Here is a 57,671-nt window from a genome sequence, read left to right as displayed (position 1 = left end):
ATGCCGAACTTTTAATTGTGGGTGATCAGATCAAGGACATGAATGACAGTTGTATCGTCATGGGGGATTTAAATGATGTCGCCTGGTCCAGAACCACGCGGTTGTTTCAGCGAATTAGTGGATTGCTTGATCCACGAGTTGGACGCCACTTTGTCAATACATTTCATGCAGATTATCCTTTATTACGCTGGTCGCTGGATCATATATTTCACAGTACTGATTTTGCCTTGGTAGATATGCATCGTTTGAGGCATATTGGTTCAGATCATTTTCCTGTTTATGTCGTCCTACAAACCGATAAGGTATTTGAACAATTGCAAGAAGAACTCGATGAAACTCAGGAAGATCATGAAGATGCTCAAGAAGCGATCCAGGAAGGAATTAGTAAAGCTCAAAAAGAAGAGAAAGTGGTAACAGATGAAATTGCACAGTCGTATAAACCATTATCCTGAGCGTGAACGTTGTAGGAAAATGCTTACAGGCTATGGCGACCATAACGCCTGGTGATATGAATAGCATGGCGATAATATACAACCATCGGCACATGGAAGCGGGAATGGAAAATCCCAACTAAGGAAGACGAAGCTGATAGGAAAAAGCATCATGGATGTGATGTAGCGATGGAAGCAACCCCAAAATAAGAAATGTCTCGAAAGCACAACCTCATTTACCCGAGTTTTACAGGATGTAGAACTCGGGTTGTGTTTTATTCTAACTCACGATTTTGTTTACTTTTCACAAAAAAATAAAGAGATGACGTCTCTACCTGAAACGTACAACCATGTACTTTGAATTACTATTACGGGGCAATTCATTCAAAAATTTATTTGACGATCTCTCATTATTTAGATTTATACGTGACAAAATTTCGTCAAAAATTATGTCCTAAGTATATAAAAACAGCTTTTTATGATTAAAAAAACTACTTAATGTGCTTAAAAAACTGGCATATAATTTATTTTTGGAGATTTAATATTCTATTTTTGATCGTAAAGTAACCGTTTATTTTTTATTAAGTTATTGATAATAATGGATGTATCTGTTTAATCTGAAAAATAGGCACTGTTTTAGTGAGTTTAGTCTTGTTTAATAATCAAATCTCAATAGAATGTTGCGATTATTTTATCGTTCACAGTCTGTAAAAAAGACTGTATCTACTTATTTGTCATGATGATCACTCAGTTTCTTTAAGATGACATAAAAGGAGTTTTATGAACGAACTATTTGCAATGCAAGTGGTTTTCTCCCGTTCTAAATTAAATGCTTGCCAAGCATAAGGATTGTCTTATGAAAAATTTTAAAATTAGCCTCGCATGGCAAATTTTAATTGCGTTGATTCTAGGGGTTGTGGTTGGGGCTATTTTACATAATCAGCCTGAATATAAAGATTTCATGGTCAATAACGTTCTGAAGCCATTGGGCCAGATCTTTATTAGCCTGATCAAAATGATTGTGATCCCCATTGTTTTCTCTACCCTGATTCTGGGAATTGCAGGGGTTGGAACAACTAAAAGTTTAGGTCGTTTAGGTTTTAAAACGATTTTATACTTTGAAATTATTACCACAATTGCGATTATTGTGGGATTAATTGCAGCGAATGTCTTCCAGCCTGGTGCGGGCGTTGATAAAGCCATGTTGGTGATGAGTGATATTTCACAATATCAACACACTGCTCAAGAAGTCGACTCTCAATCACATGGCCTGATCCAGACCATTCTGGCGCTGATTCCGACCAACATTATCAACTCTATGGCGCATGGTGAAATGTTGCCAGTCATTTTCTTTGCGGTATTGTTTGGTATTGGATTGTCTTCATTGCCAACGACCACCAAAGAGCCATTGTTGCATGTATTCCATGCTGTGTCTGAAACCATGTTTCGTGTAACACACATCATCATGAAATACGCGCCAATTGGTGTGTTTGGCTTGATCGCGGTGACTGTCGCCAATTTTGGTTTTGCATCGCTGATCCCGCTGGGTAAGTTGGTGGTCTTGGTTTACGCAGCAATCTTTTTCTTTGCTTTTGTTGTATTGGGGATTACAGCAAGAATCTTTAAAATTAATATCTTGACGGTGATGCGTATCCTCAAGGATGAATTGATTTTAGCGTATTCAACTGCAAGTTCTGAAACTGTACTTCCACGTATCATGCAAAAAATGGAAGCATACGGTGCACCTAAAGCAATCACAAGTTTTGTGATTCCAACTGGTTATTCATTTAATCTTGACGGTTCGACCTTGTACCAAAGTATTGCCGCGATCTTTATTGCACAGCTTTACGGGATTGAGTTGTCGTTGACACAGCAGATTATTCTGGTCGTTACCCTGATGATTACTTCAAAAGGGATTGCGGGTGTACCTGGCGTATCGTTTGTCGTGCTCCTTGCTACATTGCACACGGTAGGTATTCCACTTGAAGGTTTGGCATTTATTGCGGGTGTCGACCGTATCATGGATATGGCACGTACTGCATTGAATGTTGTAGGTAATGCGCTTGCAGTACTGGTGATCAGTAAGTGGGAAAATGCCTATGATTTTGAGAAAGCCAAAGAATATGAAGCGTCTCTGAATCAACCCAAAGCTGATGCTTAAATCGCATCAATAAACCTGATTCAAAAAACAGGAAGCCAAAGCTTCCTGTTTTTTACTTTAAGTTATCTGCGATTCACGACAGATTGGTATAAATCTAAGGTCTTATTGCACATATCATCAAGGCTAAACTGCTGCACAGGTGCAACAGGTTGCAGATTTTTAATGTGTTGTTCTACAGCATGAAACAGCGCTTCACGATCATCCACCTCAATTAAGCCTTGAGGATAAAGATGAGATAGAATTTCCGCGACACCACCTCGATTCCAGCCAATGACTGGCGTTCCTACCGAGAGGGCTTCAAGTGCAGTACGCCCAAAAGTTTCTGCCTGATTAGACAAAGAAAGCACGATATCACTAAAGGCTAACCATTCACGGATCTCAGAGGTGTGACCGACGAAAGTAATCTTTTCGCGTAAGCCCCGATCCTGAATCGTCGCCTCTAACTCATCTAGATAAGCCTTCTTCTTGGGATCAGCACCGCCAACCACAACAGCATGTACATTTGGATACTCTGTTTGTAATCGTTCCATCAATTCGATCAGTGTTTCATGGCCTTTAAGGCGAGTAATACGTCCAGGCAAGCAAATTAAAAATTTGTTTTCCAGTTGAGGAAACAACGTGTAAATATGATTGATCCATTGTGCGGATGGCTGATAGCCATGAGGAAAGGCTTGAGGATCAATTCCACGATAAATGCGCACAATATCTTGAGGGGGACAGTTCTTATAATGATCGGTAATGTATTTAACTACACTGTCTGATACTGCAATCACCTTCTCGGCTTGGGTCATGATTGCGCTATAACGATTGACTGAATAAAAACCATGTACAGTACTGATGAGATGCGGACGTCTTTGCTTTGGGATACCACGTAAGGCGAAATGTGTGAGCCAAGCGGGTACACGTGAGCGTACATGTACGATATCAGGTTGGTGTGCCTCAATGAGCTGACGTAATGGACGAATCTGCCATAAACTTGAAAGCGACTTCTTGTGAATGGGTAGGGTCAGGTGTGTAGAACCCTCAGCTTCAAGTTGAGCGACTAAACGCCCGCCGTGAGAGACGACCAGTGATTGATGCTCTGCCTTGACCAAGGCACGTGCAATTTCCAGTGTGCCGCGTTCTACGCCACCGCTATTGAGTTCTGGAAGAAGTTGCATCACTTTCATTGTTTTTTTGCCTTATACATTCATAAAAGATAGATCATTCACAGATACATCATTTCAAACTAAATCATGATCCAGAATTTACTATCGTGTTAGCGACATGGATGGCGCTGTTTCGCTGTGTTACATGGAGGTAACATCAGCGGAACAAAGGATTTTTGCTTACTTTTTATCCCTGAAAAGTAAGGTTGGCCTATTCGAAAGTATTTGAATTTCACTTTAAACTGAGGCTGTGCTTACGACCACTTTAAAATCATTATAGCTTTATCTTAATAGATCTCTTCATACCCCTCAGGACGTGTCTTAAAACGGCGATGAAACCACATATATTGAGTGGGTGCGATTCGGAGTTGCTTTTCGATGATTTGGTTAACACGTGTTGCATCATCGACTTCGTCCTCGCTTGGCATATTTTCAACTGCTGCTTCAATTAAAACATGATATTTTGGATCACGGACATCGCCGTGACGATAAAAATACAATGGCACTGCTGCTGCTTTAGAAATTTTTAACAGGCGACGATGTGCAGTTACTGTAGCGGCAGGCACACCAAAAAAAGGTGCCATGACGCCTTGTTTAAGACCAAAATCTTGATCAGGACTGTACCAGATCGCATCTCCATCCTTGAGTTTACGAATCAAACCACGCATATCATCATGATCAATTTGATGTTTATAGATAGTTGCACGGCAACGATAAATGAGCATATCCAGTAGAGGATTGTTTTGAGGTCGATAAACCACATCTGGCTCGAAGTATTGTGCACAAAGATACCCGCCTGCATCAAGTAAAGTGCTATGCGTACCAAGTAGTAATACACCTTGACCTTGTTTTTGTGCATTGGTGATGTGTTCTAAGCCTTCAATGGTACAGCGATGTTTAAACCATTGTGGGCAATACCAGGCATTTAAGGTTTCAAAAATACCGAGCATCATATCGATAAACACCCGTTTGGCCTGTTTCTCGACTTCCTCAGGTGACCATTCTGGAAAACAGACCTCTAGATTACGAATAGTGGTCTTACGCCTAGATTTTAAATATTTCCAAGCTAGGTTCGCTAACCCGTGAGCCAAACGCCATTGGATTCCCCATGGTAAAATAGCCAGTAACATTAATAATGTAATACCAATCCAGATACCCCAATATTTGGGCAATAAAAAAGACCATTGAAATTTACTGGGAATATAGGCTTGCTGCTGGCTCATGCTGAATTAGGGGGTGACCAATAATCATTTAATAATAGAGCAGTGTAACATGAAGTGATTTTTAACTGACAGTTGAGAGTTGGATGTATTCAAAATTGTCTTTAAGAAGGAAAGCTTAGATCTAAAAAATGATAATTTTTGTAGGGGAAATTGTTTCAAACAGATCTTTATTCTAAAGATGACCTATTTTTTAAAATAGGTCATCTTGTTGTCCATATAATTTTAATAACCTGCTGCAAGTCCATCGCTACGCGGATCTGTTGCGGCACTAATCACACCTGTTTTTCGGTTAATTGCAATAGCACCTGCATGTCCCATCGTATCCGTATAGTCATCTAGTATTTCAACAGGTTGCCCACGATCTTTAAGTGTTTTAGCGACATCGCTTGTAATACGTCCTTCAAGTTTTAAGGTGTTAGATTCGGCACCCCAAGTTCGTCCATATAACCAGCGTGGTGCTGCCACAGCTTCTTGTACACTCATTCCATAATCAACGACTCGTGTAGCAATAGCGGCTTGAGTTTGAGGCTGTCCTTCACCGCCCATCGTGCCATAAATTAAAACAGGCTGGTTGTTTTGATCGAGCATCATTGCTGCATTTAAGGTATGAAAAGTACGCTTTTGGGGCTCTAAATGATTGACGTGGTTCGGATCAAGGGAGAAAAAGCTTCCTCGATTTTGTAAAAGTACGCCTGTACCCTTCGCTACAACGGCAGAGCCAAAATCGTGATAAATACTCTGAATTAGAGAAACAGCATTGCCATCTTTATCAATTACACCAAGCCAAACTGTATCACCTTTGGGTTCAAGAGGTGGATTTTTGCCTGCGGCTTTGCTCATATCAATGCGTTGAGCTTGATCTTTACCGTGTTGTTCTGAAAGCAAAAACTTTAGTGGAATTGGAGAAAATTTTGGATCGGTTAAATATTTATCTCGATCAATAAAGGCTTCTTTGGTGGCTTCAACTAATAGATGATAATAATCTGCTGAACCTTCAGGAATTGCACTGACATTAAAATTATTAAGAATATTTAAAATTTCTAAAGAAGCCATTCCTTGTGTATTGGGCGGCAAATTATAAGCGGTATATTGACGATATTTGACTGATAATGGATCAACCCAATCGGCAGTATGTTGCTTGAAGTCATTTAAGGTTAAGACACCACCATTTGCCTGTAAATCTTGCACAATTGCTTTAGCAATTGAACCTTGGTAAAACTCTTTTGAACCTTTAGTCGCAATAATATCCAGTGTTTTTGCTAAATCGGGTTGTTTAAATAGGTCACCTACCTGATAAGGTGAACCATCAGATTTAAGGTAAACTCGTTTAAACTCATCGAAGCGTTGTAAATTACGTGCAACAGAGTCTTTAGTATCTGTATTGATTGCTTCCCAACGTGCTAAAGAGGGCGTAACTGCAAAACCTTGAGATGCATACATGATGGGTTTATTAAATAAATCTTTCCAAGCCAAACCTTTGTTGGTCATGGAGCCAGATGCATATTGATAAGCTTGATCCCATCCTGAAACGATTCCTGGCACGGTGTTGGCAGCTAAATAACCACGGCTTGGAATTTTGTCATAACCTCTGGATTTATAAAAATCGATGCTGACATTTTCTCCAGCACGACCACTGGCATTTAAGGCACGTACCTGCTTCGTTTTGGCGTTATAAATGAGCCAGAAGTTATCCCCACCAATCGTATTCATCTGCGGATAAACGACTGCTAAAGTTGCAGCAGCAGAAATCGCAGCATCGACGGCATTACCACCTTTTTGTAAAGTCTCGACAGCTGCCTGTGTTGCTAAATAGTTTGGTGTAGTAACTGCCGCATTGGTTAGCATGGGATCGAGGCAGGCCGATGCTGTATTGCAATACTTACTTGGAGATTGCTCTGCATACACTGTACTATTACTGATTACCGTTAAAAAAAGTGATGCAGAAAGAAGCGAGAGTCTAATCATTATACCGATTACCATAAAATATATTTATGGCAACAAATCAGCAATAAATATACCATATTTACAATAATTTATTTTTATCGTTAAGGTTTTTAAGTTTTTATTAAGAATTTATCCTAATTGGGTTTTTTATCATCTTTTCATAAAGTATGATTTAATAATCTATTGCTCATTTAACTAAATATATTAAGTTCAAATAAATCACATTGTCCTTTTATCAGGCGATATTTATTTGCGGTGTTCTAAAAGAATACGGACAGCGAGTCCAGCTAATACAGTACCCATAATCCAGCGTTGGATGCTTGCCCAAAGTGGTTTTTGCTGTAGAAAAAGTGCAATGCTGCCTGCAGAAAACACAATCAGTGCATTGACTGAAACACTTACAAAAATTTGTATGGTTCCGAGTTGAATAGACTGCGCCAAAATACTGCCTTGCTGTGGATGTATAAACTGTGGCAATAAAGACAAATACATAATGGCAATTTTAGGATTAAGTAAATTTGTCAAAAAGCCCATTAAAAATAGTTTTAATGGTGAATCGATAGATAAGTCTTTTACACTAAAAATAGGTGCTGCATTTGGACGTAAGGCTTTCCATGCCAGCCAAAGTAAATATAGGGCACCTACAATACGAATAGTGTCATAAGCATATGGAACTGCGACCACAAGCGCTGTGATCCCGAAAGAAGCGCAGAGCATATAAAATACAAAACCAACCGCAACGCCACCGAGGGAAATAAATCCTGCGATTTTGCCCTGACTAATGGAGCGAGAGATAAGATAAATCATATTCGGGCCTGGGGTGATTACCATCGCCAAGCAAATGAGTCCGAATGCCAAAATTTGAGAAAGATCTAGCATGAAAAATTACCCGAATATTATTATATTGGTAGATATAACATAATTATTTTTATAAGTCTTATCTTCAATCAGCGTGATATTTTAAACGATTAAGGCTGACTAAACTTAATCTCTCATCACGTGTTTTTTTACAGAGTTTGAGCCTTAAAATTTATATATTCTGAAAAAAGCCCCTTAATTTCAGGGGCTTTTTCGTTATTTAAACTGTAGGGAAGAACGCAAATTAATTTCCTTTACTCATTTGTTCAAGTTCATCCCAACGCTCTAATTTTTCAAGTAGTGCTTCTTCAATTTCTGCCAAACGTTGACTGGCTTGGGTCGCAGCAGTAGCATCCTTGAGAAACCATGAACCGTCGGCAAGTTCATCCGATAATGTACTTTGCTCGGCTTCTAATTTCTCAATTTCGACTGGAAGCTGTTCAAGTTCACGTTGATCTTTAAAACTTAGCTTCACCTTTTTAGCAGGAGCAGGTGTATTTGCTGCTTCAGCTTTGGCTTGAGCTTTTTTTACTTCAGATTTTTGATCGACTACTGTTTGATTCGGACGCTGTAACAGATAGTCTTGATAACCACCGACGTATTCTTCAATACTACCCTTGCCATCGAATACCCACGTCGATGTCACTACGTTGTCCATAAATGCGCGGTCATGGCTGATCAACAGCAATGTGCCTTTATATTCAGCCAACATTTCTTCGAGTAATTCTAAAGTTACCATATCCAGATCGTTGGTGGGTTCGTCCATCACGATTAGATTCGAAGGTTTGAGTAAAAGCTTGGCCAGTAATACGCGATTACGTTCACCACCTGAGAGTGCTTTAACAGGTGTTCGCGCTCGTTCAGGTGAAAACAGAAAGTCTTGTAAATAGCTATAAATATGACGACGCTGACCATTTACATCAACAAAGTCCGAACCTTCAGACACATTGGCCATCACTGATTTTTCAAGCTCAAGCTGATTACGCAACTGGTCAAAATAAGCCACTTCAAGCTGGGTGCCTGTTTTCACTGTACCTGTATGTTCAATTTCACCCAAAATCGCTTTGATCAATGTGGTTTTGCCCACACCATTATCACCGACTAAGCCAATACGGTCGCCGCGTAATACCACCGCAGAGAAGTCGCGAATCAAGAGGTTGCTATCGTAACTCACGCTAAGATTTTCAATATCAAAAACCAATTTACCTGAACGCTGTGCATCCTGGACGCCCATATTGACTTTGCCTTGCTGGAAGCGGCGAGCTTTGGATTCCTCACGTAAGTCTTTTAATGCACGAACACGACCCTCGTTGCGGGTACGACGTGCCTTAATGCCTTGACGGATCCAAGCTTCTTCTTCTGCCAGTTTCTTCTCAAACAGGGCATTTTGCTTTTCTTCGGCCTCAAGCTGTTGTGCTTTTAAATCTAAATAACGTGAATAGTTACCTTCATAGCTGCGCAAAATACCACGATCCAGTTCTACAATACGCGTTGCCAAACGATCTACAAATGAACGGTCATGCGAAATAAACAGTAAGGTTAAATTGTTCTGCTCAAGTAGAAATTTTTCTAGCCATTCAATACTTTCGACATCCAAATGGTTGGTTGGTTCATCCAAAAGTAAGATATCAGGCTGAGTGAGCAGGGCACGTGCCAGCAACACACGACGCTTACGTCCACCTGATAAATCTGCTAAATCTGCATCAGGATCAAGGCCCATTTTACCTAAAATGGTATTGACCTTGTTTTCGAGTGCCCAGCCATCGACTTGATCTAGTTTGTGCTGTAAGTGACCCATACGATCACACGCTTCCATATCGCCCAGTACACAAGCATCACTGGCTTCATGATAAGCTCTTAATACAATCGCCGCTTCACCTGCACCATCTGCAACGATATCGGCGACTTTGCCCGAATCCATTGGAACATCCTGAGCCAGCATGGAAACCGTCAGCCCATTTTGAATAGAAACTTCACCACGATCGGGTAATAAGCTTCCCTCAATCAGCTTAAGTAAAGTAGACTTACCTTCACCATTACGGCCGATTAAACACACTCGTTCGCCACGCTCCAGTACAAAGTTCGCGCCATCGAGGAGGGCGGGTCCACCAAATGCCAGTTGGACATCCCTTAAAGTAATATAGGCCATAATGTTTTCCAAAATCCCAAATGAGGAGAGTTAAATGACTAAACCAACAGATTACGATGATCATGCGTCATTTTCCGCACCCATTGAAGATTTGCAAGTCCGAATTGCATTTTTGGACGAATTAGTTGAGCAATTAAATACTCAACTGGCTTTGCAGACACAAGAAATTGCGGATTTGAAAAAACAAATGCAGCTTTTGTATCAACGTGTTGAAGCTTCGGATTTATCTGAGGGAATTGCACCGTTTGATCCAAATACCAATAAACCCCCGCATTATTGATCTGATCAACCGTGTGGTGAATCTGTCTGTATATTGACCTGAAGTAATTTGACATGAAAAGCATTATTTTAATTGATCTTGAAAAAAATCCAATTCAAGCCAATAGCTTGCGTTTATATATTGAGAATGAACAATTGATATACTTGTTTCATCCAGAGAATAAACTGGAATGTGCGCTAGATGAATTGACAGAATTATCAAGCTGGATCAGCAGTGGACAGGTCATTATTTTAGATGTTCCAAAAATAAAAGATAGAGCAAGTGCATATGCGCTCATAGCAGGGCAATTACTGGCATTGATTGAACCAGAAGCTAATATTGAAATTATTTCAAAGAATACTGCTGTACAGCAACTACTAGAAATTTTGCAAGCTTCTGGCAAAGTTGTCGAGCAGGTATTACCGCAGATCAATCAAAAAGCGTTATGCCATCTGCCGAGCATGCAGTCGTTTAACGAACAACCGATGCTACGAGAAATTAAGAAGTACTGTGATGCTGTTGGAAAAACCATGAAAGGTATCCCGCTAACCGTAGAGGGATTAAAAAACTCAATTGCCAATATTTTACAGCTCTCTCCTGCACAAGTGCCACAGATTATGTCGATGTTGATTAATCTTAAGATTATTAAGCGCGATCAAACGCAGATTAAATTTCGCAAGAAAATTTTGAAACAATGGTTGAATTTAGAGCTCATCGAACAAGAAATAGCGATTCAACCTGCCCAAGTGCAGTCAGTGACACAACAGCCCGCAATTGCAGGCTTGCCGCATGTTGTGGTGGGGGATGTCGATTCAATTATGCAGTTTTTAAAAGAGCAGCATGGACCATCTGATGGACCATTTCCTCCAAGTTTGGATGAGTTGCAGTGGCAAGCCCTGCAAAAACTGGATGAGCTTAAACTTGGCCGACCTAAAGATATTTTTAGTTTGCGTGATATGCTGCAAGACTGGTTTCCTCAGGCCAATATTCAAAACTTATTAAAAGCGTTAATGGATAAAGGGTATATTCAAGTCAATGGTGATCAGTTGCATTACAGTCATCAAATGTTTATTCATTAATGTTATAGATCATGATCACGACTATTGTGATTGATTAAAAACATTGGTGATTCAGTCGCTTGTAAAGCATTTAATACTTATATTTGTTTAGTTTTAATTGATGATCCACATTTCATCTGCACGAAAAACTTGCGTTTTACATTCCGCTTATGCAAATCTAATAAAAGAAGATGATAGGGTTTGGTATGGAACATTTAGGGTTATGGGTCGCGATTATTATCGTGATTTTTGTTTTGGGTTCAATTTTTGGCTTACGTGTTAGTCCGCGTGAAAAAGCTTTGGGATTGATGCGAGACAAAGCACGAAAAATGGGATTGCATCCGCGTCTGGTTCCTGCTCCAGAATGGACCAAGATTCCGATGGCATCGGAAAATCGTGCCAGTATGGTGGCTTATTATAGCGTTTTAATTCCAGATGCGCGTTTGGCTTTAATGCGCGCCTGTGTTGTAGAGAATAAATTACATGTTGTGGCAGGTGATACGAAATTTAATGATTACCCCATTGCATTAAAAGGGATTTATGCTATTGATATGCAGGCAAACTGCGTTGGCATGTACTGGGATGAAGAAGCAGACCTTAAAGCCACACAACTTGAAGAGATGAAATCGTATTTACACAGTCTGGCGACTGTCTAATTTTTAATTTATCCATTATAGGAATCACTGTTGATTATGGCGAATGCCCCTCGTTCCACCACCAAAAAAAGTACGACAGCGTCTTCTGAGCCTGCTGGTAATAAACGTGCACTGGTGATTGTGGAGTCGCCTGCGAAAGCGAAAACCATTAATAAATATCTGGGTTCACAATATATTGTTAAATCTTCTGTCGGCCATGTCCGTGATTTGCCAACAGGGGGTTCTGCCAAGTCCGGTGAAAAAAAGCCAGCAACGCGCGCTAAACTGACTGCCGAAGAAAAAGAGCAGAAAGCACAAAATGCGTTGATTAATCGCATGGGTGTTGATCCTGAACATGACTGGAAAGCCCATTATGAAGTTCTACCAGGTAAAGAACATGTCGTTGCAGAACTGAAAAAACTCGCTTCACAAGTTGACGAAGTTTATCTGGCAACGGATTTGGACCGTGAAGGAGAAGCCATTGCCTGGCATTTAAAAGAAGTCATTGGCGGTGATGACAGTCGTTATCAACGTGTTGTATTTAATGAAATTACCAAAAATGCCATTCAGGAAGCATTTAAGCATCCAGCGCGTTTAGACACCAATAAAGTCAATGCACAGCAGGCACGCCGTTTTCTGGATCGTGTTGTCGGCTTTATGATTTCGCCATTACTTTGGGAAAAAATTGCACGGGGTTTATCTGCGGGGCGTGTTCAATCGGTTGCAGTGAAGCTGGTGGTTGAGCGTGAACGGGATATTCGTGCATTCATTCCAGAAGAATACTGGCAGATTTTTGCAGATACCCTGTCTAAAAAAGATCAGATTCGTTTGGAAGCCGTCAAACAGGCAGGTAAGACACTTAAACTCAGAAACAAAGCGGACACCGATGCGGTTTTAAATCTGCTTAAGGATGCCGAGTATAAGGTTGCACAACGCGAGGATAAACCGACCAAGGTGAATCCAAGTGCGCCCTATATCACCTCGACTTTACAGCAGGCTGCCAGTACTCGACTTGGTTTTTCAGTGAAAAAAACCATGATGCTGGCACAAAGACTATATGAAGGTGGTTTCATCACCTACATGCGTACCGACTCGACCTTCTTGAGTGATGACGCAGTCAATATGGTGCGTGATCATATTCAGCAACAGTTTGGTGACAAATATGTCCCTGCAAAACCAAATCGTTATGGCAATAAAGCAGGTGCACAAGAAGCGCATGAAGCGATTCGTCCTTCTAATGTTGCTCTAACAGGTGATCAGCTTGCAGGTATGGAGCGTGATGCACAGCGTCTTTACGATTTGATCTGGCGTCAATTTGTGGCCTGTCAAATGACACCTGCCGAATATTTATCTTCTACTTTGATTGTTGATGCCAACAATGTTGAGTTACGTGCCAAAGGCCGTACCTTGGTATTTGATGGATTTACCAGAGTTCGTGGTGCCAACAAATCTGACGATGATGTGTTATTACCAGCAGTGAAAGTGGGTGAAACGCTCAAGCTTGAAAAACTTGACCCAAGTCAGCATTTTACCAAACCACCTGCACGTTTTACCGAAGCATCTTTGGTCAAAGAGCTGGAAAAACGTGGAATTGGCCGTCCATCGACATACGCTGCGATTATTTCTACGATTCAAGATCGTGGTTACGTCAAACTTGAAAATCGTCGTTTATTTGCCGAAAAAATGGGCGAGATCGTCACCGATCGTCTCGATGAAAGCTTTAATAACCTGATGAACTATGCATTTACTGCTGATCTTGAAGGCCAGTTGGATAAAGTAGCGACAGGTGAGCGTAACTGGAAAGAGTTACTGGATAGTTTCTATGGTGATTTTAAAAACCGTTTAAATATGGCTGCCAGTACCGAAGGCATGCGTCGTAACCAGCCTGTTGAAGTACCAGATGTGGCATGTCAGCTCTGTAGCCGTCCAATGCAGATTCGTACTGGAACCACAGGCGTATTTTTAGGCTGTTCGGGGTATAACCTACCACCAAAAGAACGTTGTAAAGGAACGCTTAATTTAACACCAGTCGAATCACTGGCTGCTTTCTCTGATGATGATTCTGCCGAAACTGCAGATTTGATGGCGAAGCATCGCTGTGCAAAATGCGGTACTGCCATGGATAGTTATGTGATTGATGGTGGTCGTAAACTTCATGTGTGTGGTAACAATCCAGACTGCGACGGTTATGAAGTTGAAGAGGGCGAATTCAAAATTAAGGGTTATGATGGGCCCACCATTCCATGTGATAAGTGTGATGGTGAAATGCAGTTAAAGACAGGACGTTTTGGTCCTTATTTTGCCTGCACCAGTTGCGATAATACCCGTAAGGTATTGAAAAGTGGTCAACCCGCACCGCCACGTGTAGATCCAATCAAGATGGAGCATTTGCGTTCGGTCAAGCATGATGACTATTTTGTATTGCGTGATGGTGCAGCAGGTCTTTTTCTGGCAGCCAGCAAGTTTCCAAAAATCCGTGAAACGCGAGCACCCAAAGTGGCAGAATTACGGACAGTTGCTGAACAGCTTGATCCAAAATATCAATACTTGCTACAAGCACCTGATGCAGATCCAGAGGGTAATCCAGCACTGATCAAATTTAGCCGTAAAAATCAGGCGCAATATGTCGGTTCTGAAACGCCTGAAGGCAAGCAGACCAAATGGAGTCTGGTATATCAGGATGGAAAATGGACCGAAGCTTAGGTTTTTGATTCTATTAAAAATGCCGACACATTGTGTCGGCATTTTTTATGAAGCTAATTTTCTATTAGATATAAGATATAGATGTTTATATTTCGATAAATTCTGCAAAAATCTAGTCATTTCCACAAAATAGTGCAATTTTAAAGCAGTTTTTATACAGAAACTTGTGCGATACATGCTCACAATAGAGCAGCAATTACACATTATAACGAGATAAATCATGAAAACAGTGGGCAATGACTTAATAAGAAATGAACTCCATCATCAGCGTAAGTGGTATCTACTTTTCGGAATTCTCATGATTATTTTTGGCGTTCTGATGCTTGGATCCTTAGCCATGGCAACACTTTCAGTGATTTTGCTGTTTGGTGGATTGATGATGATTGGTGGCCTTATACATTTGGTTGCTGCATTTAAGCTATTTCAAGGCGGAACGCGTTGGTTGTGGGCACTGTTTGGTGTGTTATATCTGCTGGCTGGCTATTATGCATTTAAGACACCAATCACAACTGCGATTGTACTCACGAATTTGTTGGCTATATTTTTGCTGATTGCGGGTGTATTTCGTACCTTTAACGCCTTTATTTTAAAGCCGATTGCTGGTTGGGGCTGGACACTATTTTCAGGTATCCTCACCTTTGTTACAGGTGTTTTGATCTTGATCTCTCCTGATGCACCTTTTTGGGTACTGGGTTTATTTTTAGCTGTTGATCTATTGTTTCAGGGCGTAAATTATCTGAGTTTAGCCTCCGCTATTAAACATCTGCCACACAGCTCTACCACTTCGACCTGATCATGATTCAATGTCGATTTAGGCATTGTTTCATCTTTCAATGAATAGACTCTGCTACACTGGAGACTATCCCTTTTAGATGATTGTCGTTATTTACTTATGAGTTTTGAGCAGTTAATGGGTGAATTGAATCCCCAACAGCATCGTGCCGCAACCACGCAGGCCCAACATTGTCTGGTATTGGCTGGTGCAGGCTGTGGCAAAACTAAAACCATTATTGCACGTGCTGCCCATCTGATTCATCGTGGTACGCCAGCTGATCAGATTCAGATATTAACCTTTACCCGTCGCGCAGCCAGCGAAATTGTGACCCGTGTGGAACAGCATTTGGGCGCACCTGCCAAAGGTTTACGTGCCTCAACCTTTCATACATTTTGTATGTATCTGCTTAGACGTAACCCGCAAGCTTTTGGTTTGGGACAGTTCACAATTATCGATCGTGATGACCAAATGCTGATGTTTCGTCTGTTACGTGGTAAAGATAAAAATAATGTATTGCCAAAAGCTGCTCAGCTCTGTGATGTTTACTCTTATGCACGCAACACACAATCCAAATTGTCAGATGCTTTGATCAAGCAATTACCTGAAGCACTTGAACATAAAGTCCAAATTGCAGAACTCATGCAAAGCTATGAGCAGCGCAAACAAGAACGTCATTTTCTTGATTACGATGATATTTTAGCGATTGTTGCTGTCAATCTGCAAAATTCGCCTGAACTGGTGCAGTGGGTCACCAGATTCTGCAAAGTCATGTTGGTTGATGAAATGCAAGATACCAACCCGTTGCAATGGGGGATTTTACAACCCTTGATTGAGCATGTTGGTCTATTTTGTGTTGGGGATGATGCTCAATCAATTTATGGCTTTCGAGGCGCAGATTTTGAAAATATCCATCATTTTAAAGAGCGCATTCCCAATGCGGAAGTACTGACACTTGAAGAAAACTACCGCTCCACCCAAGAGATTCTGGATATTTCTAACTGGTTATTGGCACATAGTCCAATTGAATATCACAAGCAGCTGAAAGCACATCGAGGACAAGGTTTAAAACCCCAACTGAATATTTTTCAGAATGAGTTTGAAGAAGCCAACTGGATTGCACAGGATTTACTGGCACGTCACCAGCAGGGTGCACACTGGCATGAGCATATGATTTTAGTCCGCTCAGGTTTTTCGGCACGTTATCTGGAAGGGGCCTTAATTTCCTGTAACATTCCTTATCGATTTATTGGTGGCGTCAAGTTGCTTGAATCAGCGCATGTGAAAGATGTGCTCAGTATGCTGCGTGTCGTCATTAATCCTCAAGATGATATTGCATGGATGCGGTTTCTCACGTTATGGAATGGCGTGGGTGATGTCGGTGCCAGCAAACTGGCGCATGAGCTGATTCAATTGCCAGATATTGATGCACGTTGTGAGCGTCTGGAACGTCACGATAAGGTGGATCCCAAAGCCATTCTCATTTTAAAGCAACTGGATGTATTACAGCAGCATGTAGAGGCTTCAATTGGCTTGGCACTTGACGCATTGGCCGAACAATTAGAGCAAAACTATAAAACGCAAGACTGGTCACGACGGGTCAAGGATTTTGATCTGGTTAAACAGTTGGGGCGCAAGCATGTGGCATTGTCTGAGTTCTTAGAAGAATATGTACTTGAACCAGTTTCAATTTCAGAGATTGAACGCTCTGGTGATCAGGACCTGGTCACCATCATTACCATTCATTCTGCAAAAGGTGCCGAGCAAAAGGTATGTTATGTACCGCATGTTTCGCCAAATGCTTATCCTCATGCGCGAGCACAAGGCGATTTTGATGAAGTAGAGGAAGAACGTCGGGTGCTATATGTGGCATTGACGCGTGCCGAGAATGAGCTAATTATTACCAAACAAAATTATAATACTTGGGCGCAGGATCAATATGATGAACAGGGCAGAAAAATCGAAAGCTACTTTTTAAATGATCTGCCTCAACACTTAGTAGATGCACATATCCATCAAACTGTGCCTAGATTTCCACAAAAGACACAAGTTCGGCAGAAACGATTTAGTTTTGGGATTGATCTCGAGTAAACTGCCGCTAAGATGTAGGCTACTCTACATTGCCATTTATTTTGACATAAGGTTGTATATGAAAATTTTAGTTCGTAATCTTGAGCGTTCTGTGACTGAACAGGAGCTTCTTGAGTTGTTTCAACCTTTTGGTCAAGTCGCGTCTTGTACACTGGTTTTGGATCAGAAGACGGGCAAATCCAAAGGGTTTGGCTTCGTTGAAATGCCGCATGCACGCGAGGCCATTAAGGCGATTAAAGGTTTAAATACGTTTAAAGTAAAAGGTGCTGGCATTCGAGTTAAGGCAGCAGATGAGCAAAACAACCAAAATAATGCTTAAAGATGCTTGGGCTTTGTCAATCGTTGCACCTAGTGGGACGCGTATCGCACAAGGACTAAAGACTTTGGAAGTGCGATCATGGAGACCTGATGTTCTTCCAATTCGCGATCTCCTGATTATTGAAAATGATCACTTTTCAACACAACACCATGCGACAGAGTGGGGGCGTGCTGTAGCGTGGATCGATATAGAATCGGTACATCCTTGGCAGGCTCACGAAGTAGAAGCTGCCTGTGCATCGGCATGGTCAGAGGGCTATTTCGCATGGGTCATTAGCCATGTTCGCCCATTGAATGAAACGTTTCGAGTGTTGGCAAAGAGAAAATTGTATAAACTAGATATGGCTCATGATGTAAAGCTTTAAGTGGATAGTCTTGCCAATTTTTGTAGGAAAAACCGAAGAGTGAAAACGTAGCTAGAGCTGATCTCTATCTAGTGTATTAAAGTTACTTGGTGTTGATGAATAAAGTAAGGAAAAAATTATGTCTCGCGTTGCCCGTTATCATGCTGATCGTACCAATCAGAAACTTTACTTTGCTCGCTTGGCGTGTCAGCAAGCCGAGCAAACAGAACATGTTCAGCAAGCGCAGGCATATCGTGAGGCAGCCGTGTTTCACTTACATGGCGCAGTTTTAGCTTTCCTGCAAGAATTGGTACGTTATTATCGATTAAACGATGTACAGCCGACACTCAAGTCGATTGAAGAGAAAATGGCAGAAAAAGGTCAAGTATCGCCTGAAATTTCTGTATTGCAGCAGATTGCCAAAGATGGCTTTATTGCTGAACTTAAACGTGCCTACCGTATGTGTCAATATGCCCCTGAACCAACAGAACCAACACCAGAAGCCGAAACTTCTTCTAATTTGATTATCAAGGTGACACAAGGGCCGCAATCTTGGCTGCCAGACGTGAAAATTTTACGCGAATGGCATCGTGAGCTTAGTCAGTTGATTGACGGTTTTCGTAATGAAATGGTTGAGTTCTAGTAGATAATCAGATCATAGCGCTTGAAATTTGTGGAAAGAGCTCCTATATATAAATTCTACAGTATGCAAAGTGCAGGTGCCCTTTGCCACCATGTTGTAACATGGAGGATTTATGTCTATAGAACAGTTAAAAGAGTTATTTGGTAATCAAGAAGCGATATTAGAGTTGGTTCAACTTGAAGGTGGCGAATTGGCTTTGCGCAATGCAGATTCAGAGCAAGAGCCTTTGGTTAAGATTCAGTTTAGTGATGAAGTCAAAGCGTTACTTGGTGATCAAACTGCATTGGTTGCTCAACACATGATTCAAGCTGCATTGTTTGGATTGCTTGAAAAACAAGTCAATCAGTTGCAGGCAGAAGTTGTAGATGAGCAGCCTCAATATCTAAGCTAATAAAAAAGCGTACATTTGTACGCTTTTTTGCAATTTTACAGAATTAAAATGACACAATGCATCAGTGACCTAAAGATAGATGATGTGCACGTTCAATCTGGCCTAAAATATGATGACTCATATTTTTCGCCATTTCTTCTTTCGCATAAAATACTAAGCCAATCTCATCTTGACGAATGATCTCTGCTTCTTCTTTATTTTCAGCACAGCATAATACTTCAATTTGAGGGTTGAGTTGCTTGGCAATATCCACGATACGATGAATATCCAGAATATCCATGGGCGATAGAATGAGCATTCGTGCGTGCATGATATGTGCCTGAATTAATACACTTGGCTCGGTAGCTTCACCGCTTACTGCGGCGATGCCTTTTTTACGTAAGTCTTCGACAATCTCGCGGTTTTCTTCTGCAATCACCACCTTAATTTCTTGCTGCATTAAGGTCTTGGTGATTCGGCGGCCGACTTCACCATAGCCAACCATGACCACTTGATCGCGAAGATAGTTTTGATCCACTTCATCAGGCAACATCGCCAAAGGGTCACCACTACGTTCGAGCAAACGTGCCAGATGCGAACGCTCGCGAATCCAGCGTTGAATGGGTTCAATAGCAGAAAATATAAAAGTATTAAGAGTAATTGAAAACAGGGCGCCTGCCAGAATTAAATTCTGAGCATCGAGTGTGAGTAAACCAAGAGATACCCCAAGTGTAGCTAGAATAAAAGAAAACTCGCCAATTTGTGCCAGGCTGGCACCCACAGTCAGTGCGGTATTGATGGGATAACGGAAAAACAACACCAGTGCCATGGCTGCCAATGTTTTACCAATCATGATAATGGCGATGACTGCTAGAATATGTAAGGGCTGTTCAACCAGAATGCGTGGGTCAAATAACATCCCGACAGAAACAAAAAATAAAATAGAGAAAATTTCACGTAGGGGAAGAGTTTCTTCTTCTGCCCGGTGACTAAAATCAGACTCTTTTACCACCATGCCTGCAAAGAATGCACCCAGTGCCATTGAGACCCCGAAGATCGCATACGAGCCATAGGCAATGGAGACTGCCGCAGCCACAACAGTGAGCGTAAACAGCTCACGTGAGCCCAAACGTGCCACAAACTGCATGATCAGTGGTACCAAACGTTTACCAATAATCAACATGAAGGCGATAAAACCAGCGACTTTAAGTAGCGTAATTCCAAGTGTTAGCCAGATATTTTGGCTTGCGCCAGCATGAGCCAGCTCTTTGCCACCCAGTAGTACGGCTGTTGCAGGTAAGAGTACCAATACCAGTACCATCACCAGATCTTCAACCAGAAGCCAGCCAACAGCAATCTTACCATTGACAGAATCGAGTAAACCTCGATCTCCCAAAGCTTTAAGTAATACAACCGTACTGGCACAGGACAAACTTAAACCAAAGACTAAGGCTGAACCAAAGTTCCATCCCCACCACATCGATACGCCAAACCCTAACAGGGTCGCAACTGCAATTTGTAGGATTGCACCTGGAAGTGCAATTCGGCGGACTTGTAGCAAATCATTCAGTGAGAAATGCATCCCCACGCCAAACATCAAAAACATGACACCCAGTTCGGCAAGCTGATTGGCCAGTTGCATATCTGCAACAACACCAGGTGTATTGGGGCTAATAATAATGCCTGCGATCAAATAGCCGATGAGCGGTGGTAAGCGTAGACGAGCAGCGATATAGCCAAAAATGAGGGCGATACCAAATCCGACTGCTAGTAAGATAATTAAATCTACGTCATGTGGCACTCAATACTCCTTAATAGTCGATTTACAACAACAAGCATAAAAAATGCCAAGTTTTAATAATTGAAAGTTTATCAAGCTGAAGAAAAAGAATGCAAAAAAAAACGACTTCTATTGAAGTCGTTTTTTTAAAGAATCTAAAATTATTTGATTTTAGCTTCTTTGAAGATGACGTGTTGACGGATTTTTGGATCAAATTTTTTGATTTCCATTTTTTCCGGCATAGTACGTTTGTTCTTCGTGGTAGTGTAGAAATAACCAGTACCAGCTGAAGAAACTAAGCGAATCTTGTCACGCATTGCAAGGTCTCCTTAGATCTTTTGGCCTTGAGCACGAAGATCAGCTACAACCTTTTCAATGCCCAATTTGTCGATAATACGCATACCTTTAGTGGTTAAACGAAGACGTACAAAACGTTTTTCGCTTTCTAACCAAAAACGGTGGTGATGCAGGTTCGGCTCGAACCGGCGCTTGGTTTTGTTGTTGGCGTGTGAGACGTTGTTTCCAACGACTGGACGCTTGCCGGTAACTTGGCAAACCTTAGACATGGTGGAACTCCATTGATTTAGCCAACAGCAATTCTGTGGCCAGTCAAACAAATAAACGGATTGAATTTATTCAAGGGGCGTTTTATACCAAAAATACGATTAAAAGACAAGCGAATTCGGTAAAAACGCGGCATGATCCAGTGTAACAGATCATGCCTTGATCAGGTTATCGTAGAAGTGTTTTAGAAATGAGTCGATGAATAGGTTTGTTAAATGGTGGCAGAATATATTTTAAGCTATACAGCTTTGGATTCGACATCATTGAACGTTCATGCGACAAGTTGAAAAAACCTTCTGGGCCGTGGTATTTACCCATACCCGATGCGCCAACGCCTCCAAATGGAAGATCGTCCTGAGCAACATGAGTAAGTACTGTATTTAGACCAAAATGGCCTGAGTGAGTACGCTGTGCAATATAATCGGCACGTGCCTGATCAAAGTCGAAGTAGTATAGCGCAAGTGGACGTGGACGGCGATTAATAAACTCGATTACGTCTTCCATTTGATCATATTCAAAAATTGGAAAAATTGGACCAAAGATTTCATTCTTCATGATGTCCATTTCGGTCGTAACCCCTGTCAGTAGCGTTGGGGCAATCTTGCGCACGTCATCAAGCGATTCATTGTGAGGATTCACTTCAATAACACGTGCACCATGTTCACGTGCATCATCTAAATAGCCTTGTAAACGACGATACTGTTTATCATTAATAATAGAGGTATAGTCTTGATTGTCACGGAAGTGTGGATACATATTCAGAGCAATCAGTTTAAAGTTTTCGATAAACTCGGCAGAGCGGCCTTTTGGCAAGAAAACATAATCTGGAGCGACACAGGTTTGACCTGCATTCCACAGCTTACCTACTGCAAGACGCTGCGCTGCTTCTTTCATATCCATAGATGGGTGAACAATTGCAGGTGATTTTCCGCCAAGTTCTAAAATCACAGGAACTAGATTTTCTGAGGCTGCAGCCATTACGGTTTTGCCAACACTGGTTGAACCTGTGAAGATCATCTTATCAAAAGGTAGATGACTAAATGCATCTGAAATCGCGCCACCACCATTAATGACGGTGACCAACTCCTGTGGAAATGCTTCCGAAAGAGCATTTTCCAGCACTTGTCCAAAATGTGCTGATGCGCTGGAAATTTTAATCATGGCATGATTGCCAGCAGCAAGCGCGCAAATAAGCGGACCTACCGACAGCAGTAGCGGATAGTTCCAAGGGGTAATAATACCAATCACACCAAGCGGTTGATACTCGACCCAGCCTTTTGCTGGCTGATGCAGAATACTAATGTGGCGTTTAGAAGGTTTCATCCACTGTGTTAAATGCTTGCTATAATAACCAACATGCTCAAGACAGGTGAGTAACTCACCAATTTTGGTTTCACCTACCGAGCGATTACCATAATCTCGGTTAATGGCTTCTGCGAACTGGTCTTGATATTTAATCAGAATTCGTTTCAACCGTGCTAGACGATCAATACGATCTTTTGCAGATGGAACAGGATAGCGCTGATATGCTCGTTTTTGCTGATCAAGTACGTCCTGTAAATGATGAATATCGAATGAATGTGGAGTCATCGAAGTTGTTTTTGTTTGACTGTTCATGACACGCTACCATAGTGTGAAATTTAGCTATACTATATTTTTTAGAGTAAATACTCTAAAGAGTCAAGTCTGTTTCTGTGTTAGTTTTCTAACCTATTGAATATCAACGGTTACTAAGAATGTCTGTATCAAAAGTACTTAAAACTAAAGATCGTATCTTACAGATCAGTTTGCAACTGTTTAACGAACGTGGAGAACGTTCTGTGACGACCAATCATATTGCTGCTGAACTGGGGATCAGTCCAGGCAATCTTTATTACCATTTCAGAAACAAACAAGAAATTATCAAAGAACTCATGGAGCATTATCAGAAGGAAACGCTTGAGATGTTGGCACTTCCCGAAGATCGACTTTTAAATGCAAATGACAAAATCCGTTATTTTCAGGTGTTGAGTGGACAGTTATGGCAATACCGTTTTTTACATCGAGATGTTTATCATCTGGTTGAAAATAATGATGATTTTAAAAAGATTTATCCAAAATTTGCTGGGCAGGTGATGCAGCAAGGTCAAAAGATTTATCAGGCTTTTGTCGATGCTGGACTCATGAAAATGACCACCTCGGAAATTGAAGCGCTGATTATTAATCTTTGGATTGTACTAACCAACTGGACTAATTTTCTGTATATGTCTGGACATATCAGTGATAGTAATCATCTGGAAGAAAAGTGGGTATGGCAGGCATTACGTCAGATGGTGTTTTTGGAAGGGCCTTATTTGATGGGGGAAAGCCGTGAAACTTATGAGCGCTTACTCGAAAGTTTTGGGCAATCTGAATTGTTTGCGAGTCTGTCGTTGAAAAGTGAGTAATTGATGAGCCCTATTCAGTCTGAGATAAAAACGCGCTAGAATAATCGGCTTGTTTTTTAACTGACCTATAGTGATATTAATCAAATGAACACCACTACTGCCAATACAGCACGTCTACTGATTACTTGTGAAGATAGGCCCGGGATCGTGCAAGCTGTATCGAGCTTTTTGTATCATCAGGGAGCAAACATTACCGCACTTGATCAATATGCTACAGAAGCTCAAGGTGGCCGTTATTTCATGCGTGTTGAGTTTGAGTTAGAGCATTTACAAAGTCGTAAAGATACATTGATCCAGACTTTCTCTGCGAATGTTGCTGAGCGTTATAACATGCAATGGCGTTTGGCTTTTGTCAATGAGTTGAAGAAAGTGGGGATTTTAGTTTCTAAAGTCGATCATGCTCTTTTAGAGTTGCTATGGCGTCATTCGCGTGGTGGTTTACCATGTGAAATTACTAAAGTTGTATCAAATCACGAAGACTTACGTGAAGCGGTAGAAAATTTTGGTATTCCGTTTGAAGTGGTTCCTGTCAATAAAGAGAACAAACGTGAAGCTTACGCCCAAATTGACGAATTGATGCAGGGCAATGACTTGTTAGTCCTTGCACGCTACATGCAAATTCTGGATGAAGCCTTCGTTGAGCGTTGGGAGATGAAAATTATCAATATTCATCATTCATTCCTACCTGCATTTGTGGGGGCTAATCCGTATAAACAAGCCCATGAAAAAGGGGTGAAGCTAATTGGTGCAACTGCACACTACGTTACGGCCGATTTAGATCAGGGGCCGATCATTGAGCAGGACGTAGAACGAGTCAATCATGACTTTACCGTTGAACAGTTACGTGAACTGGGCCAAGATGTCGAGCGTAATGTGCTGGCACGTGCGGTGAAATGGCACCTTGAAGATCGAATTATTGTTGATGGCAATAAAACCGTTGTTTTTCAATAAAATAAATCTCATTTACAGAAAAAGTATGTGGAGATGCATACTTTTTTTAGTCGAATAAAGTATTATGTTATAACATAATTTATCTCAGATTAAATTGTTGATAAATGAGCTGCGATTTTTTCGGCTGTAGTCCAATGAAATGATATTTATTGGGTTTTTGATGAAGATTAACAATCTGTAAAAAAACAGTTGCAAATGAAAACACTTCTCATTTATTATTGCGTTACTTTAATTGTTTGAACCGATCAGCTAAATCGCTCTTACACTTTGCAATGAATATTTGGTTTTCAAATAGGTAATTAGATTCACATGAGTCAATCTCCTGCATTAACTTTGAATTCTTCTCCTCCGAATTCTCCCAATCCGATGAAGAAAAAGGTCATCGCTGCACTTGTTGCGGTTGTGATTGGTCATGTGGGTGTTTTGTGGGCTGTCAGTCAAATGAAGAGCCCAGAGCTCAAGCCAATTGAGAAAAAACCGCTCAATGTTCGGTTTGTCAAGATTCAGGCCCCACCACCATTGCCTCCAAAACCAAAGGAAGAACCTAAAAAAGAACAACCTAAGCCTAAAAAAGAGGTGAAGGAAGTTAAGGTCGTTGAGAAAGTTGCGCCGCCACCAAAGAAAGTAGAAAAAGTTCAGCAAGTCAAAAAAGCTGAAACTCCTAAACAGGTCGTGAAAGTCGAACCTCAAGTGGATGTTAAACCTTTAACAACCAACACGACGATCACAGAAAAAGTGGCGGAAAAACCAAAACCTCAGCCTGCAGCACAGCCACAGGTCAACCGTGAACCCTCTCCGAAAAATGTATCGATTGGTGGTTCTGGTGTGCAGTGGAGTCGTACACCTCGTCCGTCATATACCAATCGTGATTTACAGGGTGAAACACGCAGTATTGTGGTCATGATCGAGGCAGACGAAACGGGCAAGATTATCAATGCGCGGATCACGCGTAGTAGTGGTATTCCTGCACTGGATGAAAAAATCTTACGTTCGGTACGTGGTGCGAGATTCAAACCGTATAAAGAAAATGGTGTGGCTTATCCGATTCGTGCAGAGCAACCTTTTGACCTAACATTAAATCCTAACGGCTAACATTTTCAGGAGTTCGAGTATGAACTTTTCAGTTTATTGGCAACATGCAGATGCAGTCAGCAAAACACTGTACTTCGTGCTTTTGGCAATGTCGATTGCAACATGGACAATTTTCATCTTACGTTTGATGGGAACACGCCAATTAAAACAACAAGCTTATGCTCAACTATCTAAAGCATTATCAAGCTTGAAAGCAAAGTTTACACATCTCACATTTGAACAACGTAAGGCAGTTGCAGAACAAGCTTTACTTCGTCAGATTTCTGCTGAAAAATCAAATGCAGAAAAGGGTGTAGCAGTATTAGGAACTATTGCTTCGATTGCACCATTTGTCGGCTTATTTGGAACGGTATGGGGTATTTTCCATGCGCTGGTTGCAGTCGGTAAAAGTGGTCAGGCTGGTTTGGCACAAGTGGCAACTCCTGTAGGCGAAGCACTGATCATGACAGGTTTGGGTCTGGCTGTTGCAATTCCTGCGGTATTGGCTTACAACATTTGTGTACGTTTTAATCGTGGCTTGGCGCATGATCTTCAAGATCAGGCACATAGCTTATTGATTGATACCATGTTGCAGCAAGAATCTGTAGATCCAAAATCTGAAACGAAGGCAGCGCAACAAAGCTATGCTGGAGGTCAAGCTTAATGGCTTTTCAACTGGGTGAAGACCACGACAGTGGCATGAATGAGATGAATCTCATTCCGTTAATTGACATTATGTTGGTACTGATGATCATCTTTTTGGTCACAGCAACGGTTGCAAACCCATCGGTACCATTAAGTTTGCCAAAAACAACAGCTGAAATTCAGCCACCACCACCGAAAGAAATTACCATTAGTATTAATTCAAATGGTGATGTTTCGTGGGGACAAGAAGCAATTACATTGGATGAGTTGCAAAAACGCTTTCAAGAAGCTGGCCAGTCAGCTCAGAAACCAACAGTGATGTTAAAAGCAGATAAAGAATCACGTTACGATACAGTAGCACAAGTGATGTCTCGCGCGAGTGGAGCCGGACTCAGCGATATTGCTTTTGTCAGTGAAAATTAAACGCGCTTGATTCAGCGCAATAAAAAAAGCAACTCGATCGAGTTGCTTTTTTTTGTTCAGGCTTTGAGTAAAGACTGAAATTTGCTACGTAATTTGGCAATTTTTGGAGGAATTGCAAAATTACAAAAACCTTGTGATGGATTCTTTGTATAAAAATCCTGATGATAATCTTCGGCTGGATAAAAAGTGGGCATTGGACTCAGTTCAGTCACTACACTCATGCCTTCAGCTTTTAACTCGGCAATCAGTTTTTCAGCATCTTGTTTTTGATGTTCATCAAAATAATAAATGACTGAGCGATATTGAGTACCAATATCATTGCCTTGACGGTTCAGCGTCGTTGGATCATGAATAGCGAAAAATACATGTAATAAATCATCATAACTGACTTGTGATTCATCAAAGTCAATCAGAATTACTTCAGCATGATTGGTTTCACCTGTACACACGGCTTCGTATGTAGGATTTTCATTTACACCGCCAGCATAACCACTTACGATTTTTTCAACGCCACGGATTTGTTGAAATACGGCTTCGGTACACCAGAAACATCCACCGCCAAATAATGCCTGTTGCATGATGGTCCTCAAAATAACAAATGAATTTACTATAAAGGTTTTTTATGAACCTACAATCTATATCGTGACGATCTGCTCAATAAAAAGCCCTTGAACATTTAATTTACGGATTGAGCTACATCAAAAACAAGAAGTGTTGAACCTGTGCTGTCGAGTAAAATTAGGTGTTCTGGACTCACACGATATTGTGTTGTTTTTTCAAGAGACTGTTTATATTGCAATGTCAGGTTTTGGTCAGCAGAAGCACAGAGCATTTTCGTGGTCGCAACTGCTCCAAAATTGAGCTGATCAGAGCTCAGTTGATAACTGCCCATAATACGATTACAACCATCAGAACCACTAAAACGTTTTGTTGCTTGGTCTAGCTGAAGGCTGGGTTTATTCGTTGCTTTTGGATCAACCTGAAAACCATTAATTTCACTGGCAATCCAATGCTGTTTAAACAAAGAAGGTGAAATCTGCGGTAATGATGATGCATTTGCTGTTGTATGGGGGGAGTTTGATGCTATGGGTCCAGCTGGTGAAGTCGGTGTACTGGTGCAACCAGACATAATCAAAGCTACACACAGACTTGAACCTAGAAAAAGTTGTTTCATTATATGACTGCTCTTTGCTCGAATATCAATGGCAGATAGAAAAACAAAACAGCATAGATAGAAGGCGAAGAACATAGTGAGTTTATGTATCGTTTTCGCATTAAATTTTTATATTGATTTACCATTAAGTGACTCAACAACAAATGGCTTGCATCACTGTTCGACACGTGGCAGGCCTTGTCGAATTACTTCTGAAAAGTGCGTACTGGTTTTATATTTAAAAGTTTCATATTCGGTAGCACGTTCATTGATATACGCCATTTTGTACCATTGCGGCATACTATAGTGATGGCTCAAAACTTTGAGGTCGTACAGATAATTGGGCAAATAACCTGATGCCAGTAAGCGATAATCTTTGGGCAGTTTGTCAGGATTAATCGCTTGAGCCATATCAAACACCAGTGTGGTACAGTTACTGGTAAGTGTGTTATACCATTTTGGTTCTGCGCGTAGCTCATCGGCAGTTTTTAAATATTCCAAAAATAAGGCCTTGGCCTGTGGTTTTGGCATCTTGATGGGAAAGAGATAAACTTGTTCTTTACGGATATTACTGCGTGTGTAAACAATATCTTTTTCATCAGCCGCGACCAGACTTAATTCAAACTGACGAAAAAAACCGCCTATGGCAGAAAAGCTTTCATTTTTTTCCTTACGAATCTCGATGGAAAAGACCAGTGGTGTTTGATTGGTAAATTCAAAGCTGACAAGTGTATGTGCAATTTGCGGACCCATCCAGTAAGACGTAATAATGTTTACACCCTGAATCTGGTTAAGATCGTAGCGACGAGTATCCCATTGTTCGGTATAGCTACCATCCATGTTCCAGTTAAAGTTACGTACGTTATGTAGGGTAATCTGATTGCCTTGTCGTTGGTAGGAAAGCAAGCGAGAGACCTCAGGATCCCAGCTACGGTTTTGCTGTGGTTGGATATTAAAATACCAAATCAGGCTACAAGCAAAAGCAACCATATAAAGCAGACTATCTTTACCACGACCCAGAAAGTGCTGGGTGATATAAATTCCTAAAACACTCAGCGCAAATATAAGCCAAAGACCAATCAAAATACGGCTGATGAGCCAGCCAAACGGTTGTTGAATCCATAGCGCCAGACACAACCATACGCTGGAAAACACCACAAAAAGACTAAAGATCATAGAGAGAAGCCCCGTCCCTAGGGCATGTAAAAATTCTTTTTTTCCAATATTATGCATCGCAGACAATCAGCTAGAGATTGTCTTTATTTTTGATAACTTACGAACTCAAACGCAATACCTGTTTTGTCATCAAAGTGTTTTTCACTCGACACTTTATTAAATTGTGAAGGAATCGCAGGATAATAGGCATCACCTTGTACATCTAATTCGACATGCGTCAATTCCAAACGGTCTGCAATATTGATGGTTTGTTTAAAAATTTCCCCACCACCAATAATAAACAGTGTTTTCTTATCAGTATGTTGTAGATCCTGAGCTGCGCCTTTAAGTGCAGCTTCTATGCTGGATGCAACTTTGGCGCCTTCAAACTGCCAATTAGGATCACGGGTAATCACCCAGTTGACACGTTTAGGGAGCGTGCGCCCCATGGATTCAAGTGTCTTACGACCCATAATCACGACGCCATCTTGAGTGATTTCCTTAAAATGTTTGAGATCGGCAGGAATGTGCCAAGGTAATGCATTGCCTTTACCAATACATTGTTTTTGATCCATCGCAACCACATGCACGACTTCTAAATCTTGAAATGCCATTGCTGAGCTTCCTTATACGGCAACAGGGGCTTTGATTGCAGGGTGGGATTGATAATCCACAATTTCAATATCTTCAAATTTAAAATCAAACAGATCGGTAATTTCAGGGTTTAATTTAAGCTGACAAAGTGGTAACGGTTCACGTGTCAGTTGAAGTTGTGCTTGCTCAAAATGATTGGCGTATAAATGGGTGTCACCGCCCGTCCAGACAAAATCGCCTACACCTAGGCCACACACCTGCGCAATCATATGGGTGAGAAGGGCATAACTGGCAATGTTAAATGGCACACCTAAAAACACATCGGCACTACGTTGATAGAGCTGACAAGAGAGTTTGCCATCCTGAACAAAAAACTGAAACAGGGTATGACAAGGTGGTAAAGCCACTTGTCCGGCTTCATTTGGATTCCAGCCTGATACAATCAAGCGACGTGAATTCGGATTGGTCTTGATTTCATTAATGAGCCATTTGATTTGATCAAAACCGTCGTTTTTGTAGCTCCCATCTGAATTTTGAGTAGCACCGAAATTACGCCATTGGTGTCCATAAACTGGGCCAAGCTCGCCTTCTGGACGGCCAAAACGTGCAGTTTGCTCTGCCGTTGCCCACTCATCCCAAATGCTGACTTTATGGTCTTTTAAATATTGAACGTTGGTATCGCCTTTGAGAAACCACAGCAGCTCAATCACAATTGAGCGGAAATGTACTTTCTTGGTGGTAAGTAAAGGAAACCCTTGAGATAGGTCAAAACGCATTTGATGACCAAATACAGAACGTGTCCCTGTGCCTGTACGGTCACCTTTGTCGCCGCCGTTGTCGAGGATATGTTGTAAAAGGTCTAAATAGGTGCGCATGATTCTCTCTAATCGTATAGTTGCCGCTTGACTAAGCAACAACAAGTTTCAATCGACTGCAAATTTTAGCGGTTTTTGCCTTCAAAGAACAGTAAACAATCTTGTCTCAGTTATTTACGTGGCTCGCGGTAATGTGCTGTAGAGGCTAGACATACTCCAAGCACAGTAAAGCCCAAAACTTGCAGGCCGAGTATCCATTTTGCTGTTTCTGGCAGCATGAAGATGGTGACGATGAGTGCCATAATTGGCAATACGGTTGCTAAAATTTTAAAGCCTTCACGGTATGGATTGCCCTGATGAATTTGCTGCAACTTATGACGAATGAGATGGATCACAATGCCAATCATGACGCTTGCAAGAACATAATAAGGGGTGAGCTGTTGAATGCTGGAGAGCCAATAGATCAAGACGCAGAGCACAATACAAAATCCAAAACGTATGGGGCGTGTGATGCGCTCGGAATACCAAAATTCAAGCATCGGGATTCACGCTTGAATTCGATGATTTAAATAAAAACTGCGGTGAAAAAATAAAGACCGCCAGTGCCATGAATGCAATGCCTTGAACTCCCCACCACATCAAATTGTCAATGGTTTTGACAAACAGTAGGGCAAAAATAAGTGCAATTGGAATCCAGGTGAGTAAACGATAAAGAAGCCCGGTAGGCTTTTTATCGGAAAAATTCAACTTTAGATAGCGACAAATCAGAAAAATAATGCCTGTTCCTGTAAACATTAAAATGACGTCTGTAGGTAAGGGCTGAAAATGATACAAACCCAGTGCAACCAGTAAGGTGCTAATTAGAATAAGAAATTTTTTGGCACGGGAAATGGTCGAATCGAACCAGAATTCAAGCATAAGTAAAAATCTCAGCCAATAATCAATCAAATGTAGCACAATACCTGCTTCGCTCAATGTTTACTAGGTTTGATCAAATTGAGCTATAGGTGATAACATATCGAAAAGAGTTAGATAAGAAGATGCCCTTTATATCTAAAAGGGCATCTCAAAATCATTTGTGGGTTTTTAATGGGCCCCAGTCATAAACTTTGCGTTGATAGGCATACCAGATCATCCACAGACCAATGAGTAACATCGGCACAGTCAGAATTTGACCTTTGGTCATCCAGCCAAATAAAATGAAGCCCTGATCTGCATCAGGTTCTCTAAAGAACTCAACTACAAAACGAGCAACACCATAGCCCATCAGAAACAAGGCCGATACCGCCATACGCGGACGTGGTTTTGAACTAAACCACCACAGTAAGATAAATAAAAGTAGACCTTCACATATAGCTTGATAGATCTGAGAGGGATGACGTACAAGGTGGAATGGATCGGTTGGGAAAATCATACCAAACGGGTAATTAGGATCTTGAACTTCACGACCGTAGAGTTCAGCTCCAATAAAATTACCAATTCGGCCAAACATCAGTCCAGTAGGGACACAAGGTGCAATAAAGTCTAATGTTTCGAACCAAGTCTTTTGATATTTACGGCACCATAAAATCATGGCGAGCATGACCCCAATGAAGCCACCATGAAAACTCATGCCCCCAGTCCAGACTTGAAACAGCCAGATCGGATTGGCCAGAAACTTATCAAACTCGTAAAACAGGACATAGCCGACTCGTCCACCTAGAACGACACCGAGAGCACCGTAAAAGACCAGATCAGAAACCATTTCTGAAGTCCAACTGTCACGTTGTTTCGCGCGGTAGGAGGCCAGTCCCCAGGCACATAAAAATGCCAGTAAATACATCAGACCATACCAGTGTACTTTCAGTGGACCTAGTGAAAGTGCAACAGGATCAATATTTGGATAGGTGAGCATACCTGTTCCTTCATTTTATCTTTGGCAGAGATTTTAACGGAATGTGAGAAAAATGTTGTACATTCAGTGTGTAAAGTTAAAGAGAAAACATCATGTGTATTGTTGCACTGGCATGGCAAGTGTTTGATCAGATCCCGCTATGTCTTTTATCGAATCGGGATGAGTTTTATGCACGTCCCACAACACAATTACATCTTTGGGAAAACACACCGATTATTGCAGGTCGGGATTTACAGTCGGGCGGCACCTGGATGGGGATTACAGCTTCGGGGCGTTGGGCGGTGGTGACAAATTTTCGTGATGGCCATGATAAAAAGATCTATGACACTTCTCGGGGAACATTGGTTGAAGATTTTTTATTGTCTGATTTAGCCCCGATTCGTTTTGCCAAACAGCTTGAGCAAAGGCAACAACACTATGCAGGTTTTAATTTATTTATGGGGGATCAGAGTCAGGCTGTTTATATGAGTAATCGTGGTGAAGCGCCACAGGTATTGGCAAAAGGCGTTTACGTGGTATCCAATGGTCTGATGTCTGAACATTGGGAAAAAACAGCGCATTTGCGCAAAAGGTTTACTCAAGAGTTTGTACCGATGTTACAGGCTGAAATCGCCGAACACGATTTAGAATATACAGCGTGGGATATTCTGGAGGATGAGCGTAAAGTCATTCCAGAATTACTCCCGAGTACAGGAATCCATCCAGATATGGAAGAACTGCTGTCTTCGACATTTATTCAAAGTCCAGTGTACGGTACACGCTGTTCCAATTTTTTAAGACTGATGAAACGACGCTGGATCTGGGCAGAGAAAACCCAGTGGGGGGATCATGCAGGAGAGATGATGCGAATGGATATTCAGATTCAATAAAATGCCAAGTAAGTTAAAACTCACTTGGCACACACACTACACTTGATTTTATGATGATTTTTTTACCATCGATGGTGCAATAGGATCAGCAGTAAGATAACCAACGGCAGCCGCATAACCATTATTATAATTGGCATTGATATAGCTTTGCAGTGTGCCTTTTACATTTGAGTGAATGCTTTCCCAATCTCCGGCATGCTGAAAATTACTCATGATATAGGTCCAGCCATTGATTGAATCGACTGCGTGAAGGCCTGTTGATTCTGCACCTGCTGGTGTAGATAGAATACGTGACAATACTTTGGTATCGACGTTATATGCCCATAAGAAGTTATTGACATGCATCCCGCTGTCTTCACCAATAAATAAGGTGCGTAATGCTTCCGAGTATTTCAAGTTATCAGGATTGGCAATTTTATCAGGATTGGCTGTATTGCCAAGCGTATCTGAGGCTGCAAGATCTTCTCCTGCAATCAAGACACGTGATTGATAAGCAACCCAGTCACTATTGATGGTTGCACCAGTCGAATCAATTTGGCCACCTTTCATGTCATGCGCTACGACAGCACCAGCATTGATTGCTTTGCTGAAAGAAACGTTATTTGATTCCACCCAGCCAGAACCATTCTTGACCATCGATTTTTGCAAATAAGATACCGCAGAGTAGGCCACTTTATCTTTGATATTGACGGTTGTGCCTTCCAGTTTGGTAAAGGCCATACTTCCGCCTTTCAATGCTGCATAACGGTGTGTTTCAAGGAAAGCCGCTGCTTTTTCCATACCCGATTTAACTTTTACCCATAGTGTTTTGGTATTGAGGGTAATTTGAGTATAGCCTGTTGTATCCGCAGGTTGTGTAGATAAGCTTTCCATAATATCAGTCGGCTTAATTTTACTCACATTGACCAAATCTGAGATTTCTTGGCTGGTGGCATGCCCCAAGTTAATCCATTGAATCGGTGCAATGGTATTTTCAGAGAATACAGAAGTATATTTGGCAACATAGAGTGTACCTGCAGATAAATCTTTTTCTTTATCTGCAACAAACATGAAGAAACCACCATTGGTATAGTCATCGCCCATAATCAAGGTACGATTATCTGGCATCACCTGTACCAATTCATGTGAAATACGACCTACACAGAAATGCTTTTTCACGCTGCCTGTACCATCTGCATGAACCGTGACTTCAGGCAAATGTCCATAGTTATATGGATTTGCTGTGGTGGTATCACCAAAGTAGTTTTGGCTATAAGCAGTCACTGTAGATAGCGCAGTCCCGACACCTTGATCAAATGCATCTGGCTCGTATTCTTCGCTAGAAAGATGAGTTCCCCATGGTGACATGCTCGCACCACAGGTAATCCATAAACCATGCGCAATGGACATATCAACGTTATAGTATTTTTTAAGTTCCAAGTGACCCGTTTTTTGATCCTGATCTAGGGTAAGTACTGCAATTGGCGATGGTAATTTACCATACATACTTTTACCAGCCAGGTCTTTTGTTGTGTATTCAAATTGCACCACATGAAATACTGGATTATTCACCCCAGCAACATTTGCATTGGGTACAGTAATTAATGAAGAACCATCTGGACAGTCCGAGAAAAATTGACGTTCAGAACCTGGGATAGATTTGTCGATGATAGGATTACCTTTGGCATCAACATACCCACCAGCGATCACTGTTCCAGATGTTAAGCTTGGAACTTGATCGCCTGTTTTAAAAAATGGCTTATAGGCAAGCTGATAGTCAGTTTTAGAGCCATCATCCCAATTCACACTCAGTTTTGAATTAACTGTTGTTGTCGCCATAGCTGCAGGGTTGCTAAGCGTAGGTGCATCCATAGAGGTAAATGTTGCACTTTTAAAGTTTACAGTCTTTGTTGGTGTAGTTGATGTGTCACTGTCATTGCATCCTGCCAGTGTTGCTGCTGTTGCCATTGCCCCGAGTGGTAAAAAAGGAATACCAGTAAACCATTTTAGAAGATCGCGACGGGTAGGGTGCTGATTTGCCGATGTCGTTGTCATGAGAAATCCGTATAAATTATTTGTGTTTGGAACAGCAATGATTTTAAGAAAGCTTAGTGACGTTTTTTTTACACTTTTAAGTCAATTTGAAGACAATTTTGTGAATTAATTTTTATAAATCATATAATTATACACCTGGTGAATGGACAGGATTGCAGTATTAAAAATAACCAGATGTTAAGCTCTACGTTTTTCGAGGATCTTTCCAAAAATTAATCCAAGCTCAAACAATAACCACATTGGAACAGCGAGCATAATCATGGAAATCGCATCGGGCGGTGTGATAAACATCGAGATAAAAAAGCAACCGACCACAATAAAACGTCTTTTCTCGACCAGACTTTGTGTATTTACGATTCCAATCAAGATGAGCAATAAGGTCGCAATTGGAATTTCAAAGGTAAAACCAAAAACCAGAAATAACTTTAAACAGAAATCCAGATAACTATTGATATCGGTCATCGGCGCGACAGTTTCAGGTGAAACGCTCATAAAGAAATGTAAAATGCCAGGTAAGGCAATAAAGTAAGCAAAAGCAACGCCTGTATAAAACAGCACAATACTACCCACTAAAAGTGGTATGGCTAAATGTTTTTCTTTTTCATATAAGGCGGGTTTAACAAAGGTCCAGAGCTGAAATAAAATAAATGGCATGGCCAACATCATGGCAACACATAAATTGAGCTTGAAAGGTGCCATAAATGTTGCTGTAACATCTGTTGCAATCATGGAGGATGTGCTTGGCATCTGGCGACGAAGAGGCTCTGACAGCCACTGATACGTCGTATTACGAAATGGTAATAAAATAAAAAATAAAGCGAGCGTAACCCCAACGATCTTAAATAGGTGTCGTCTCAATGCAATCAAATGTTGAGTAATAGGCATCTGTTCCAAGGTTTCTTGGGCAGGCATGATGTCATTTGAAGGGATCTGGCTCATACGGCAATCTTTAACTCGACAGAAGAAGATTCAAGCACTAAGTCGTTATAACGTTCAGGCTGTTGATAATGCTGCTTTTGATGGCAAAAAGGCACAATCGTTTGTGGGGTTATACAAAATATGTATTTTTGGGGCGTGATAGATGGTTCTGATTCAATCGGTTGTTTGGGCTGTTCAGCAATTTTTTCTGTTGACGCTTTTTCGATTTCTTTTAATCGCGCCTGCATCGTTTGCTCAAGCGTATGTAAACGATCTAATTCATCCTGCATTTCTTTACGGAATTCGGAAAGATTCAATTCACGATCAATCTCATTTTGAATATTTGAGATATAACGCTTAATTCTGGCATACCAACGTCCTGCGAAACGTGCAGCAACGGGAAGTTTATCTGGACCAAGCACGAGTAGTGCAATAATCCCGAAACAGAAGAGTTCACCAAAACCGACATCTAACATTTTAAAACACTCTTAGCTTTTCGCAGAAGAATGATCTGCTGTCTTAACTTCTGCATCAATAGTGCGTGGAGTATGTAATTGAGCATTTTCTTCAGTTTCATCGCGCATTGATTTTTTAAAATCTTTGACTGCACCGCCGACATCTTTTCCGAGATTTTTTAGTTTTGATGTACCAAATAAAAGTACGACCACAATCAAGAAAATGACCACATGCCAAATCGATAAACCTGCCATTTTTATATACTCCAAAAGTTTGTTGTTATTTCAACAGTTTGGCATGACAATCTTGTGACATTTGGATTGCAGTTTTAAGACAGTCTTATTTTTTAAGATTGAAATGTTAGTATCCCTATCAAAAGTTTAAATTGTATTTTAGAGATGGACTGTGAGTTTAATTCTTCCACTGATTGCATTTATCGTTGGGTTATGTCTGGCGCAATATAAGCTTTCCGAACATTTAAAACCCTTGTTGGCAACCTTGTTGGCGCGCGTGTTTATACCGATTGTCATTGTCTACAATATGGTGTTTTACCAACCTGGTAGCCTGAGTTTAATGCTGTTTAGTTTCATCTCGGCAGGTTTATTGTATGGACTATTTATTACGCTATTTAAAGACAGACTAGGTGCTTTATGCTTTAGTTATGTCAATATGGCATGGTTGGGATTTCCTTTTGCAATTGCCATTTTTGGTCCACAAATTAGCCCTGCGATTGTTGCGTTATATATTGGAGGGTCTATTTTTGGCAATATCTGGGCGGTTACTGCTGTTTCTACGGAACCACAAGCTAAACGCATCATTTTAAAAAAAGTCATGCAATCCCCACCCTTTATTGCACTTGTTCTTGCAGGGTTCTGTCGTTTATTGGATGTACAAAATATTCAAAATACCCATTGGTTTGATCTGGTCTATCATGCCAGTAAAGTCGGAATGACCTTTGCTGGAATGTGCGTGTTAGGCATGTGGTTACGCAAAACCAAAGTCAATTTTAATGACTTGAAACGCAGCAGCATGATTTTAGCGTTAAAGCTCGTTTGTGGTTTAGTGCTTTGTAGCATTGCTTATTTTTATCTACCGATTCCACGTATTCAGGAATATATAGGTGTGATGTTTTTGTTGTTCTGTTTGCCACCTGCGGCAAATATTGTTGCACTGGAAACACATTATCAAGGGACTGGTCTTTCGGCAAAGTATATTGCATCGGGTACGATGGTGAGTTGTGTAGTCATTGCTGTTTATGGGATGTTGCTGCATTTTTATTTTTAAGTCTAAATGGTCGAAGCCCAATAGAATTTAATCCGCTATGTTGTTATTTCAGAACAGTGTTTGACCATTAAGACTTGAAAGCAGATTTAACCTTCGGTTCGACCTACCTTGCGAAACGATGTTTCTCATTTGGCAAAAGTAGGCAAAACCATTGTCGTTCGCAAAACTCGTTATCTTGCATTACATAATAATATATCGCAGAAACAATATATTGCAGATAGTGGTTTGTCTCGAACAGTTGCGAACGACGTTTTCGCGTATCTAATTTTATTTAACTTATTCACTCTCTAGTCATCAAACTCTCACGAAAGCGCTGCATCGCCTGTCCACGATGGCTGATTTTATTCTTTTCTTCCTTGCTCATTTCCGCACTGCTCATTTTTAGTTCAGACAACCAAAATAATGGATCATAACCAAAGCCATGTTCACCACGTGCTTGTTCCAAAATTTCGCCATGCCAAAATCCTTGGAAAATTTGCGGCAGAGGATCTTCGGCATGCTCGACTAAGGCGAGTACGCATACAAACATGCCTTGAATCGCTTGTTCAGCATTACGGAACGGCTTTAAGTCATGCAGAAGTTTCTCATTATTGGCAGCATCATTGCCATGATCACCTGCATAACGTGCAGAATAGATTCCTGGAGCACCGCCCAATACAGGAACACAAATTCCTGAATCATCGGCAATCGCAGGTTTCCCTGAAATTTTAGAGGCATGCCGTGCTTTAATAATGGCATTTTCAACAAAGCTTAAACCGTCCTCAATGGCATCTGGGATGTTCAGTTGGCCTTGAGGAATGACATCGACAGGAAGCTGAAGCTCGGCAAATAACTTTTCAAATTCGGTAATTTTACCTTTGTTGTTGCTGGCTAAGACGAGTGTGCCTTGAGAGAGCCAATGTGGTGCAGACATAATTAAAACTCGAGTAAAAAGAGAAAAACTAAAAAACAAAAAGCACCCGAAGGTGCTTTAAAATTCAAAAAACTTACTGCGCCTGAATCCATTTATCCGCACGATCAACCGCTTGACGAATCTGATCTTGGGTCAAGTTGGCAGCCAAAGCGGTTTTTTTGCTTTGCGACATATTAATGACTTTATTGTCCAGCATACCGTCACGGGTTGAAAGCTCGTACCATTGGTACGCACCCTGATAGTTTTTCTTCTGTTCTTCCATCATCGCCAGATTGTAGCTGGCACGATTGTCACCATTACTTGCCGCTTTTTCAAAGTACTTGCGTGCCATTGCTTCATTTTTAGCAACACCGACGCCATCTGCATACATACGGCCCACATTGAGCTGAGCAGGGGAAAGTCCCTGATCTGCTGCAGCCTTAAACCACGTAAATGCTTGCTTATCATCTTTGGGAATATTTTTACCGTGCTGATAATGTGCACCCAAATAGAACTGGGCACCAGCTTGACCAGATTTTGCTGCTTGAGTCAGCTCTGGAATACTCATTACAGAATAACGTGCTGCTTGTGCTGCAATAGATTGCGGTTGTGCCACATAATCTGCATGGGCTTGAAAGCTTAAAAGTCCAATGACTAGTGTGCTAAATACTGCTTTTTTCATAGAGCGCTCACTCGGTATATTGCGACTTCACCAAACAAATTCGGGATATGCTTACTCAGAAGACTCCCTTGCTGATTCCCATTCACGGCAAGTCGATTAATAATTTGAATTTCATTTTCTGCACAGAGTGCTTCAAAGTCCTTAAAAGTACACAGGTGAATATTGGGTGTGTTATACCACATATAAGGCAAAGCTTCAGAAACAGGCATCATTCCTTTCAAGGCTAAAAATGAGCGCGTTTTCCAATGCGCAAAGTTTGGAAAGGTAATAATAGCCTGTTTTCCCACACGCACCATATCCCGTAATAAAACATCTGGTGCATCTACTGCTTGCAAAGCTTGTGCCATCACCACATAGTCAAAAGACTGATCGGCAAAACGGCGCAGGCCCAAGTTCAAATCCTGTTGGATAATATTTAACCCGCGACTGACCGCAATTGCAATCTTTTCTTGATCAATTTCTAATCCATAAGCACGAATTTGATGTTTTTTACTCATATGAGCCAATAATTCACCATCTCCACAGCCTAAATCTAGTACGCTTGAGCCTGGTTTAATCCACGTTTCTGCAAGTTGTTGGTCAATACGCATCAGTTGATCTCCACTTGAGGTGTCGATTTTAAATGTGCTTCACCGCCTAAAAATGCACGAAGTGTTTTCACGTAAAGCGGAATCGGAAACAGAAATGAATCATGTCCCTGTTCAGCATCTACGTCCAGATAAGTGACGGGTTTATGGTTGGTGATGAGTGCATCTACAATTTCTTGGGATCTTTCTGGTGCAAAACGCCAGTCGGTGGTAAATGACACCACTAAAAAGCGGCATTGCGTTTGCGCCATAGCCTTGGTTAGAGATTGTTCATACTCACGAGAAGGATCAAAATAATCCAATGCCTTGGTCATAATCAGATAAGTATTGGCATCAAAGTTTCGGCTAAATTGCTCGCCTTGATAGCGTAAATAACTTTCGACCTGAAACTCGACATCAAAGCCATACATAAATTTGCCCGATTTGAGGTCACGACCAAATTTTTGTTTCATGGCTTCTTCAGACAAATAGGTAATATGTCCGACCATTCGAGCTAAAATTAAACCACGTTTGGGATAGCTGTCATGCTCTAAATAACGACCGTGATAAAAATCTGGGTCGGAAAGAATCGATTGGCGGGCAACTTCATTAAAGGCAATATTTTGTGCAGAAAGCTTTGGTGCACTGGCAATAATCACACAGTTTTTGAGACGATCAGGATAATCGACTGACCACTGTAAAGCCTGCATCCCGCCCAATGAACCGCCAATCACTGCATACCAGCTCTGGATACCTAAGTGATCCGAAAGTAATGCTTGTGTTTTAACCCAGTCACGCACCGTCACCAGTGGAAAATCTGGGCCGTAAGGGCGGTTTTCATTTTCAGGATTGGGTGAGGTAGGGCCAGTTGATCCATTGCAGCCACCAATGTTATTCAGTGCAACAACAAAGAATTTATTGGTATCAATGGCTTTGCCAGGACCAATACAGGCATCCCACCAACCTGCTTTTTTATCATCATCGTGATGATAACCTGCTGCATGATGGTGACCAGAAAGTGCATGACAAATCAAAATTGCATTTGAATAGTCTGCATTTAAGGTGCCATAGGTTTCAACCATCAGCTCAAAACGTGGCAACACTCGACCACATTCGAGATGCAGAGGTTCTTCAAATTGGAACTTTTGCGGAGTAACCAACCCCACTGAGTCAGATGGAAAAGACACGGGAGCAATTCGCCTTTTATCTTTAAATCAATAATAAAAGAAAGGATACCATAGGTATCCTTTCAAAAAGAGTCTTTTACCGAGATTAAACTGCGGCAGCAGCAACTTGTTCTGTGCTGAGTACACCTTGCTCAATCAAGCGGTTGGTACATGCAAGGATCGCTTCAATAGATGAAGTGACGGTATTGTCATGTACGCCTGCACCAAATGCACTCTTGCCAGTACCTTTTACTTGAATTTCAATCAGTGTTAAGGCTTTGGCATTAGCACCTGAGCTGATGCTGCGTTCTTCATAGTTTAATACATCAATTGGTAATTGAAGTGCATTCATAAATGCGGAAATTGGTCCATTACCTTCACCGCGAAGCTGTTGAATTTCACCATCAATATCAATATCTAATTCAATAATTTGGGTTCCATTGATATCAGATAAACGATAGTTTTTCGCAGTATAGTGCTGTTCTTTTGCTTGCACATAGGTATCTTGGAATAATTTCCAGATTTCAGAGGCACTGATTTCTGTACCATTGGCATCTGTGGTTTGTTGAACGATTTGTGAAAACTCAATCTGTAAACGACGCGGTAACACCACGTTGTAGTTCGATTCTAACAAGTACGCAATGCCACCTTTACCCGATTGGCTGTTGACACGAATCACCGCATCGTAGTCACGCCCCAAATCTTTTGGATCGATTGGTAAGTACGGCATATCCCAGATGTCTTCATTTTTCTGGAATTCAAAGCCTTTCTTAATGGCATCCTGATGTGAACCAGAGAATGCGGTGAAGACCAAATCACCCGCATATGGATGACGCGGATGTACAGGTAAGCCTGTACATTCTTCAACAGTCGCAATAATTTCATTGATATTAGAAAAATCTAACTCTGGTGCCACACCTTGGGTATACATATTCAAAGCAATTGCAGCAACGTCGACATTACCTGTACGTTCGCCGTTTCCAAACACACAGCCTTCAACACGGTCTGCACCCGCCATAATGGCAAGCTCAGATGCTGCAATCCCACAGCCACGGTCATTATGGCAGTGAACAGAAATAATCACGCCATCACGACGAGCAAGATTACGGTGCATCCACTCAATTTGATCGGCATAGACATTCGGTGTTGACACTTCGACAGTCGCTGGCAAGTTTAAGATTACTTTATTTTCTGGTGATGCTTCCCAGATTTCAGTCACAGCGTCACAGACATCTTTTGCCACTTCTAATTCAGTGGCAGAGAAGCATTCTGGACTGTACTGAAAAATCCAGTCAGTTTGCGGATACTGTGCTGCATATTCCTTGACTTTATGAGCAGCATTGATGGCCAATTTTTTGGCACCCTCAACGCCGACATTTAAAACTTTCTGGCGGAAAGTTGGAGAGTTGGCATTATAAATATGCACGATCGCGCGTTTAGCACCAGCTAAAGATTCAAAAGTACGCTCAATTAAATGATCGCGTGCCTGTACCAATACTTCGATATACACATCATCTGGAATATGGTTTTCTTCAATTAATTTGCGGGTAAAGTCAAAATCAATCTGTGATGCAGATGGAAAACCAATTTCAATATGTTTAAAGCCAATTTTGACCAACATTTGAAACATTTTAAATTTTTGATCGATATCCATCGGTTCAAAAATAGCTTGGTTACCATCACGTAAATCGGTACTCATCCAGATGGGCGCTTTGGTAATTTCATTATTTGGCCACTGGCGGTCTGGTAAATCGACTCGCTGGTACATGCGACGGTATTTTTTGCTTGGATCTGCCAACATCATGAGAGTGCTCCTTGTCGTAGCGCGCTTGAGGGATTGTTCTCAGGCAAAGCACTACATTTATATATGGTATTGAATGACTAAAATTTAAATAAAAAACAAGAGAATCTGGGCCTGTTTCAGGCAAAATTATTTATACGCGCGCTTGGCGCAGCATCAGGAGTGCCATCATGCTTGGCGTTTTTGAGGAAAAAGCAAAAACGTATTTCATTGCTATGTACCGTTAAAATTAGCTGAGTGATTTCATTAAACTCAACAAAAACATCTTGTGGTTTGAGTCTAGGTGAAAAACGTCATGTATGCAAAATCATATTGTAGATTTTAATTTGAATAAATGGAAAATGTTTCCCTGTTTTTTGCATGATTAGGATGGTTGATGAAAATTTTTTCTAAACTATCCTAATATTTTAATAAAAATTATTGTGTTTGAGTCTTACGCATTCAAAATGTGGTCTAAACCTCAGACCACATTCGTATGAGGTTGTGATAAATATTGGTGAGCTTCACTACCTCTGGATAGCCATCGCCATGCTGTATACGCAAGCTACGTACAGTTTCATCCAGATTAAAAAGTAGATGTCGTTTGGTATCATCTCGAACCAGACTTTGTACCCAAAAAAATGAAGCGAAACGACTACCGCGAGTAATACTACTGACTTCATGCAAACTGGTTGACGGATAAAGCACCAGATCACCTGCGGGTAATTTGACCTCATGATAACCGTAGGTATCTTCAATGACCAGATCCCCACCATCGTATTCTTCAGGTTCGCTCAAAAACAGGGTACACGACAGATCGGTTCGCATCTGCTGGCTCGTGCCTCGAATCAGGCGAATGGAATTATCAACATGAAAACCAAAACTTTCATGCTCATCGTAGCGATTAAATAATGGTGGAATAATATGATGGGGAAGTGCGGCTGTTTGAAAGGCTGGATTGTTCCAAATCGCCTGAATCACTAAATCGCTTAAATGATGCGTAAGCGGGTCTTGTTCAGACAATTGTTGGTTATGTTTAACTGAGGCAGATAAAGTTCCAGCAGTTACTTTTCCATTTACCCATTGAGCAGTATCCATCAGTGCCCTAAATTCTGCAACTTGCTGTTTAGTGAGAACATTTGGAATATGATGAATCATTGGGAAATACCTATGAAAAAGGACATTGGAAAATAGAAAAATAGCCTCAACAATTGAAGCTATTTTATATGGGTTTTCATTAAAGCTATAAAACGATAATGGCTTTATATTTTAGTACTTAAAGTTAATCGCGAGTACTGCATTGCGACCATCACCTTCAAAAGCATAGTGTGCCGCATGCGCGCTAGTGAAATAACGTTTGTCCGAGATGTTGTTGATGTTCAGCTGTAGATTCACATTCGGGTTGATATCGTACTTCGCCATCGCATTATAAATGGTATATGCTGGCAAGTATTTCTCTGCGGTTGTACTTGAGTTTACAAAGACTTTGTCTTTGTACTGCGCGCCAGCACCGAGGGTGAACTTTGGCATGACTTTATAAGTCGACCAAAGCGTCGCACTGTTTTTGGCTACGAACGGAATTGGGCCGCCCGATGGCACTGCCGCGCCACGTGAGTAACCTCCATTTTTTAGCTCGCTATCTAAATAGCTATAGCCAGCAGAAATATCCCACTTTGGGGTAAGATGACCATTTAACTCCAGCTCAAACCCATCAACTTTGCTATCGCCAACATTCGAGTACAGACCCGATGCATCTTGAATACGGGTATTTTGCTTTTCTGTGCGGAAAATCGCCGCTGTTAGATTGGCACGCTTATCAAATAAATCCCATTTAGTTCCCAATTCGGCAGTACGTGCTTTTTCAGGTGAAAGATCTGCAATCGAGGTACTCACACTGGATTCGCTGCTGTCTCCTTGACCAATTCCCACTGGGTTTGCAGAAGTGGCATAGCTTGCATAGATGCTGCCATTTTCTGTTGGCTTGAAAGTCAGACCAGTTTGGTAAGAGAAAAAGTCACTGTCACTGTCTACATCGACACCTGTAGATGCGACACCAGCATACGTCATCGCGGCTTTATGATATTTCACGCTGGTATCGAATTTATCCCAACGTACACCTAAATTTAGCAACCATTGTGGTGTGAATTCAATGCTATCCAGCGCGTACAGTGAGGTTGTTTTACTGCGTGTGGTATACATGTTGGCATAAGGTGTAATGGTGCCTGTATATGCTGGGTTAGTTGGATTATAAAGGTCTGTACATTGGTAGTTTGAGCTGGTGCAGGTGCTACTGGTGGCAGGCGTGATATAAAGACCCAAATCAGTACTTTGATCACTGTATTCAACACCAGTATTAAAACTATGTTTAAGCATACCAGTATTGAACTTGCCCGTGAGTGCCAGTTGATCTGAAAAAGCATCGGTATTGGAGATACGGCTTAGAGAGTGACCACGCCATACGGTGCCATTGGCCACGTTACCCTTGGAGTCATCGGCATTGGTATAAATATAGTCAGTTTTAGATTTGGTATAGGTAGCTACATTCGACACAGTGAGATTGTCACTTAAATCGTGTTCAAGCTTGAACGTACCAATGTGGTTTTCGCGTTTATCAAAATCGCGATTTTTCCAGCCGTAATACGTACCTTGCTTCACCGAAATCGGCTTGCCGCCTGTGGTTGGAAATGGAATACCTGCATCTGGCTCATCATAACTTTGCAGGTAATAATAGCTCAGTAAACCACGTGTTGGAGTACCAAGTCCCCACGCAATACTTGGGGCTAAACCGACACGATTATATTCGGCACCATTGCTCTGACCTGGCTTTTCATTTTGATGTCCCATTACGACCACTCGGCCTGCAACACCGTTGCCAAAGTCTTTATTGGCATCCAGTTGAATATGACGATAATTATCTGTACCGCCAGCAACAGTCCCTTGATATTCATCGCCTTGGTGTGCCTGTTTGGTAATCAAATTGATACTACCACCCACACCGCCACCGCCTGAAAGTGTAGAGCTTGAGCCTTTGGTGACTTCAATTTGCTCGACTGCAAAGTTATCACGATTTTGTGTCGTGGCATTTCTTACGCCATCCACATAAATGGAAGACTGTGCGCTATACCCACGGATATAAGGCGTATCGCCAAACGGTGTACCGCCTTCACCAGCTGCAAAGGTAATACCTGGTACATTTTGCAGGGCTTGCGTTAAAGAGGTTGCACCGGTGTCCTGTAGTAATTTTTGTGAAACGATCGCGACCGATTTTGGTGTGTCGAGTAACGGTGCGACATATTTCTTGTTGGCAGATGTATCAACTTTTAAGCTTTCTGTTTGTTCTGCTTGCGCACGAATGGTTGCAAGGTGCGAAACATCATCTTGCGCAATAACGGGAGTTGACATGACGGCAAGGGAGGAGGCAATAGCAGAAGAAACAATCTTCTTTCGAGTGGTGATAAACGCCATAGAAGTCTCAATATCAATAAGAAACAGTATGCGAATAATAATGATTATTGTTTTTATGTGTAAATTTTCTTGATTGGTTTTATTGGTAAAAAATAGAGAAATTATGGATTTTAAAAGATTAAAAATTACATTTAATATTTAAGATTTTGAAAAGTATTATTTTTATTTTTAAGATAATGAAGTATGAACAGATGAAATTAATTTTTTTAAGCATTTTTTAAGATTTATACTGAATTTGTTTTTCTTGTTTTAAGGCTAAATCTAGGCTTTTTCACGATCTGTTTTGTATATCGGAAAAGTTGTCATATAATATAGCACTTTTAAAAATTGCTACTACTAACCTAATTTATCGAGGAAGCCATGCAAGTAACGACTGAAGCGGTTTCGGGCGTTGCCCGTCGTTTAAATGTTTCTGTACCGACGAGCCGTATTAATGAGCAATTTGAAGCTCGTTTAAAACGCACTGCCAAAACTGCGAAGATCAACGGCTTCCGTCCTGGAAAAGTGCCATTGTCCCGTGTACGTTCTGATTTTGGCCCAGGTATTTACCAAGAAGTTGTTAACGACATTATTCGTGATACTGTGTTTGAAGCGATTCAACAAGAAAAAATCAATGCTGTGGGTATGCCAAACATTGAAAAAGTAGAACATAAAGACGACGCTTTAGTTTATGAAGCAACAGTTGAAGTGTATCCAGAAGTTGAAGTAAAAGCATTTGATACGCTTGAAGTTGAACGTAAGGCTGCTGAAATCAACGATAAAGACGTTGATGCAATGATCGAAAATCTGCAAAAGCAACGTCAAACTTGGGCTGTAACGAAAGGTATGGCCAAAAAAGACATGCAAGTCACGTTTGACTTTGAAGGTGAAGTTGACGGTGAAAAGTTTGAAGGCGGTTCTGCTGAAGACTTTAAACTGGTACTTGGTTCTGGTCGTATGATTCCGGGCTTTGAAGACGGTATCATCGGCATGAAAGCGGGTGAAGAGAAAGTTATTGATGTCACTTTCCCAGAAGACTATCAAGCAGCGAACCTTGCAGGTAAAGCAGCAAAATTCAAGATCACAGTGAAGCAAGTTGAAAAGCCAAAACTTCCTGAAATTGATGCTGAATTCCTAAAAATCTTTGGTATTTCTGAAGAAGATGGTGTTGAAAAGTTAAAAGCTGATGTTCGCAAAAACATGGAGCGTGAAGTTCGTAACGGTCTTCGTAACCAAGTTAAGCAAGCAGCGTTTGATGCGCTTGTTGCAGCGAATGAGATTGACGTACCATCAGCAATGGTTGCTCAGGAAATTGATCGTCAACGCGAGCAAATGATTCAGCAATTTACTCAGCAGTTTGGTGGTGCGGGTGCGCAATCATTTGATAAGAGTATGCTTCCAGACGAATTGTTTAAAGAACAAGCTGAAAAATCAGTAAAACTTGGTGTACTCGTAAGCAAAGTATTGGCTGATGCGAAACTTGAAGTCGATCAAGCACGTGTTGATACTTATATCGACGAGATGGCATCTTCTTATGAAGATCCTACAGAAGTTGTTGATTACTTTAAAAATGATAAGCAACAACGTGCACAAATCGAAGCAGTTGTATTAGAAGATCAAGTGGTTGATCATATTCTTGCTGCAGCGAAAGTGACTGAAACAGAAGTTTCTTATGATGATTTATTGAAAGAACAACAAGCTCGTCAGGCTCGTTAATTCTGGATCGTAAAAAAGGCGCGTAAGCGCCTTTTTTTATTGATGTTGTGATTTTGTTATCTTTCAAACAATTCTGCTATCTTAAGTCGAAATAATCTGATATTTCGTTTGGAATGTTTTTGCAATTTTAGTCATTATCCCTCATATTGTCGTTATGGGTTAAGTTACAAAAATTTAGGAATAAATAAACGTATGTATGTTCCAACGATTGAAAATGCTTTAGTTCCTGTTGTGGTTGAACAATCTTCGCGTGGCGAACGTTCTTTTGATATTTTTTCACGCCTTTTGCGTGAGCGTGTCATTTTCCTCACAGGTGAAGTGGAAGATAACATGGCCAATTTAATTGTGGCTCAGATGTTGTTTTTAGAAGCTGAGAACCCAGATAAAGATATTCATCTTTATATTAATTCACCAGGCGGTTCTGTAACTGCTGGTATGGCAATTTATGACACCATGCAGTTTATTAAACCTGATGTGGTGACTTACTGTATGGGACAAGCGGCTTCAATGGGAGCCTTCTTACTCAATGCAGGCGCAAAAGGTAAACGTTATTGCCTTGAAAATGCCCGTGTCATGATTCATCAGCCACTGGGTGGTTTTCGTGGTCAGGCATCAGATATTGAAATTCATGCGCGCGAGATTCTGTTTATCAAAGAACGTTTAAACCGTTTGATGGCAGAACACAGCGGTCAAGATTATGAGAGAGTTGCTCGTGATACAGATCGTGATAACTTCATGACCGCACAAGCCGCAAAAGAATATGGTTTAGTGGATGAAGTTTTATCTAAGCGTCCCTAATAATTAAGATTTAAGTTGTGGAGTAGATATGTCCGAACATCCTCAAGGACAAAAACACTGTTCATTTTGCGGTAAATCTCAGGCTGAAGTCGGAAAACTGATCGCAGGCGAAAACGCTTATATTTGTAATGAATGTGTGGATGTGTGCTTGGATCTTGTTCAAACTAGCCAGCAAGTTGAAGCAGGGGATTGGGCAAGTCGAGATTTGCCAAAACCTCATGAAATTCGGGCGGCTTTAGATCAATATGTGATTGGTCAAGATCTGGCAAAGAAAACGCTATCTGTTGCAGTGTATAACCATTACAAGCGTTTAAAGGCTGGTCAGTCTGGACATGTATCCAAGCACGAAGTTGAAATTGCAAAAAGTAATATTTTACTGATTGGGCCAACGGGTTCAGGTAAGACTTTATTGGCACAGACGTTGGCGCGTCTACTGGATGTGCCATTTGCAATGGCTGATGCCACCACACTGACCGAAGCAGGTTATGTGGGTGAAGATGTTGAAAACATTGTACAGAAGCTTTTACAAAAAGCAGATTACGATGTTGAGAAAGCACAGAAAGGGATTATTTATATCGATGAGATCGATAAAATTACCCGCAAATCTGAAAATCCATCAATTACCCGTGACGTATCTGGCGAAGGCGTGCAACAGGCGCTATTGAAGATGATCGAAGGCACAGTTGCTTCGATTCCGCCACAAGGTGGTCGTAAGCATCCGCAGCAGGAATTTATTCAGATCGATACTTCGAACATTCTGTTTATCTGTGGTGGTGCTTTTGCTGGTCTTGAAAAGATTGTTCAGCAGCGTCATGAAAAAGGTGGTATTGGTTTCAATGCCGAAGTGAAAAAGAAAGACGAAACCAAAAAGCTGGCTGAATTGTTCCGTCAGGTTGAGCCAACCGATTTGGTGAAATTTGGATTAATTCCAGAGTTTATTGGTCGTCTGCCTGTTATTGCGACGCTTGAAGAGCTAGATGAAGCAGCATTGATGCAGATTCTAACTGAACCAAAAAATGCTTTAACGCGTCAATACCAGTCATTATTTCAAATGGAAAATGTTGATCTGGTGTTTGAAGAGTCTGCATTACGAGCGATTGCCAAGAAAGCACTTGAGCGGAATACAGGGGCACGTGGTTTGCGCTCAATCATGGAAAATGTATTGCTTGAAACCATGTATGATTTGCCAAGCCGTAAGGATATTGGCACTGTCGTGGTGAATGAAGCTGTGATTCGTGGTGAAGCAGAACCCGAGTACAAGAAAGAGCATACTCAAAAAAAAGATACCCATGAACATAACGTTGCTGATTTAAAGGTCATTGATTCTAAATCTGCATAATGTTTCATTGGTCTGAAAAGCATGATTTGCCTCGGCATTTCATGCTTTTTTTATTGCAATTGTAAAGTGAGATGTTAATCTAAATTTGAGATACGCATAGTTTTGCGAGCAAATAATTCAAATAAGACAGCGCTTAGAGGGATATCATGCGTTATTTATTATTATCACTGTGTTGTATTGGGATATTAGCAGGTTGTCATAGTAAAGCTCAGTTAAAGACCGAGCCGCAGACACTTACTGCAACCTTACCAAGCGTAGATACCAATAAAGAACCTGGTTTAATGGATCAATACCATGTGGGTAAATTCTCTGTGGGAGGGTGGGTCAATCAAAAGCTTGGTCAATATTTTCAACCGATTCAACCTCAAAATCCTCAGGCAGCGGTGATATATCTTTACCGACCAGATACACGCTGGAATCAGCAGGAAATTGCGGCAGCCAATATTTTTGTGAATGGTCAGCGTATTCCGAGTTTATTGAATAACCATTACTACTGGATTGAATTACCTGCAGGAACATATCGTATTTCGACCAGCCGACCACTCACGGTTTTTCATTTTCAAGAACCCAAATATATTGATATGAGCGTTGATGCTGGGCAAACATATTATTTAAAATACGATGAAGAGAATCCTGCAAGGAAGGAGCGAACAGGTCCTTTTTTGATCATGCAAGAAAAGACAGGTCATCATGAGATTGCATTTACCCGATTGAAGTCATCAAGTTATAATTTTGTAGCGCAAGATGCTTCTGGCAATATTCGTAATAAACCACAAGAGATCAAGCCAGTAAAATATGATGAAAAGTCTGATGTGTTATTGGTGAAACCATTTAAAATCTGGAATCCCTTAACATGGTGATTTCTTTAAAATGACTTCAAGGCCATATGAGCAATATATGGCCCTAATTTCTCAGTAAAACTATTCCTGAGATGGTTTTTTCTTATCGACAATGAGTGGTGCAATAATCGCCATCATTTTTTCTTGGAAAGTATCACGCGTTTTGGCATCGTTAAACATTTCTTGGCCTGTACGCATCATGTATTCAGAAAGTTCACCCATCATTTTTGCATTTTTGCGAGTAATTGATTGCCCTTCAGGTGTTTTTAAAAACTTGATGCTGGCTTGTACTTCTTCCTCTGTATAGGTTTTTAAGTAAATATCTTCAATAGCCTGTTGGGTTTTTGGATTACTGATAATTTGAGTACTTGAATCACGCATGAGTTGACTCAATTGTGTCGCTGCTTGTCTTTCTTTGTCGTTAAGTGTCGTAGATTTGGTAATATTGAGAATAATCTGTTCGGCTTGCTTGTCATAGTAAGGCGAAAGTTCTGTGAGAGATTGGCGCAGTAAATCATCAATTTGGCTGACTTGCATCAATTCTTTGACGGAACTCATTTTGGCGGGTGAAGCAAAAATACCTGTGCTAATACAAGTTAAGCATAAACTAATTGAAAGTCGTTTTAAAATTTGAGGAACCGTCATGGTAAAGCCTCTGTAACCATTAATGTTGTTGTGAATTATTCGGACTTATTCTACTGGATTGAGTGGGATTTACTTTTGTGTTTTTGTGGTGTTTGTGCACATTAACACTTTTGGGCAAAAAAAAGCGCCCGTAGGCGCTTTTATCGCTTAAACTGCAGTGGCATCAATCACTGGAATTTTACCAATCTTTTCTTGCCAGATTTTGGGTGCAATTGCATGTACCGATGTACCGTTAACATCAACTGCAACGGATACTGGCATGTCTTCGACTACAAATTTGTAGATAGCTTCCATACCTAGATCAGCAAATGCAACCACTTCGGCTTCACGCACTGCCTTAGATACAAGGTATGCTGCACCACCGACTGCCATGAGATACGTTGCTTGATTATCTTTAATCGCTTCAATCGCGGTTGGGCCACGATCTGCTTTACCAATCATGCCAAACAGACCCGTATGCTCAAGCACTTTACGTGTGAATTTGTCCATACGCGTTGCTGTTGTTGGGCCAGCAGGTCCAACCACTTCATCACCTACAGGATCGACTGGACCCACGTAGTAAATAAACTTACCTTTAAGATCGACAGGAAGCTCTTCACCATTATCGATCATTTCTACCAGACGTTTATGCGCTGCATCACGACCAGTGTACATGGTGCCACTGAGCAACAAGGTATCACCTGGCTGCCAAGAGTTCATTTCTTCTTGAGTGATGGTATCAAGGTTTACGCGTTTTGATTTAGATGAATCCCACGTCACTTCTGGGTAATCTTCAAGTTTAGGTGCTTGAATATGTGCAGGGCCTGAACCATCTAACTGAAAATGAGCATGACGAGTCGCAGCACAGTTTGGAATCATGCCCACTGGTTTGCCTGCCGCATGACATGGATAATCTTTAATTTTGATATCGAGAACTGTAGTCAAACCGCCAAGACCTTGTGCACCAATACCAAGCGCATTCACTTTCTCGAAGATTTCGATACGAAGTTCTTCAATTTTGTTTTCTGGCCCGCGACGAAGTAATTCGTCCATGTTGATTTCTTCCATCAATGCTTCTTTGGCAAGCATCATGGCTTTTTCAGCAGTACCACCAATCCCGATACCCAGCATACCTGGAGGACACCAGCCAGCGCCCATAGTTGGAACAGTTTTCAGTACCCAGTCCACAATTGAATCAGACGGATTCAACATGGCAAGTTTAGATTTATTTTCAGAACCACCGCCTTTAGCGGCTACTGTAATATCAACTTTGTTACCTGGAACAAGTTTATAATGGATTACAGCGGGGGTGTTGTCTTTGGTATTTTTACGGCCAAAGGCTGGATCTGCAAGCACAGAAGCACGGAGTACGTTGGTATTTTCAAGATAACCTTGGCGTACACCTTCATTAATCGCATCATCTAGGCTCATGCTAAGATCGAACTTAACATCTAGACCGACATCAACAAATACGTTGACGATACCTGTATCTTGACAGATTGGGCGATGACCTTCTGCACACATACGAGAGTTGATGAGAATTTGTGCGATTGCATCCTTTGCAGCTTGGTTCGCTTCACGATCGTACGCACGGCTCATGGCCTGAATAAAATCTTGCGGATGATAGTAGGAAATGAACTGAAGGGCATCCTTGACCGAAGTGATCAAGTCTTCTTGTTTGATAATTGTGGTCATACCAAAAATCTCTTGAGCGGGCAGTTAGCTAGCGGGCTAAATTATATGACAAAACGATCAGGCTGTGGGGAGTTTTGGCGAGATTTTGGCTAAAGCTCGAAGTGATACATGAATTATGATCTAGAGCAGGGAATTTTGCTTTTAATAGAGAGAAGATGCTTATGCAATATAGGGATTTAGCAAAAAATATTATTAAAATTTATCAAAAACATGGTCGTGACTGGACACAGTTAAGAGGTGATTTTCTACACGAAAAAATCTGGCTTGATCGTTTTTTAGGCCTATTACCTATGTCTGCAAAGGTACTTGATTTGGGGTGTGGTTCGGGGACACCCATTGCAAAATATTTGATTGAGCAGGGTTGTCAATTGACGGGAGTTGATACGTCCGAAGTCATGTTGGACATGGCGCAGCAAAATTTTCCTGAACAGATATGGATAAATGCTGATATTCGTCAGTTTAGTACTGAGCAAACCTTTGATGGTATCTTGGCGTGGGATAGTTTTTTTCATCTTGATCCTGAAAATCAGCGCCAAATGTTTGCACAGTTTTCAACGCATGCCGCATCAGGTGGGGTACTTATGTTTACTAGTGGGCCAAGCTATGGGGAGGCGATTGGTGATATGTTTGGTGGGCCACTTTATCATGCCAGTTTGGATGCCGCAGAATATCGAACCTTACTGGCTCAATATGGCTTTGAAACCATCAAAATGATTGCAGAAGATCCAGAATGTACTGGACATACGGTATGGTTGGCTCGAAAAAAGTAATACTGCCAATCAATTTAAAAAGCCACTTGATAGTGGCAAGTGGCTTTTTAGAGAGCGATTAAAAGCGATTATGACGCTAGCGCAGCAGCTTTGGCTTCAAGTTGTTGTTCGGCCTGAATCGCAGTTAAGGCAATGGTAAACACAATGTCATCGACCAATGCACCACGAGACAGATCATTTACGGGTTTATTCAAGCCTTGCAGCATTGGACCCACACTCACAACATTGGCAGAGCGTTGAACCGCTTTATAAGTCGTATTCCCTGTATTTAAGTCTGGGAAAATAAAGACGTTTGCCCGTCCAGCAACTTGAGAGTCTGGTGCTTTTTGTCGGCCTACACTTTCTACCGAGGCTGCATCGTATTGTAATGGGCCATCGATCAATAAATCTGGACGACGCTGTTTGGCAATTTCAGTTGCTTTGGCAACTTTCTCTACATCTGCTCCTGCACCAGAAGTACCAGTAGAATAACTGATCATTGCAATGCGAGGGTTAATTCCAAAGGCTTTAGCTGAATCTGCAGACTGAATTGCAATTTCGGCCAGTTGGTCGGCATCTGGATCTGGATTGATTGCGCAGTCACCATATACATATACTTCATCTGGCAACAACATAAAGAAAACTGATGAAACCAATGAGTAATCAGGTGCTGTTTTAATCAGTTGAAATGCAGGGCGTACCGTATTTGCTGTGGTATGAATGGCACCTGAAACCAAACCATCCACCTGATCAAGTGCGAGCATCATGGTACCCAAAACGACGGTATCTTGTAGCTGTTCTTTGGCTTGTAATTCGTTAAGTTTGCCATTACGTAGCTCAACCATCGGTGTGATGTATTGGTTACGAATTAGATCTGGATCAATGATTTCCAGATCATCAGGCAGCTCGATACCCCGTGCTTTGGCTACTTCTACCACAGCTTCAGGTTTTGCAAGCAAGATACAATGAGCAATACCACGTGATTGGCAGATTGCTGCAGCTTGTACTGTCCGAGGCTCATCACCTTCGGGAAGTACAATACGTTTTTTTGCTGCAATTGATTTTTGCACCAACTCATGACGAAATGCAGACGGAGATAAGCGCGGCTGCACACCAGTATTGATTTGTGAGTTGAGCCATGCAGTGTCGATATGACTCGAAACAAAGCGAGTCACTTGTTCCGCACGTTCGGTATCATCCACTGGAATTTCATTGCCAAAATCTGCAAGACGCTGCGCAGTTTCTAATGTATTGAGCTGTGTATGTAAAATAGGTAAGCCCTGCTTGATGGCATGCTGACAGAAATCCAAAATTTGTGGATTAGGTGCTTTACGTTCAGTCAGGACAAGACCAGCCAGTGGAATACCATTGCTTGTAGCGAGACTACTGGCCAACAAGACATCAGTTCGCTCAGATGCGCTGATGATCAGTTCACCTGCAACAAATTTGTTCAGTTCATATTCGATACTCGAGGCGATCAGACTAGAGTGCAGGATACGACGATGTCTGGCTTCACCTTGATGAATCCAGTCTCCCTCAATGATGGATGCAATATCCAGTGTGCGTGGGACGCTCAAGGTATTGCTAAAAGGCACTAAACCAATGATCGGTAGGGTGGTTGTACCCAGATTACGGTTATAGCGCTGCAATTCTTGGCTAAAAGCTGCAATCTCTGTATTGAGGCGGAGTGATGGATCTATAGTAAGCGGGATTTGTGCCGTTTCTTCAGGTAAGCCTCGTGTACGCATAAAAAGCACACCTGCGGTACGATTGGATGAAACTCCACCAAAGTGATGCAGGTGAGCTTCAATTTTTTCCGCAGTACGGCGTGGGTTTTGAACATCGGCAGTACTAACCAAAACGACTTTGGCATCTAGTGCTTGTGCGAGTGCAGCATTGAGTTCTGTCGCAAAATGATCCTGTGCGTTTGGAAGTAAACCCTCCACAATAATCACATCATAATTTGCCGCAACATTACGATGAATACTCACGGCTTCTTCAAGAAGCTCATCTCGTTCGCCCAAAGCAAGACGTTGCAATACTTTTTCGTGTGAAATAGAAGTTACTGTCTTGCCTTGAAAAAGATGGCTAAACAGTGAGGTCGTACGATCAACCTGATTGGGAAGTTCTTGTGAAAATGGCTTTAAAAAACCTGCTTTAATTCCATTACAATCGAGTGCATAAATCAGCCCAAGACAGGCTGAAGTTAACCCGACACCTTCGCCAGTCGGGATCATTAAAATTGTATTCATAAAAGCCTTATCAAATAATCAATGTTGGTTTGAAGATCAATGGCTAGGTAAAGCTAACCATTGATTCAGACTTTTTTGCGTGTTCAACCACCTGTTCGGTTTCTTTGGCAATACGGCCTTCCTCATCTGTTGGAATAACCCAAATCTGAGGACCTGTACCTTGGTCAATTCGACCTTCTGTACCACGCTTAAGTGTATTGTTTTGTTCTATGTTTAGTTTAAAACCAAAGTGTGGCAAGTATGCCATTGTTTTTTCGCGAATGTAGGCGGAGTTTTCACCAATACCCCCTGTAAAGAATAAACCATCCAGACGAGGTAGTGCACAGCTGAGTGCAGCAAGTGATTTGGCTAAACGATAGCAAAATACTTCAATTGCAAGAGTCGCGTCTTCATTACCTTGTTCTGAGGCTTCAATTAGAGTACGCATATCATTAGATAAATTGTCAGAAAGTCCGAGCAAGCCGCTTTCCTTATTCAGCATTTTATCGATTTTAAAAATATCCCATCCAAGATTACTGGCCAAAAAGCTATGGATACTTGGGTCGACATCGCCGCTACGCGTGCCCATCACAATACCTTCAAGCGGAGTTAGACCCATCGAGGTATCAACACTTTCACCATTCCAGATAGCACAAGTTGAGCTGCCATTACCTAAATGCGCAGTGAGCCAGCCACCTTGTTTGAAACTGCCAGCCAGTTCACTTCCACGTTCAGAAACATAGGCATGACTGGTTCCATGGAAGCCATAGCGACGGACATTGTGTTCGGTATATAAAAATTTAGGCAGTGCATAACGGTATGCATGCGCTGGCATGGTTTGATGAAAAGCTGTATCAAACACTGCCACTTGTGGTAACTCTGGAAATAAACGCATAGTTGCATCAATTCCAACAAGGTGAGCAGGATTGTGCAAAGGTGCAAGTGGTGTTGCTTCACGAATTTTTTCAATGATTTCTGGTGTAAGCAATTCTGCCTTGGTGCTTGTACCGC

Annotated in this window: 56 protein-coding genes (2 of these 56 running past the window's edge); 24 read left to right on the top strand and 32 right to left on the bottom strand. The window is 41.3% G+C overall.

Features of this window, described 5'->3' with window-relative positions; all coding sequences use genetic code 11:
* Positions 1–452, top strand: the 3' portion of a protein-coding gene (locus tag F952_RS00835; protein WP_026056984.1) for an endonuclease/exonuclease/phosphatase family protein. It extends 667 nt beyond the left edge of the window; only the last 452 of its 1,119 coding nucleotides appear in the window; its start codon lies off the left edge, out of view; it ends in the stop codon at positions 450–452.
* 835 nt (positions 453–1,287) lie between these two features.
* Entirely contained in the window at positions 1,288–2,592 is a 1,305-nt protein-coding gene (gene gltP / locus F952_RS00830) for a glutamate/aspartate:proton symporter GltP (protein ID WP_004920206.1), read from the top strand.
* 62 nt (positions 2,593–2,654) lie between these two features.
* Here gltP and F952_RS00825 read toward each other — a convergent pair whose 3' ends face one another.
* The 5 genes from F952_RS00825 to F952_RS00805 all read right to left on the bottom strand — a co-directional run bounded on the left by F952_RS00825 (position 2,655) and on the right by F952_RS00805 (position 9,914).
* Positions 2,655–3,761 (bottom strand): glycosyltransferase family 4 protein, encoded by a 1,107-nt coding sequence (locus F952_RS00825; RefSeq protein ID WP_004920202.1) that lies wholly within the window; start codon positions 3,759–3,761, stop codon positions 2,655–2,657.
* 266 nt (positions 3,762–4,027) lie between these two features.
* Positions 4,028–4,963: an LpxL/LpxP family Kdo(2)-lipid IV(A) lauroyl/palmitoleoyl acyltransferase gene (gene lpxL, locus F952_RS00820; RefSeq protein WP_004920199.1), complete on the bottom strand. Its 936-nt coding sequence runs from the start codon at positions 4,961–4,963 to the stop codon at positions 4,028–4,030.
* Between the two features lie 222 nt (positions 4,964–5,185).
* Positions 5,186–6,928, bottom strand: a complete 1,743-nt coding sequence (gene ggt, locus F952_RS00815; protein WP_004920197.1) for a gamma-glutamyltransferase — start codon at positions 6,926–6,928, stop codon at positions 5,186–5,188.
* Positions 6,929–7,153: 225 nt separating this feature from the next.
* Positions 7,154–7,786: a LysE family translocator gene (locus tag F952_RS00810; protein WP_004920194.1), complete on the bottom strand. Its 633-nt coding sequence runs from the start codon at positions 7,784–7,786 to the stop codon at positions 7,154–7,156.
* Between the two features lie 223 nt (positions 7,787–8,009).
* Positions 8,010–9,914 (bottom strand): ATP-binding cassette domain-containing protein, encoded by a 1,905-nt coding sequence (locus tag F952_RS00805; RefSeq protein ID WP_004920192.1) that lies wholly within the window; start codon positions 9,912–9,914, stop codon positions 8,010–8,012.
* Between the two features lie 34 nt (positions 9,915–9,948).
* On the opposite strand from F952_RS00805, the gene F952_RS00800 reads away from it, so the two are divergent.
* The 10 genes from F952_RS00800 (at position 9,949) to F952_RS00755 (ending at position 19,128) form a co-directional block, all read left to right on the top strand.
* Complete coding sequence (locus F952_RS00800) at positions 9,949–10,194, top strand: SlyX family protein (RefSeq protein ID WP_004920189.1); 246 nt, start codon at positions 9,949–9,951, stop codon at positions 10,192–10,194.
* A 53-nt stretch (positions 10,195–10,247) separates the two neighbouring features.
* The gene (locus F952_RS00795; RefSeq protein ID WP_004920183.1) at positions 10,248–11,252 is read left to right on the top strand and encodes a hypothetical protein; all 1,005 of its coding nucleotides are present in this window, start codon (positions 10,248–10,250) and stop codon (positions 11,250–11,252) included.
* A gap of 185 nt (positions 11,253–11,437) precedes the next feature.
* Positions 11,438–11,887, top strand: coding sequence for a hypothetical protein (locus tag F952_RS00790; protein ID WP_004920180.1), 450 nt, complete (start codon positions 11,438–11,440; stop codon positions 11,885–11,887).
* A gap of 36 nt (positions 11,888–11,923) precedes the next feature.
* Entirely contained in the window at positions 11,924–14,569 is a 2,646-nt protein-coding gene (topA, locus tag F952_RS00785; protein ID WP_004920177.1) for a type I DNA topoisomerase, read from the top strand.
* Positions 14,570–14,786: 217 nt separating this feature from the next.
* Positions 14,787–15,362, top strand: a complete 576-nt coding sequence (locus F952_RS00780) for an HdeD family acid-resistance protein (RefSeq protein ID WP_171056897.1) — start codon at positions 14,787–14,789, stop codon at positions 15,360–15,362.
* A gap of 99 nt (positions 15,363–15,461) precedes the next feature.
* Positions 15,462–17,432, top strand: a complete 1,971-nt coding sequence (locus F952_RS00775) for an ATP-dependent helicase (protein WP_017385265.1) — start codon at positions 15,462–15,464, stop codon at positions 17,430–17,432.
* Positions 17,433–17,490: 58 nt separating this feature from the next.
* Complete coding sequence (locus tag F952_RS00770; RefSeq protein WP_004920165.1) at positions 17,491–17,751, top strand: RNA recognition motif domain-containing protein; 261 nt, start codon at positions 17,491–17,493, stop codon at positions 17,749–17,751.
* Positions 17,744–18,115, top strand: coding sequence for an ASCH domain-containing protein (locus F952_RS00765; protein ID WP_011182057.1), 372 nt, complete (start codon positions 17,744–17,746; stop codon positions 18,113–18,115). Before F952_RS00770 ends, F952_RS00765 begins: the two co-directional genes overlap by 8 nt.
* A 118-nt stretch (positions 18,116–18,233) precedes the next feature.
* Positions 18,234–18,737 (top strand): DUF6586 family protein, encoded by a 504-nt coding sequence (locus F952_RS00760; RefSeq protein WP_004920159.1) that lies wholly within the window; start codon positions 18,234–18,236, stop codon positions 18,735–18,737.
* 112 nt (positions 18,738–18,849) lie between these two features.
* Positions 18,850–19,128 (top strand): hypothetical protein, encoded by a 279-nt coding sequence (locus F952_RS00755; protein ID WP_004920156.1) that lies wholly within the window; start codon positions 18,850–18,852, stop codon positions 19,126–19,128.
* 61 nt (positions 19,129–19,189) lie between these two features.
* Here F952_RS00755 and F952_RS00750 read toward each other — a convergent pair whose 3' ends face one another.
* The 4 genes from F952_RS00750 to F952_RS00735 form a co-directional block, all read right to left on the bottom strand.
* Entirely contained in the window at positions 19,190–20,908 is a 1,719-nt protein-coding gene (locus F952_RS00750) for a cation:proton antiporter (RefSeq protein ID WP_004920154.1), read from the bottom strand.
* A gap of 140 nt (positions 20,909–21,048) precedes the next feature.
* Positions 21,049–21,204, bottom strand: coding sequence for a 50S ribosomal protein L33 (gene rpmG / locus F952_RS00745; protein WP_001205031.1), 156 nt, complete (start codon positions 21,202–21,204; stop codon positions 21,049–21,051).
* Positions 21,205–21,216: 12 nt separating this feature from the next.
* Complete coding sequence (gene rpmB / locus F952_RS00740; protein WP_000048256.1) at positions 21,217–21,453, bottom strand: 50S ribosomal protein L28; 237 nt, start codon at positions 21,451–21,453, stop codon at positions 21,217–21,219.
* A 166-nt stretch (positions 21,454–21,619) separates the two neighbouring features.
* A complete protein-coding gene (locus F952_RS00735; RefSeq protein ID WP_004920150.1) occupies positions 21,620–23,068 on the bottom strand; it encodes a coniferyl aldehyde dehydrogenase in 1,449 nt (482 codons plus the stop codon).
* A gap of 119 nt (positions 23,069–23,187) precedes the next feature.
* Between F952_RS00735 and F952_RS00730 the strand changes: the two genes are divergently transcribed.
* The 5 genes from F952_RS00730 (at position 23,188) to F952_RS00710 (ending at position 26,967) form a co-directional block, all read left to right on the top strand.
* A complete protein-coding gene (locus tag F952_RS00730) occupies positions 23,188–23,877 on the top strand; it encodes a TetR/AcrR family transcriptional regulator (RefSeq protein WP_004920148.1) in 690 nt (229 codons plus the stop codon).
* Between the two features lie 84 nt (positions 23,878–23,961).
* Complete coding sequence (gene purU, locus F952_RS00725) at positions 23,962–24,828, top strand: formyltetrahydrofolate deformylase (RefSeq protein WP_004920145.1); 867 nt, start codon at positions 23,962–23,964, stop codon at positions 24,826–24,828.
* Positions 24,829–25,137: 309 nt separating this feature from the next.
* Complete coding sequence (locus tag F952_RS00720) at positions 25,138–25,920, top strand: TonB family protein (RefSeq protein ID WP_004920142.1); 783 nt, start codon at positions 25,138–25,140, stop codon at positions 25,918–25,920.
* 19 nt (positions 25,921–25,939) lie between these two features.
* A complete protein-coding gene (locus F952_RS00715; protein ID WP_004920139.1) occupies positions 25,940–26,563 on the top strand; it encodes a MotA/TolQ/ExbB proton channel family protein in 624 nt (207 codons plus the stop codon).
* Positions 26,563–26,967 (top strand): ExbD/TolR family protein, encoded by a 405-nt coding sequence (locus F952_RS00710; RefSeq protein WP_004920137.1) that lies wholly within the window; start codon positions 26,563–26,565, stop codon positions 26,965–26,967. Before F952_RS00715 ends, F952_RS00710 begins: the two co-directional genes overlap by 1 nt.
* A 56-nt stretch (positions 26,968–27,023) precedes the next feature.
* Here the strand turns inward: F952_RS00710 and msrA are convergent, their stop codons facing one another.
* From msrA to lgt, 8 genes are all read right to left on the bottom strand, one after another.
* Positions 27,024–27,545: a peptide-methionine (S)-S-oxide reductase MsrA gene (msrA, locus tag F952_RS00705; RefSeq protein ID WP_004920134.1), complete on the bottom strand. Its 522-nt coding sequence runs from the start codon at positions 27,543–27,545 to the stop codon at positions 27,024–27,026.
* Between the two features lie 98 nt (positions 27,546–27,643).
* On the bottom strand, positions 27,644–28,141 hold the full coding sequence (locus F952_RS00700) for an META domain-containing protein (RefSeq protein ID WP_004920132.1): 498 nt from the start codon (positions 28,139–28,141) through the stop codon (positions 27,644–27,646).
* 153 nt (positions 28,142–28,294) lie between these two features.
* Entirely contained in the window at positions 28,295–29,353 is a 1,059-nt protein-coding gene (locus tag F952_RS00695; protein WP_004920128.1) for an Lnb N-terminal periplasmic domain-containing protein, read from the bottom strand.
* A gap of 26 nt (positions 29,354–29,379) precedes the next feature.
* Complete coding sequence (locus F952_RS00690) at positions 29,380–29,889, bottom strand: dihydrofolate reductase (protein ID WP_004920127.1); 510 nt, start codon at positions 29,887–29,889, stop codon at positions 29,380–29,382.
* 12 nt (positions 29,890–29,901) lie between these two features.
* Positions 29,902–30,744 (bottom strand): thymidylate synthase, encoded by an 843-nt coding sequence (thyA, locus tag F952_RS00685; RefSeq protein ID WP_004920124.1) that lies wholly within the window; start codon positions 30,742–30,744, stop codon positions 29,902–29,904.
* Positions 30,745–30,854: 110 nt separating this feature from the next.
* On the bottom strand, positions 30,855–31,223 hold the full coding sequence (locus tag F952_RS00680) for a hypothetical protein (RefSeq protein WP_004920119.1): 369 nt from the start codon (positions 31,221–31,223) through the stop codon (positions 30,855–30,857).
* Positions 31,216–31,602: a hypothetical protein gene (locus tag F952_RS00675; RefSeq protein WP_004920115.1), complete on the bottom strand. Its 387-nt coding sequence runs from the start codon at positions 31,600–31,602 to the stop codon at positions 31,216–31,218. Before F952_RS00675 ends, F952_RS00680 begins: the two co-directional genes overlap by 8 nt.
* Before the next feature lie 154 nt (positions 31,603–31,756).
* Positions 31,757–32,578 carry a prolipoprotein diacylglyceryl transferase gene (gene lgt, locus F952_RS00670; protein ID WP_004920114.1) on the bottom strand — a complete coding sequence of 274 codons (822 nt, stop codon included), beginning with the start codon at positions 32,576–32,578 and terminating at the stop codon, positions 31,757–31,759.
* 92 nt (positions 32,579–32,670) lie between these two features.
* Here lgt and F952_RS00665 point away from each other — a divergent pair, with 92 nt between their 5' ends.
* The gene (locus tag F952_RS00665; protein WP_004920110.1) at positions 32,671–33,447 is read left to right on the top strand and encodes an NRDE family protein; all 777 of its coding nucleotides are present in this window, start codon (positions 32,671–32,673) and stop codon (positions 33,445–33,447) included.
* Positions 33,448–33,495: 48 nt separating this feature from the next.
* Here F952_RS00665 and F952_RS00660 read toward each other — a convergent pair whose 3' ends face one another.
* From F952_RS00660 to tatA, 4 genes are all read right to left on the bottom strand, one after another.
* The gene (locus tag F952_RS00660; RefSeq protein WP_004920107.1) at positions 33,496–35,481 is read right to left on the bottom strand and encodes a PhoX family protein; all 1,986 of its coding nucleotides are present in this window, start codon (positions 35,479–35,481) and stop codon (positions 33,496–33,498) included.
* 177 nt (positions 35,482–35,658) lie between these two features.
* Positions 35,659–36,420, bottom strand: a complete 762-nt coding sequence (gene tatC / locus F952_RS00655; RefSeq protein ID WP_004920104.1) for a twin-arginine translocase subunit TatC — start codon at positions 36,418–36,420, stop codon at positions 35,659–35,661.
* Positions 36,417–36,875 carry a Sec-independent protein translocase protein TatB gene (gene tatB, locus F952_RS00650; protein WP_004920102.1) on the bottom strand — a complete coding sequence of 153 codons (459 nt, stop codon included), beginning with the start codon at positions 36,873–36,875 and terminating at the stop codon, positions 36,417–36,419. The genes tatC and tatB overlap by 4 nt, the downstream gene beginning before the upstream one ends.
* Before the next feature lie 12 nt (positions 36,876–36,887).
* Entirely contained in the window at positions 36,888–37,109 is a 222-nt protein-coding gene (tatA, locus tag F952_RS00645; protein ID WP_004920097.1) for a Sec-independent protein translocase subunit TatA, read from the bottom strand.
* A 151-nt stretch (positions 37,110–37,260) separates the two neighbouring features.
* Here tatA and F952_RS00640 point away from each other — a divergent pair, with 151 nt between their 5' ends.
* A complete protein-coding gene (locus F952_RS00640; protein WP_004920094.1) occupies positions 37,261–38,139 on the top strand; it encodes an AEC family transporter in 879 nt (292 codons plus the stop codon).
* A gap of 280 nt (positions 38,140–38,419) precedes the next feature.
* On the opposite strand, the gene rdgB is transcribed toward F952_RS00640, so the two are convergent.
* The 7 genes from rdgB to F952_RS00605 all read right to left on the bottom strand — a co-directional run bounded on the left by rdgB (position 38,420) and on the right by F952_RS00605 (position 46,690).
* On the bottom strand, positions 38,420–39,052 hold the full coding sequence (gene rdgB, locus F952_RS00635; RefSeq protein ID WP_004920091.1) for an RdgB/HAM1 family non-canonical purine NTP pyrophosphatase: 633 nt from the start codon (positions 39,050–39,052) through the stop codon (positions 38,420–38,422).
* Between the two features lie 73 nt (positions 39,053–39,125).
* Positions 39,126–39,713: a tetratricopeptide repeat protein gene (locus F952_RS00630; RefSeq protein WP_004920089.1), complete on the bottom strand. Its 588-nt coding sequence runs from the start codon at positions 39,711–39,713 to the stop codon at positions 39,126–39,128.
* Positions 39,710–40,303: a methionine biosynthesis protein MetW gene (metW, locus tag F952_RS00625; RefSeq protein WP_004920086.1), complete on the bottom strand. Its 594-nt coding sequence runs from the start codon at positions 40,301–40,303 to the stop codon at positions 39,710–39,712. Before metW ends, F952_RS00630 begins: the two co-directional genes overlap by 4 nt.
* Positions 40,303–41,466, bottom strand: coding sequence for a homoserine O-succinyltransferase MetX (gene metX / locus F952_RS00620; protein ID WP_004920083.1), 1,164 nt, complete (start codon positions 41,464–41,466; stop codon positions 40,303–40,305). The genes metW and metX overlap by 1 nt, the downstream gene beginning before the upstream one ends.
* Positions 41,467–41,551: 85 nt before the next feature.
* Complete coding sequence (leuA, locus tag F952_RS00615; protein WP_004920079.1) at positions 41,552–43,249, bottom strand: 2-isopropylmalate synthase; 1,698 nt, start codon at positions 43,247–43,249, stop codon at positions 41,552–41,554.
* A 450-nt stretch (positions 43,250–43,699) separates the two neighbouring features.
* Positions 43,700–44,383, bottom strand: a complete 684-nt coding sequence (locus tag F952_RS00610) for a Fe2+-dependent dioxygenase (protein ID WP_004920076.1) — start codon at positions 44,381–44,383, stop codon at positions 43,700–43,702.
* Between the two features lie 111 nt (positions 44,384–44,494).
* A complete protein-coding gene (locus tag F952_RS00605) occupies positions 44,495–46,690 on the bottom strand; it encodes a TonB-dependent receptor (RefSeq protein WP_004920073.1) in 2,196 nt (731 codons plus the stop codon).
* A gap of 360 nt (positions 46,691–47,050) precedes the next feature.
* Here F952_RS00605 and tig point away from each other — a divergent pair, with 360 nt between their 5' ends.
* From tig to F952_RS00585, 4 genes are all read left to right on the top strand, one after another.
* Positions 47,051–48,385 (top strand): trigger factor, encoded by a 1,335-nt coding sequence (tig, locus tag F952_RS00600; protein ID WP_004920071.1) that lies wholly within the window; start codon positions 47,051–47,053, stop codon positions 48,383–48,385.
* Between the two features lie 192 nt (positions 48,386–48,577).
* A complete protein-coding gene (clpP, locus tag F952_RS00595; RefSeq protein ID WP_004920069.1) occupies positions 48,578–49,183 on the top strand; it encodes an ATP-dependent Clp endopeptidase proteolytic subunit ClpP in 606 nt (201 codons plus the stop codon).
* Between the two features lie 28 nt (positions 49,184–49,211).
* A complete protein-coding gene (gene clpX, locus F952_RS00590; protein ID WP_004920068.1) occupies positions 49,212–50,522 on the top strand; it encodes an ATP-dependent Clp protease ATP-binding subunit ClpX in 1,311 nt (436 codons plus the stop codon).
* A gap of 146 nt (positions 50,523–50,668) precedes the next feature.
* Positions 50,669–51,382, top strand: a complete 714-nt coding sequence (locus tag F952_RS00585; RefSeq protein ID WP_004920064.1) for a DUF2846 domain-containing protein — start codon at positions 50,669–50,671, stop codon at positions 51,380–51,382.
* Between the two features lie 60 nt (positions 51,383–51,442).
* Here F952_RS00585 and F952_RS00580 read toward each other — a convergent pair whose 3' ends face one another.
* The gene (locus F952_RS00580; RefSeq protein ID WP_004920060.1) at positions 51,443–52,006 is read right to left on the bottom strand and encodes a DUF2059 domain-containing protein; all 564 of its coding nucleotides are present in this window, start codon (positions 52,004–52,006) and stop codon (positions 51,443–51,445) included.
* Positions 52,007–52,153: 147 nt separating this feature from the next.
* Positions 52,154–53,680 (bottom strand): fumarate hydratase, encoded by a 1,527-nt coding sequence (locus tag F952_RS00575; protein WP_004920057.1) that lies wholly within the window; start codon positions 53,678–53,680, stop codon positions 52,154–52,156.
* A 161-nt stretch (positions 53,681–53,841) separates the two neighbouring features.
* On the opposite strand from F952_RS00575, the gene F952_RS00570 reads away from it, so the two are divergent.
* Positions 53,842–54,450: a class I SAM-dependent methyltransferase gene (locus tag F952_RS00570; protein WP_004920055.1), complete on the top strand. Its 609-nt coding sequence runs from the start codon at positions 53,842–53,844 to the stop codon at positions 54,448–54,450.
* A 68-nt stretch (positions 54,451–54,518) separates the two neighbouring features.
* Here F952_RS00570 and pta read toward each other — a convergent pair whose 3' ends face one another.
* A complete protein-coding gene (gene pta / locus F952_RS00565) occupies positions 54,519–56,681 on the bottom strand; it encodes a phosphate acetyltransferase (RefSeq protein WP_004920051.1) in 2,163 nt (720 codons plus the stop codon).
* Between the two features lie 43 nt (positions 56,682–56,724).
* Positions 56,725–57,671, bottom strand: the 3' portion of a protein-coding gene (locus F952_RS00560) for an acetate/propionate family kinase (RefSeq protein ID WP_004920049.1). Its footprint extends 259 nt past the window's final position; the window shows 947 of its 1,206 coding nt (coding positions 260–1,206); its start codon lies off the right edge, out of view; it ends in the stop codon at positions 56,725–56,727.

The sequence above is a fragment of the Acinetobacter baylyi DSM 14961 = CIP 107474 genome (assembly GCF_000368685.1).
GTDB classification, from domain to species: Bacteria; Pseudomonadota; Gammaproteobacteria; order Pseudomonadales; family Moraxellaceae; genus Acinetobacter; species Acinetobacter baylyi.
Note: the sequence above shows the minus strand (reverse complement) of the source record. Positions and strands in the feature narration are given on the sequence as shown.

What these genes read in the sequence shown, in the direction of transcription:
- gltP (WP_004920206.1), top strand. Translation starts at nt 1,288, where the DNA reads ATGAAAAATTTTAAAATTAGCCTCGCATGGCAAATTTTAATTGCGTTG.
- F952_RS00825 (WP_004920202.1), bottom strand. Translation starts at nt 3,761, where the DNA reads ATGAAAGTGATGCAACTTCTTCCAGAACTCAATAGCGGTGGCGTAGAA.
- lpxL (WP_004920199.1), bottom strand. Translation starts at nt 4,963, where the DNA reads ATGAGCCAGCAGCAAGCCTATATTCCCAGTAAATTTCAATGGTCTTTT.
- ggt (WP_004920197.1), bottom strand. Translation starts at nt 6,928, where the DNA reads ATGATTAGACTCTCGCTTCTTTCTGCATCACTTTTTTTAACGGTAATC.
- F952_RS00810 (WP_004920194.1), bottom strand. Translation starts at nt 7,786, where the DNA reads ATGCTAGATCTTTCTCAAATTTTGGCATTCGGACTCATTTGCTTGGCG.
- F952_RS00805 (WP_004920192.1), bottom strand. Translation starts at nt 9,914, where the DNA reads ATGGCCTATATTACTTTAAGGGATGTCCAACTGGCATTTGGTGGACCC.
- F952_RS00800 (WP_004920189.1), top strand. Translation starts at nt 9,949, where the DNA reads ATGACTAAACCAACAGATTACGATGATCATGCGTCATTTTCCGCACCC.
- F952_RS00795 (WP_004920183.1), top strand. Translation starts at nt 10,248, where the DNA reads ATGAAAAGCATTATTTTAATTGATCTTGAAAAAAATCCAATTCAAGCC.
- F952_RS00790 (WP_004920180.1), top strand. Translation starts at nt 11,438, where the DNA reads ATGGAACATTTAGGGTTATGGGTCGCGATTATTATCGTGATTTTTGTT.
- topA (WP_004920177.1), top strand. Translation starts at nt 11,924, where the DNA reads ATGGCGAATGCCCCTCGTTCCACCACCAAAAAAAGTACGACAGCGTCT.
- F952_RS00775 (WP_017385265.1), top strand. Translation starts at nt 15,462, where the DNA reads ATGAGTTTTGAGCAGTTAATGGGTGAATTGAATCCCCAACAGCATCGT.
- F952_RS00770 (WP_004920165.1), top strand. Translation starts at nt 17,491, where the DNA reads ATGAAAATTTTAGTTCGTAATCTTGAGCGTTCTGTGACTGAACAGGAG.
- F952_RS00765 (WP_011182057.1), top strand. Translation starts at nt 17,744, where the DNA reads ATGCTTAAAGATGCTTGGGCTTTGTCAATCGTTGCACCTAGTGGGACG.
- F952_RS00760 (WP_004920159.1), top strand. Translation starts at nt 18,234, where the DNA reads ATGTCTCGCGTTGCCCGTTATCATGCTGATCGTACCAATCAGAAACTT.
- F952_RS00755 (WP_004920156.1), top strand. Translation starts at nt 18,850, where the DNA reads ATGTCTATAGAACAGTTAAAAGAGTTATTTGGTAATCAAGAAGCGATA.
- rpmG (WP_001205031.1), bottom strand. Translation starts at nt 21,204, where the DNA reads ATGCGTGACAAGATTCGCTTAGTTTCTTCAGCTGGTACTGGTTATTTC.
- rpmB (WP_000048256.1), bottom strand. Translation starts at nt 21,453, where the DNA reads ATGTCTAAGGTTTGCCAAGTTACCGGCAAGCGTCCAGTCGTTGGAAAC.
- F952_RS00735 (WP_004920150.1), bottom strand. Translation starts at nt 23,068, where the DNA reads ATGAACAGTCAAACAAAAACAACTTCGATGACTCCACATTCATTCGAT.
- F952_RS00730 (WP_004920148.1), top strand. Translation starts at nt 23,188, where the DNA reads ATGTCTGTATCAAAAGTACTTAAAACTAAAGATCGTATCTTACAGATC.
- purU (WP_004920145.1), top strand. Translation starts at nt 23,962, where the DNA reads ATGAACACCACTACTGCCAATACAGCACGTCTACTGATTACTTGTGAA.
- F952_RS00720 (WP_004920142.1), top strand. Translation starts at nt 25,138, where the DNA reads ATGAGTCAATCTCCTGCATTAACTTTGAATTCTTCTCCTCCGAATTCT.
- F952_RS00715 (WP_004920139.1), top strand. Translation starts at nt 25,940, where the DNA reads ATGAACTTTTCAGTTTATTGGCAACATGCAGATGCAGTCAGCAAAACA.
- F952_RS00710 (WP_004920137.1), top strand. Translation starts at nt 26,563, where the DNA reads ATGGCTTTTCAACTGGGTGAAGACCACGACAGTGGCATGAATGAGATG.
- msrA (WP_004920134.1), bottom strand. Translation starts at nt 27,545, where the DNA reads ATGCAACAGGCATTATTTGGCGGTGGATGTTTCTGGTGTACCGAAGCC.
- F952_RS00700 (WP_004920132.1), bottom strand. Translation starts at nt 28,141, where the DNA reads ATGAAACAACTTTTTCTAGGTTCAAGTCTGTGTGTAGCTTTGATTATG.
- F952_RS00695 (WP_004920128.1), bottom strand. Translation starts at nt 29,353, where the DNA reads ATGCATAATATTGGAAAAAAAGAATTTTTACATGCCCTAGGGACGGGG.
- F952_RS00690 (WP_004920127.1), bottom strand. Translation starts at nt 29,889, where the DNA reads ATGGCATTTCAAGATTTAGAAGTCGTGCATGTGGTTGCGATGGATCAA.
- thyA (WP_004920124.1), bottom strand. Translation starts at nt 30,744, where the DNA reads ATGCGCACCTATTTAGACCTTTTACAACATATCCTCGACAACGGCGGC.
- F952_RS00680 (WP_004920119.1), bottom strand. Translation starts at nt 31,223, where the DNA reads ATGCTTGAATTTTGGTATTCCGAGCGCATCACACGCCCCATACGTTTT.
- F952_RS00675 (WP_004920115.1), bottom strand. Translation starts at nt 31,602, where the DNA reads ATGCTTGAATTCTGGTTCGATTCGACCATTTCCCGTGCCAAAAAATTT.
- lgt (WP_004920114.1), bottom strand. Translation starts at nt 32,578, where the DNA reads ATGCTCACCTATCCAAATATTGATCCTGTTGCACTTTCACTAGGTCCA.
- F952_RS00665 (WP_004920110.1), top strand. Translation starts at nt 32,671, where the DNA reads ATGTGTATTGTTGCACTGGCATGGCAAGTGTTTGATCAGATCCCGCTA.
- F952_RS00660 (WP_004920107.1), bottom strand. Translation starts at nt 35,481, where the DNA reads ATGACAACGACATCGGCAAATCAGCACCCTACCCGTCGCGATCTTCTA.
- tatC (WP_004920104.1), bottom strand. Translation starts at nt 36,420, where the DNA reads ATGAGCCAGATCCCTTCAAATGACATCATGCCTGCCCAAGAAACCTTG.
- tatB (WP_004920102.1), bottom strand. Translation starts at nt 36,875, where the DNA reads ATGTTAGATGTCGGTTTTGGTGAACTCTTCTGTTTCGGGATTATTGCA.
- tatA (WP_004920097.1), bottom strand. Translation starts at nt 37,109, where the DNA reads ATGGCAGGTTTATCGATTTGGCATGTGGTCATTTTCTTGATTGTGGTC.
- rdgB (WP_004920091.1), bottom strand. Translation starts at nt 39,052, where the DNA reads ATGTCTGCACCACATTGGCTCTCTCAAGGCACACTCGTCTTAGCCAGC.
- F952_RS00630 (WP_004920089.1), bottom strand. Translation starts at nt 39,713, where the DNA reads ATGAAAAAAGCAGTATTTAGCACACTAGTCATTGGACTTTTAAGCTTT.
- metW (WP_004920086.1), bottom strand. Translation starts at nt 40,303, where the DNA reads ATGCGTATTGACCAACAACTTGCAGAAACGTGGATTAAACCAGGCTCA.
- leuA (WP_004920079.1), bottom strand. Translation starts at nt 43,249, where the DNA reads ATGATGTTGGCAGATCCAAGCAAAAAATACCGTCGCATGTACCAGCGA.
- F952_RS00610 (WP_004920076.1), bottom strand. Translation starts at nt 44,383, where the DNA reads ATGATTCATCATATTCCAAATGTTCTCACTAAACAGCAAGTTGCAGAA.
- F952_RS00605 (WP_004920073.1), bottom strand. Translation starts at nt 46,690, where the DNA reads ATGGCGTTTATCACCACTCGAAAGAAGATTGTTTCTTCTGCTATTGCC.
- tig (WP_004920071.1), top strand. Translation starts at nt 47,051, where the DNA reads ATGCAAGTAACGACTGAAGCGGTTTCGGGCGTTGCCCGTCGTTTAAAT.
- clpP (WP_004920069.1), top strand. Translation starts at nt 48,578, where the DNA reads ATGTATGTTCCAACGATTGAAAATGCTTTAGTTCCTGTTGTGGTTGAA.
- clpX (WP_004920068.1), top strand. Translation starts at nt 49,212, where the DNA reads ATGTCCGAACATCCTCAAGGACAAAAACACTGTTCATTTTGCGGTAAA.
- F952_RS00585 (WP_004920064.1), top strand. Translation starts at nt 50,669, where the DNA reads ATGCGTTATTTATTATTATCACTGTGTTGTATTGGGATATTAGCAGGT.
- F952_RS00580 (WP_004920060.1), bottom strand. Translation starts at nt 52,006, where the DNA reads ATGACGGTTCCTCAAATTTTAAAACGACTTTCAATTAGTTTATGCTTA.
- F952_RS00575 (WP_004920057.1), bottom strand. Translation starts at nt 53,680, where the DNA reads ATGACCACAATTATCAAACAAGAAGACTTGATCACTTCGGTCAAGGAT.
- F952_RS00570 (WP_004920055.1), top strand. Translation starts at nt 53,842, where the DNA reads ATGCAATATAGGGATTTAGCAAAAAATATTATTAAAATTTATCAAAAA.
- pta (WP_004920051.1), bottom strand. Translation starts at nt 56,681, where the DNA reads ATGAATACAATTTTAATGATCCCGACTGGCGAAGGTGTCGGGTTAACT.